Raw genomic sequence first — 57,671 nt, 5'->3', positions numbered from 1 at the left:
AGGCCACCTCTACGGACGTAGAGCCGTTATCTGTATAAAACACTTTCTCCTGATTTTGAGGCAGGAGGCTTAAAAGCTTTTCAGCGAGTTCAACCGCAGGCTCATGAGTGAAACCTGCAAAAATCACCTGATCAAGTTTTTTGATTTGTGCGGATACCCGTTCTGCGATATAAGGGTGGGAGTGACCATGGAGAATTACCCACCACGAAGAGATCGCGTCTATGTAGCATTTGCCTTCCTCGTCAAACAAATAACAGCCTTCAGCACGCACAATCGCTGTGGGGATAATTGCATTTAACATTTGGGTATAGGGATGCCAGATAACCTTTAGATCTCTTTCAGTTAAACTTAAGGTTTCTTCTTCTATTATACTCATATTGTATTAGTTGTGTTTAATTTTTTTTCTTTTTGCATAGGCTTCAAGCCTAACAAATCAAACATTTTACGGTCGTCATCTAATCTTGGATTTGGTGTAACCAGCAACTCTTCACTTTCGCTGGTAAAGATCGAATTGGCACCAGCCATGAAGCACCAGGATTGCTCTTCTGTCGTCATTTCTGCACGTCCGGCACTTAACCTGACCATAGATTTTGGCATCAGGATTCTTGCAGTAGCAATCATTCTGACCATTTCCCAGGAGTCAACTTTTGGTAAATCAGCTAACGGCGTACCCTTCACCCTTGCTAATGCATTTACCGGAACTGACTCAGGATGTTGTGCCAGTGTTGATAAAGTATGGAGCATATTAATCCGGTCTGCATGCGTTTCTCCCAATCCGATGATTCCACCTGAACACACAGAAATCCCTGCTTTTCTGACATTGTTCAAGGTGGATAACCGGTCGTCATAGGTACGCGTATTGATAATTTCCTGATAGTAATCTTTAGAAGTGTCCAGGTTATGGTTATAGGCATATAACCCGGCTTCTTGTAGCCTTGCAGCTTGTGTTTCGGTAATCATACCGAGTGTACAACAAACCTCTAAGCCAATCTCATTTACCCCCTGTACCATTTCGAGGATATTTTCAAAGTCCCGGTTATCACGTACTTCGCGCCAGGCTGCGGCCATACAAAAGCGAGAAGAACCAGAATCCTTAGCTCTTTGTGCAATCGCCACTACGTCATCTTTTGACATTAATGCTTTTACGGTAATTCCTGTATGATAACGGGCTGCTTGCCCGCAATAAGAACAATCTTCAGGACAGCCTCCTGTTTTTACAGAAAGCAAGGTGCAAACTTGTACTTCGCTGGCCTTATGCCATTGGCGATGCACCGTTGCGGCTTGGTAAACAAGTTCCAGCAGCGGCTGGTGATAAATGTTTTCGATTTCCTGGATAGACCAGTCATTGCGTATAGTAGTATTACTGTTCATGCTAAATAAATTTAATTGATAATTGGAATTGGATTAAACTGAAAAGGTGCATTTGCAATTGCTTCTCTGTTGATCGTTGTGAATTCAGGTAATTTGCTCCATGTACTATTTTTTGGCAGGTGATGAAGCAGGACATTCAGGGTGTCAAAATCGAAATCCCCATTGAGCACCAGATGTTTCAAAGGGATGTTTTTACTTGTTAATGCATGGATACTCAAAAGGGTGTGATTAATACAGCCCAGGTAATTTCTCGCCACCAATACAGCCTCAGCACCTAAAAGCCTGATCAGGTCAATCATCAGAAAATGATTAGAGAGTGGGACGAATAAGCCCCCTGCGCCTTCAATCAATAACTGATTGTTCGTTTCGGGAAGATGGAAATCCTGAAGGCGTATTTCAATTCCTTCACTTTTTGCGGCACGATGAGGCGATGCAGCCATCTCGAATTGAAAAGTCTCGGAATGAAAAACAGTTCTTGTATTGCTAATCAGCTGTTTTACCTTGTCGGTATCCGTGTTGTGCAGGTCTCCGGCTTGTACAGGTTTCCAGTAATCAGCTTTCAATTGTTCAGTAATCACGGCAGAAACAATGGTTTTTCCGACTTCGGTACCAATTCCAGTGATGAATAAAGGCTTATTGTGCATATAATTTATTGACTCAGTTATTTGTATTTATTGACTCAGTTGTTTGATATGATAGCATAATTCTAGTATCTCGCTGTCAGTATTGTGGGTGTGTATGCAAATCCGCAGCCGCTCGCTTCCTTTGGGAACAGTAGGGCTTAGAATTGGGCGTACGTCAAATCCTTTGCTTTGTAAGGCGCGGCTGAATTCAATAGCTTCCGCATTACCAGAAATGACTATGCAATTTATCGCGCCTATATTGTTGTGGCATCCTGCTTGACACTGAGGAGGTAAATTAGCTCTCAGGAGCGACGATTTATACTGCAAGGTACTCTGAAGTCCAGAATGAGCTAAAAGATATCTGTAGGCAGTTTTTAACGCTAAAAGCTGATAGAAGGGGAGGGCAGTAGTATATATAAAGGGGCGCGCGAAGTTAATCAGGTAATCTCTCAGTAAATCAGTGCCTAATACAATAGAGCCATGTAAGCCTAGTGCTTTTCCAAACGTCACTATGCGCGCAAATACCTTTTGTTGTATTCCTAGTGAGTCGACTAATCCTGTTCCGGTCACGCCAAAAGCATGTGCCTCATCAACGATTAAATGCGCTTGATACTTTGCGCATAAATCAGCAATTCCAATTAGATCGGCACTATCTCCATCCATTGAATAGATACTTTCAACTGCAACATAACAGACCCCAGTACTTCTTTTTAGTTTCTTTTCCAGGTCTTCCAGGTCATTGTGGCTGAACTTGTATCGTGTAGCAAAACTCAATCTTGCCCCGTCAATCACCGAAGCATGGATGAACTCATCATAAAGAATGGTATCGTTTTTCTGTGGGAGGCAAGAAAAAAATGCTGAATTTGCAGCATAACCAGAATTAAATATCAATCCATTTGTGGTCTGGTGATAACCCGCAATCTCTTTTTCCAGTTCTTCTGCAAAGACAGAATTTCCACTAAGTAACCTTGAACCTGTTGCGCCATTTGATGCCCGTGGATGCTTTTTAAAAGCCTCATCGATTGCCTGACGCAGCTCTGCTGAGCGTGAAAAACCTAAATAATCATTTGAACTGAAGTCATATAAGTTATTCTCTTTCTTTAAACTACGAAAAGTAGCGTCAGCCTTTCTTAACTTTAATTTATCCAGCATCATCTCATTGGCGCCAAGTTTCATGTTATACAGCTTTGGCTAAATCATTGATCCAATCCTGATAGAGTACCGCTTCTATAGTAGTAATCTTTTCTGCATGCTTCTCCCATGTTGTGGAAAAGTTTTTGAGCTGAACCGTCATTTCTTCCAGGTGGCCCTGCTCTTCCAGAATTATAGAACGTACGCTAACCTTGCTCTTATATTGGGTTAGTACCGCCTGATAAATTGGATAAATCAGGTCTGCACGAACCTCAATCGCATAAGTTACCAGCAAATAAGCTGCAAATTTTAATGCTGAGCCAGTTAACTGGAGATTGTCCCTTAAATAACGGCTGGTCATCAGATCCAGCTTATTCAGGTAATACTTGCTGCTATAAGGTGCTAGCAGGTAGTCCGGTTCATAAGTGGGGCAGGCTGCTGCATTTAGTCTGGCTATTTGTTTCTTCAGATAGAAGGCATGCCGGTGTTCTTCGGCTGCATGTTTTAAAACCATATAGGTTGATGTTTCCGGTCTTTCATTCGCTGATATCTTCCTGGCCCCGATATTCTCCTGTAAAGAGAGTGTATTCAGGAAGCGTGCATGTAGGTGGTCATTACTGACTATATGTTGAAGAAGCTCCTCTAATTCCATTGATTTCATTTGTTTGTGCCAAAAGTATTACCTTGCCGGATAGTTAATAGGTACCAGTTTTAAGTTTATGAGTAGTCCGGTTCAAATTTCTTTTCCAAGTGTTATCCGTATCGATAGGTTATTAGACCGTCCGGTGTACCTTCAGATTGCCCATCAAATGATTAATGCGATACAAAGGGGCGTGCTTTTAGCTGGAGTTCAGCTGCCTGGAACGCGCAGCCTGGCAGAAGACCTGAAAGTTCACCGAAAAACAATTATTGCTGCATATGATGAGTTGGATGCTCAGGGATGGACTGAAATAAAACCTAATAAAGGCACTTTTGTAAGGAATAAAGGACCGCAGGAAAATATTGCTCTGCAAACCTATGATGAAAAGTTCCTGACTAGTTATCCTGCGGAAACCGGTTATCGCTTCAAACAAAGCATTTTGCTGGACGTTTTAACGGTTAGCTCCACAGCGGGGCTGGAATTTAATGACGGTCTGCCGGATATCAGGTTGCTTCCATTAGATAGGTTATCCAAAGTTTATGGTGGAATTCTAAAAAGTAAAACTAACTATAAGCACTTTGGTTATTCACACGTGGAAGGGAACGAATACTTCAGAGAAACACTGGCATCTTATCTGAACAATACCAGGGGGCTTCATATTAATAAGAATAATATACTGACTACCAGGGGAATTCATATGAGCATTTATATGGCGTCCAGTATGCTGATAGAACCCGGAGACCTGGTTATCGTTGGCGATTTGAGTTATTATCTCGCCAATATGTGTTTTCAGCAGTGCGGAGGCAAAATTATTTCCGTTCCAGTAGATGCAGATGGGATATCTGTAGATGCCATCCGGGAATTGTGCAAGACGAAAAAAATAAGGATGTTATATCTTACTCCACATCATCATTACCCAACCACAGTTACCCTAAGTGCTGAACGCAGGGTAGAATTGTTGCAGCTTGCGCTCACTTATGGCTTTATCATTCTTGAAGATGATTATGACTACGACTTCCATTATAATGGAAATTCAGTACTTCCATTGGCCAGTGCAGACACCAATGGCATGGTTGTTTATATTGGCTCATTTTGCAAATCACTGGCACCCGGTTTCCGTTCCGGATATTTGATTGCTCCTGAAAATCTGATCCGGGAAATGGCGAAATTCCGAAGGCTTGTAGATCGGCAAGGGGATATGTTAATGGAGCAGGCACTAGCCGAATTATTGGAAGAAAAGGAGATTCAGCGCCATCTTAAAAAGGCGGTGAAAATCTATCAGGAACGCCGGGATACTTTTGTGGATTTATTACAAAAACGGCTTGGCGAAGAGCTGAGTTTTTCTTCGCCACCCGGCGGATTATCAGTCTGGACAAAATGGAATCCCCAGCTAAATCTGATGCGGATCAGTAAAAATTGTTTAAAGAGAAACCTGCATCTCCCACAAGAACTATTATACCAGACAGATAGCTTTACAGCGATGAGATTGGGCTTTGGGAACTTGACAGCCAGCGAACTTGAAGAGGCTGTTGAGATCTTAACTCAAGCTGTAAGAGAAAGTTAAAATAATAAACATTGAAGTTATCATTTGATAATATTATTTTTATAAACATCTGTTATTCAGATTTATTTTTTAATTTATATTGTTTTTATGTTTATGTAATATGATAGGTGTTTTTGTTGATGCTTTTCCTTCTGGTTTGTATGTAAAAAATGTGCATACTTGTAGTATCTATTTAAAACATATATCTGATTACCATGAAAAACAAAACACTCAGTATGCTTTCGCGTATGGCGATCGCAGTGCTATGCACTTCCCTGTTCTTTACATCTTGTAAGAAAGACAAGGTCAATCCTGCTACTGAAACTCCGGCTGGTGAAATTAGTAAAGTAGCTAAAATGCAGCTCGATTCTGCTTTTGCAAACTGGAATAAAACATTCAGTCAGGCAGACGTCAAACCGGTATCCTATGCCTACAAAGGACAGCTCATCAACGATGCCGGCCGTCAGGAAATTATCAAACAAATTATTGCTGGTACCAGTTACGTATCTCAGTATAACGGGATAGAAAAACAGTCTTTGCAAGTGAAATAATTGAGTGCGGTTAAGGACGAGAAAGTAACCACTGGAATGGGAGATGATGCCACTACACAAACAGTAGCTTTAAGTTTAAACTCTGCATTAGATACCCTGGTGAAAGTTGGGCAGGCTTATGCAGAGATACACTGGAAAGGTAACGGTAAAGAGTTTACTAGTATCTGTGTATTTAATGCACAGGGAATTATTTATGACAACATGCTTTCCAATATTATTCTTATCGAAGATAATTCCAAAGGTGCTGATTTAAGTGATCAGCCTGAAGCTAAAGAAACTATGGCTGCAGCAAGTGCTTCTGCGACCAGAACCTATACCGTGGTTGATTTAACTATTAAAGGTTTGTGGCCTTTAACACATCGCGGGTGGATCAAGGTCACACATGCTATCCATTATAAAGATGGTAAGATATTCGCAAACAGCTGTACAGCAAATGGCTCTATGACTTTAGGTTCGGCAGATGCTAAGGCACAGAATTTTAAAAGGACTAACGGTTATTCGCAAATTACCTGGGCCTATGGATGGGCAACCCCAACTGCCAGCTTTAAGATTGGTTTTAACAAAGGTTCAGGGAAATTTGAAGCTTCGGTAAGCGGAATAGGGTCTAAAGGCTCTGGGGCTGGAGTTGATACCCGGTATTTATAATTTTTTAATTATTCGTTTAAGCACAGAAAGCCCTGCAGCAATGCGGGGCTTCTATGTTTAAACGAAATAAGTCATCCGGATTTTGGGACATATGACCCATTTGAGGATTGAAAAAGTGTGTAAATTGTTCAAAATAGAGTAGCACATGATAGCTTCATCACCATTAAAAAACAATAATAACCCGATGAAACCATCATGTGCAGCAGTACATCAACCGAAATGAACAAAATAGAGTAGCACATGATAGCTTCATCACCATTAAAAAACAATAATAACCCGATGAAACCATCATGTGCAGCAGTACATCAACCGAAATGAACAAAATAGAGTAGCAAATGATAGCTTCATCACCATTAAAAAATAATTATAACCCGATGAAAAAGATAAGAATTATTGAAGCCGGCAATGAATTAGGCTTAGGAGGTACTGAGTACACCATTCAGTTAATCAGTAAATATCTGAATAAAGATAATTTCGAAGTTACAGTTGTTGGAGTAAAAGAAGGAGGGGCCAGGGTAAAACTGATTCAGGAATTAGGTATTAATGTTGTTGTTTTAAATGGGGATCTGAATAAACTAGCCAAACTGCTTCAAGAAGCTGATGTGTTTCATTGGCATGGAGACGGTTCTTTGAATCCAGAACTCTTTGCGGTGGTAAAAGCAAACAAACCAAAGCTAGTGCTGATGACCAATATCTTTGGATTATATAATCATTCCAGGTTCTATGAACTTATAGATTATGATTTATTTGTATCAAAAATGATTCTGGTCCGCCGGATGCTTACCGATCGTGATCTGGAAGATGATTTCGCCTCCAAAAGAAAAGTATTATCAAATCCGGTTGATGTTAACCATATTAACAGCCTTCTGCCAACAAATAGCGAGTTGAAAGCATTTAAACAGCAAAACAACTTGCAGAACTCCTTCATTGTTGGAAGGGTGGGGCGCTCAGATAACGCCAAGTTTGACCTGATTACGTTGGACGGATTCGCAGAATTTGTAAAAAGAGCAGCGCATGCAAAGTTTCTGTTAGTTGGAGCTACACCAGAAATCCTTGGACATGCAAAAGGCCTGAATATATTGGACAAAATAATTGTTTTTGATACGACATTGGATTTAAAGCAGCTATTGATGTATTACAGCGCTATGGATATATTTCTTGCTGCAAGCAAAATTGGAGAAAGCTTTGGGATGGTCATCGCAGAAGCAATGGCTGTTGGTATTCCAGTTGTGACTATCAGTACTTTAGATAGGGATAATGCACAAATTGAGTTGGTCGATAATGGGCAGACGGGGTTTGTGGTATCGCGCGACAAAGAAAAAATTGCAGATGTTCTTTTCTTCTTATATGAAGATGAAAAAATAAGGGAAATACTATCTGAGTCTGCAAAACGTAAGGTGTCAAAAGAATATAAAGCCGACAAAATTGTCAAGAGCCTTGAAAATCTGATATATAGTCATCTTTATAGTTCTATCGATATTAATAATAAATCACTGGTGAAGAATTATACACAAGAAACTGTAAATGACTATATAAACAGATGTTCTGATCTATGGGAGCCAGAGATCAAACGCAATCTCTGACAGGTTGTTAATCTTTAGATTTATCCGGCTTGATGTTCAATAGCTGACTTCCTCCATTCCAGATCAACTTTAAAACAAAAGGCACATTGGAATGAATCTTGATTTTTGGTTTATCGGTAGAATGCTTTCTTGCAGCACACCAAAAATCAAGCAGGCCATTCTTTTTAAACGGGTATTTTTTTATACCAAATTCATCCGTCAACCTTACATCCCAGACAATCGTGTTTTCTGGTACGTCAGGCCTGAGGCCAAATACGTATTCAAAAAGCACTGAAATAGGGACTAAACCTGTCCACCCAACCAGGTTTTCATGGTCATTACCTTTAACTTTATCAGGTGCATAGTTTTCCCAAAGGATTCCAGTCTGGTTGAATACCTTTACTACATTGTCTAAATGGTTCATTGCTATCACATAGGCAAGCGAATCCTGTTTGTATCTCGTGAGCCCACGCAACACCATGTATGACGTAGGTGCCCAGACTCCACCGCGCCAATATCCCCCATCAGGATTAAAGGCAGGATTATCTGCCGAAAGCGTAGGTACACGATGTAAACGTGCAAATTCTTCAGGATTTTCAAGGTGATTTATAAATGCCCCTATTTTGGCCTTTGGCACTACTTCTGCCAGTAAAGCCCAATAAGCAGCTATACTTTTTACATTAGAAAGCTTACCGTCCCGGTAGCGGTCATAAAAAAAATTGGTCTGATCAGACCACATCTGATGCTGGACATAGGCTGTTAATTGTTCAACTTCGGTTACAATATCTTTCACTTCCTCCTGGCGATTTAATTTTTCGGCCATTGCAATCAGTGTTTTACCAGCGAATATCTCTTGAAGGGTTGTATCTATCCATGACATGAAAGCAGGGCTGAACTGGTTGGAAAATCCATTTGGTATTCTTGGTTGGTTATCCATCCCGCAACCCCAACCAGTAGAAAAATAAGAGCCATCAGGCCATGACCTATTAATTCTAAACCACTGATAATAGGCAAGAAGCGGACTGAAGACGTTTTTTAGCCGTTCTTCGTCATTAAAATTTAGAAAATATTCCCACTCTGCCCAAGGCAGAATATTGGGGCCAGTACTGGAAGCATCAAATTTTTCAAAAAGTTTATCTCCATTTAATTCAGATATCTGACGACAGATATAACCATCCTTTTCCTGTCTGTTATAAAAATTATCTGTACTGGATTGAAAATTAAAGGCATTATGTCCATAGCGACCAAACAAGACCATAAAACTAGTATCCCACATGAAAATGTGATGGTTAAACGCAGGATCAATGTAAGGGGATATAAAATGATTCTCTGACGTGACTCCATGCAGATTTGAAAATGCTATTTTCCAGGTTTTCCAGTAGCAACGGATTACATCCTGTCTTTTAGGCCACAATGGTTCTGGTAACTTTGTTTTGCTGCTTTCAAATTGTGGCGGTAACCTTTGATCAGCTTTTTTTTTCAGGAAGACGTTTTGCGTTACTAATGGATTTGAGACAGCAGTATTTACGTAATTCTGAGCATTAGTTATTTCAGAGAGTAATAATAAGCTTAAAGTAAACAACAATGTATTTACAGATTTCATAAGAATAAGAGTTAGCTGAGTTTTTTCAAAGTAACTAAACTGAACCTTATGAACTGTCCTTAGCAGTCTTACAAACGCCTACTTATAAAATCTCAATTCCTTTTTCTTCTAATTCATCAAAAATTATCGAATTGATGGTGCTCTTCGTGTTTTCAGCCATGGAGATATCTTTACACCAGAAATAAACCTTAATCGTACTGCTAACCTTATTTTTAGGGACAATGATCACCTTAGGTTCTTTACCCGTAAAAATATTATCACTCGAAGCGACTACATCTTTAATCAGGTCAATTACTTCCTCTCTTTGGAAAGGATTACTCACTGAGAACTCGATCACCACACGCATCTGATTATTAGTCAGCGTCCAGTTGATAATATTATTAGATAAAATAGCCCCGTTCGGAATGATAATTTCCGCACCATCGTCAGTCAATAAAGTACTTGCACGTATCCCTATCTCTTTAACTCTGCCTTTTTTATCGCTGATTTCTACCACATCACCAATACGAACCGTTTTATCAAAAATCAGGATAATACCAGAAACGAAATTACTGACAATATTCTGAAGTCCTAAACCAATACCTACGCCCAAAGCACCCAGTACAACGGTAATCTTATCAATCGGCAACCCGGAGGCCGCTACAGCGATTAAAAAGCCGCCTATAAGCAAGACTAGTTTGGTTACTATCAATTTAGAACGCTCTCCTTTGTTATCATCCAGGGAATCATCACCAGTATCTCCAAAAAAGTAAGCAATGTATTTCTGCAGGAAGTTGGCGACCCAAATGATCATCATGAACAAGACGATACCCCAAAAGGTGAATACAAGGGTTCCAATTTTGCGTTTTTCGGTTAATACAGCCACTAAAGTGGTATATAAACCATCAAATACATTCAGGTTGACCAATAATAAAATCAACCAGATCAAAAATACGCCGATACCTAATAAACCACGCAAACTTTTTACTACAGGCTCCCAATCAAAATGCTCCGGATAATTCTTCTTGATTCTGCTCGTTTTGATCTGTAATAGAAAAGCCTCAGTAATCACTCCTGCAAGGATAATCAAGGAGATTGCGTGTAGTAATGAACTTACAGCACTACTGTAAAAAATCTGGGTTAAAGTAAAGCGGCCAAACAAATTACAGATAATGGCCAGGAAATTAAAGATGATGTAAATGATACCAACACTCTTCAATAGCCTGTATTTTATAGCTTTCTCTTTTAAAATTTTATAGCTATACAACCCAAAAACAAGGGAGGCAATACCGAATATCAATAATAGCCAGCGTTGATAACGCGCAGGCATTCCCAAAGAACGCAGGATAATCGGGAAAATAAGTAACAGTACAAAAATACACCACTTGTAGAAAATTTCTCTAGGTAGTCTTTTAAAAAGCAGCGCAGTAATGCTCAATGCTAATAAAACATGAATTGACTCTATATAAAGCGCAGGAGCCAGTAAGTCAAAAACAGGCGCCAGCGTTAAGATGAAGATCAGCGTGATCAGGTAAGGTTTTTGCCTGATGAAAGTGAAGTTCAAATCTTTAACCGACTCTAATCTACCTCTCTGCTTCAGGCTCTTAAAATTGAAATATACCCAGAAGAAAAAAGCAACTCCAAGTACCAGTAACAAAAATCTGCTGCCCCGCGTATACTCGAAATAATAACCTGAAATTTGCTGTTCGCTTTTTATAAATCTCTGGAAGTCGGTTCTTTTGTTCGCTTTTTGATCTACCGATTCCCATAAATACCTTCTTTCCTTACTAAAAGCTTTAATACTTACAGAATTTAGTTGGTTATCAGCTGTGTACTTTAATTCTCTGACCGTAATGATATTAGCAGAGGTACGTGCCTGAAGGTTGTTGATCAAACTGGTATTGGATTTAATCAGGCTATCCATCACAATACGTTTCTTGCCCAACTCTACAAATTCAGCCTTAAACATCCGCTTTAAGGAATCTGTTTTGAAGATTTTCATCAGTACAGAATCCTTGCGCAAGGTTAGAATCTGGGTTTTAAGCCCATTTAATTCTTTCTCATAACGCTGAAGGTCATCCATGCAGCCTAAATTGTTGGTCTCCAACTCATCCAGCAAGGTCTGATACATTTGCAGATTCTGCACATTCAGTGTCCGGTCACTTTGTGACAAACGTTTTTTCAATAGGCCGATTGCTGCCTCGTCCTTCGTTAAATGCATCGCAATAGGCTTCAGCAAATAAAAAGAAGAAGTAGTGACCTGTACCTGGTTGATCGTTTCAAACACTTTACCTAACCTGAGCAGATAATCACTCTTGTTGAGTACCGTCGAATCATTCAGATAAGAAAGATCATTACTTGCTTTAACAGCTTTCTTTTGCTGCGCCAAAAGCCCCGTACTATTTAAAAGTAATACGATAAACAGGATCAGCAATGCCGGGCGCTGAGCAATTGAAAAATGACTGTTGAACTTCATGTACCTCTCGGGCCTTAAATTGTTTTTTCGTAAATTCTGTATTTTTTATAAGGATCTCCCTTAATTGCTTTGATCGCATTGTTCACTAAATCATTGTGTTCTAGTGTCCATGATGCCTCTGCGTACTTTAATCCTTTAGCTTTATAAGCTTTAATGATATTTCCATATAAACAAGCTTCGATTCCCATTTTACGGTAACCCTCTACCACGCCCAGCAATAAAATCCTGATTCCAGAAACCTTTTTCTTATTCAGCAGCAGTTTAAAAATACCTGTAGGGAATAATCTTCCTCTTTTAATTTTGATCAGGATTTCATTGATATCTGGTATAGCTACACCAAAACCAACAATCTTTCCTTCCTGTTCAGCAACAAGACAAAAATCAGGATCTAAAATCATCTTAAGATCTTTGGCCTGGTAATCATATTCTTCATCATTCAACGGCACAAAACCCATGTTTTTGTCCCATGCTTTGTTGTATACTTCGCGAAGGTTTTCTGCTTCCTCCTTGAATTTTTTCATGTTGATTTTACGGATAGTAATATTGCTTCGTAATAATCTTGACTGCAATTTATCCATTAATTGTACAGAACGATCATCATAAGCATCACCGTCCCACTTCCAGGCAATCAGATCTACCTGTTTTGCAAGGCCATTTTGTTCCAGTAACGCAGGATAGTAAGACGCATTATAAGGCATCATCACTACTGGGCGGGAATCAAAACCTTGTATCAGTAAACCGCAAGGTTCATTGGTAGAGAAATTAACAGGGCCGATCATTTTAGTCAAACCTTTCGCTTTTAACCATTTTTCAGCTTCCTGAAACAATAAAGACGCACTCTCCGCATCATTGATACAATCGAAAAAACCAAAGAAACCATCATTGGAATTGTTTGCAATATTGTGGTTGTTATTTTGAATTGCGGCAATACGACCAATTACCTGATCTCCATCATACAGCAAAAAAGTCTGCAGCGAAGAATGCTTATGAAAAGGGTGGGTCGTTAATAAGTCTTTTTGAGCAATAAATAATTCCGGAACATAGTACGGATCATTTTTGTAGAGCTCATGAGGAAAATCAATAAATGTTTTAAGTTCTTTTTTTGATTTTACCGCAATTATTTTTTTCATATGAATAATTTGATTGGAGAGGTTGATACCTGTTTGTAAGCCGATTTTATATTTCGGTCTTCAAATATATTCAAATGCATAATAGATTGTATGATTCGTTGGCATTTTGCCGCCATCATTCTCCCCAGGCTGTTAACAGGATTGCTCTGGATCCCCCATAATTCCGGTGTTCACAAAGATAAATTCCTTGCCATGTACCCAGTGCTAAACGCCCATTACGAATCGGAATCATCAAAGATGTATCCAGTAAAGCAGTTTTTAGGTGGGCAGGCATATCATCAGAGCCTTCCTCATCATGCAGATAATCCGGATCATTTTCTGGAACAGCTTTATTGAAAAATATTTCGAAATCATGGCGTACTGTCGGGTCAGCATTCTCATTAATCGTTAGCGACGCAGACGTATGTTGAATAAAAACCTGGCAAATACCGGTTTTTAGCGTACTGATTTCTGGAAACGCCTGAAGAATATCAGAAGTAATCAAGTGAAAACCTCTTTTTCTTTCTCTGAGAAGGATCGAATGCTGATAGAATTTCATTTTTTTTATTTAGAGTTCTTTCATCATCAACGATATTTCTGCTGTAATCATATAATCAGGTTAACAAAAAAAGGGGCAACCATTTGGATGCCCCTTTTTTTAATTGAATATTAGCTATTAGTAGTTAATCGTATAACTTACATTGTAAGTACGACCTCTGCCTAAGTAATAATAAGTTTGAGGAACCCCCAATGTGCTGTAAAGAACCTGGGCACGTTTGCTCCAGATAGTTTGATACGCTTTGTTTAATAAGTTTTGTACACCAAATGATAGCGTTCCAAGAGGTAACTTAACGTGACCTAACAGATCTATTGTTGTATATCCTTTCAATTCGTTGTTCACATTGTCTTTCAAATCGAAAGAACGGAAACCTTGCGCTTTAAATCCTATTGACTTATTGCTCCATCCAATAAATGCAGTTGCTTTTGATGGACTTGCATTGCTGATATCCTGTAATTTCCACGAGTCATCTGCTTTGAACTGAGATTTGATATATAAACCATTTCCACCAATTTCAAAACCACTTGGTAAGGTCGCTGAAATAGACGCTTCAGCACCGAAATTACGTTGCTTACGATCAATTACTTCAACAGCGAAGTTGGCTGTATTTGTTTTCATGTCTTTATCAGACCACGAATAAAAAGCAGCAACCTGTGCATTCAGTACTTTACCACGGTGACGCCATCCTGTTTCTAACTGGTTAGTTTTTAATCCCGTAAGCGGAGAAGTAGTTACACTGCTTCCTTTCACTAAATCCCAGTTTGCACCATTCAGCGCATAAGTACCCTGGCCATAATATTTAGCTGGGTCAGCCAGGTTAAAACCTTGTGCAAAGTTAACCCAAACCTGCTCAGGTGCAGAGATTTTGTAAACCAAACCACCATTTAACAAGTTCACGTCATAGTTACTTTTACCGCCAGGAATAGTAGCCGCAGTTTTACCCAGGCCAAAAATAATAGGCACTTGTGCATTAATTCCAACGAAATCAGCAACTTTCACGTACATTCTTTGCTGTCTCACACCACCTGATAAACTCAGTTTGCTTGTCAGATTCCATTGTGCCTGCATAAAACCAGAAAGACTATTGATGTCAACACCAGGATAACGACGTACTGTTGCAATTCCATTGTTGATCATTCCGCCGCTTGAAGCAGCAAGTGCTCTGTCAAATACAGTTTGATTACCAATGAAGTTTTCATTATCACCATCCACACCATAAGTTAAATTAAAAGCTGACCATTGTTTAGCCAGTACTAATTTCACCGCACTGTACCTGGTCGTTTGAACTGTAGACCCTGAATAAATAAGACGGCCCCCTGGTATTGCCGGGTTAATCACCTGACCAGGGAAAGGGTGGAAGCTGAATTTTTCATTTCTGCTTGATCCCTGGATATATAAATCCTGACCACCTAAAATATCAGCTGCATGGTAATCAGCATTAATCGATGCGCGGGATGTTTGTGGCTTTACAGAAGATGAAAAACCATTTCTCATTTCTAAAAGTTCTGGTTTAGCTAATAAACCTGCATAATTGGCACCTAGAAAAAGATCTTTATTACCTACATAACCAGAATTGTAATATTGTGCATTTACTTTCAAAGTTTGTTTAGCAGTCAACTTAAATTCTGTATTTGCGAAAATATCAAAAGATTGGTTGTACTGTAGATCTGTTTGTGTGATATCTGTAAAGATCTGTTTGTTATTTGCATCAAAAGCAGCATTGTTTTTCTGATAAGCAATACCAATTCTGCCTTTAAAGTTCTCACTGCCACCAGAAATAGACTGTGCAAAACGCACATCATGATCAGCATTTTGTTTTAAACCGCTGCGGATACCAGCTTCAGTCGTGAAAGCAGGAGGTCCGGCCTGTCCTTTTTTAGTGATAATATTGATAATTCCACCCGTCGCACCGCCACCATAAATTGAGCTTGCACCAGAAAGTACTTCAATGCGTTCAATGTTGAAAGGATCAACCGAATCAAACTGTCTGCTCACCGATCTGGTACTGTTTAAAGAAACCCCGTCAATCATCACCAGGACATTTCTGCCTCTTAAGTTCTGACCGAAGTTTGTACGGCCTTCAGGACCAGCATCCAAACCAGGTATCAATCTGGCTAAGGCTTCTTTTAAGCTAACACCACCTTTAATTTGCTCCTGTAACCGCTGATTGTCAATGATCCAGACTGTTCCAGGGATCTCACTAACCTTACTCGGTTTACGGGAAGAAACTACCACAACTTCATCCATAGTATTGCTTGGATCAAGTGCCAGTTCCAGGTTCAACTGCTGATCTTTAACTAAAGTTACTTTTCTAACTGTTTGGTTGTAACCAATATAACTCACAATCAGATTATAAGTACCTGGCTCAAGTTTTAATTCAAAATGTCCTTCCTTGTCAGTACTGGTTTCCAGCTTTTTGCCCTCAATTTTGACATTTGCACCGCTAAGCGGTTCGGTATTGTTACTGATAATTCCGCTTACCGTTTGCGCATTTGCGCCCGCAGTAAAAGCAATCATCAATATTAAAATTAAGTATAGATTTTTTCTCATGTGTTTGGTTTTTTGATTTTTACACCGCAAAGCAATGATTTATTTGGATTAATTCCAAATAATGCGTTATTTTTATATTTTTGATCAAATATTAAGAATGAACTTGAAGAAGATTGCGCGTCTCGCACACAGATGGCTGGGTTTAACCTCTGGATTAGTAGTGTTTATTGTGAGTGTAACAGGTTGTCTGTACGCTTTTCAAGATGAAATAAGAGATGCTACAGAACCCTGGCGTAAAGTCGAAGTGCAAAATAGGGCAGTGCTCTTACCATCCAAACTAAGTGCAATCGCAAAAAAAGTTCATCCTGAGCTTCAGGTCGGCAGAATTGTGTACGTCAGTAAAGACAGGGCGGCAGTAATTTTCTTAACAGGTAAAGGGCAATTCTACACCGTTCACATTAACCCGTATTCTGGTATGGTTCTCCATGATCAGAATCTGCGCAAAGACTTCTTTACAATTGTCCAGTTTATCCATATCTACCTCTTGTTGCCCGGACCAATCGGGAAAATGGTTGTTGGCGTATCCGTGTTTATATTTTTAGGGATGCTCATTACCGGAGTTTTCATCTGGTGGCCTAAACGAAAAACACAAGTTAAGCGGTCTTTAACCATTAAATTTAATGGAAAATGGCGCCGTGTAAATTACGATCTGCATAGCGTTTTAGGAATTTATACTTGCTTAATAGCTTTTGTTCTGGCTTTTACAGGGCTTTCAATCAGTTACGACTGGCTGAAAAAAGGGGTGAAGAACACAATTAACCTGGGCAATGCCTATGCGCTGGAAGAAAAAATTCCGGTGGTGAAAGTAACCAAACTACTGGATTCAAATAAATTACTTGATGTTACCTTTCTGGAAAGCGTAAAACGATCTCCCCAGTCAGACATGTTCCTGATTGCCCCTCTTGCAAAAGGTTCGGCAACGCTTGACATCACTGTTTATGAAAAAGCACTATTCTATTACAAAAGTGACCGCTATTACTTCAATGCCAATACTGGTGCTTTAGTTAAAGAACTGGCCCACCGGGATAAAAGTAATGGGCTAAAGTTAAATGAAATGTCTTACGACCTGCACACCGGACAAATACTAGGCACAACAGGTAAAATCATTGCCTTTATGTCCAGCTTTATCTGCGCCAGCTTACCCTTAACCGGTTTTCTCTTCTGGAGAGGGAAGCGCAAAGACAAACGAAAAGCACGCACTAACCAAGCTTAAAAAATCTAATTTTCATTTTATCGTTTTAGTGGAGAAATTACCGCATGGAACTCCTGTGTTAAAAAATTATTAACTCAACTATTAAAATTTAATATTAAAATTCAGCTGATATACAGCTTTTTAAGCCATTATTGGTAATTAGTCTAAATATAATTTGTAATTGTTCTAAATAAAATCTTACTTAGCGAAGAAATTTAAACCGTAATGAAGAAGAGGATTTTACACCTTGTTTTCGCTCTTGTTGGTTCCACTTCCGCTAATTTAAATACGCACCGGACTTCACGTTTGTGCACCATAACAAACACGCTTATTATTAACCCCTATTATATATAAAACCGTGAATAACTAAGACCGATATGCTATCAATCAACCTACAAGAAGAACAGTTAACTACACTATTTGAAAATAATCCTCAAAGGGACATTTTCCATCACGACAATCAAGAAGAATATCTGGATGCCATAGGTAAAGTAACCCTTGCCGTAAAGCGTTTCCTGGATAACAATAAAAAGCCATTCAGCGGAGTGACTCCAGCAGAATTACGTCCATTATTTGCAAAAGTGAATTTTGACACTCCCTTAGCAGATTACGATACACTTTTGGATGAAGTTGAGAGTTTGTATACCAACCACGCTGTCGCCTTTCACCATCCCGAATATATTGCACATTTAAACTGTCCGCTGGTAATCCCTGCGATTGCAGCAGAAGTTATGATCTCTTCTATCAATTCATCTTTAGACACCTGGGATCAAAGCGCTGGCGGAACATTAATGGAACAAAAGCTAATTGAATGGACTTGTAAAGAAATCGGTTTCGGTGACCTGTCAGATGGAATCTTTACCAGTGGTGGTACCCAAAGTAACCTGATGGGTTTACTGCTTGCCAGAGATCATTATGCCTTTAAACTCTTGAATCACAATATTAAACAAGATGGTTTGCCAGCTGAAGCCTCACGCTTCAGGATCTTTGTTTCAGAGATGGCCCACTTCAGCATTCAGAAAAATGCTTCTTTATTGGGACTGGGTGAAAAAGCCGTGGTGAAAATTAAAACCGACCGTAGCTTCAGAATGAACTCTGTACTGCTTGAAGACGCAATTAAACAAGAGATTGCCCTTGGAAATATCCCAATTGCGATTGTAGGAACAGCAGGCACAACCGATTTCGGAAATATCGACCCTTTGCAAGAAATAGGCCGTTTAAGTACTAAATATGACTTATGGTTTCATGTAGACGCAGCTTATGGCTGTGGTTTGCTGTTGACCAATAAATCGCGCAGGCTGATTAATGGAATCGAACTAGCACATTCAGTAACGGTAGATTATCATAAATCATTCTTTCAGCCAGTAAGCAGCGGAGCTTTCCTGATTAAAGACAAAAAGTTTTTCGGTCTGATCACGCACCATGCTGATTATCTGAACCCTAAAGATCACGACCATGACGGTTTACCTAATCAAGTTAATAAATCTATTCAAACTACCCGTCGTTTCGACGCCTTAAAACTCTGGTTTACCCTGAGAATGATGGGGAAAGAGAAATTGGGCGGATACTTTGAGACGATTATTCATACCGCTGCCCAAATTGCTGCTATGCTGCAAGCAGATCCAGCATTTGAATTGATGAATGAATCTGATATCAGTGCGCTTGTTTTCCGCTACAACCCGAGAGATGGAAAAGCAGACCTGTGTGCAATGAACCAATTCATCAAAAAAAGTATGTTCAATGGGGGAGAAGCACTCGTTGCAGGCACTAAAATCAACAAACAATTCTACCTCAAATTTACATTGCTTAACCCGCTAACTACAATTGACCACGTTAAAAACATCTTCAACATCATCAAACAACATGGAAACGAATACCTACAGTTTAATAAAACTACAACAGAATTCTGGAGAAATTAACTTCAATTCTCTCTTAAACAGCTATTGCAGGGAGTTTAGTAATTGGAGCCGCTACCAGGGAATTCCCAAATATGACCAGCCACTGGCTGACTATTTGAAACTGAAAGAACATCAATTACACTTACGTTTCGATTTTTCTGAGTTTGGATTTGAAGTATTCGCGCCCTTAAAATACTATGCAGAAAGTGGAAGACATGTATTTCACTTCCCTGTAATTTCACGCGAACTGGTTACTGATGAAATCAAACCAATAGATGCCTTGCGCTTTATGGAGCTGATTATCCTATTTGCAAGTGCAGAATTCCCGGAAATTAATGCAGAACTGGTGAAATCGCGTTTATTGAACAGTATTGATAACCTAACAAAGTACCAGGAATATTTCAACCGTACCGGGAAACTAGTTAACCGGGTGAAAATGAACTTCATTGAAACAGAACAATCTTTAGCATTAGGACATAATTCGCATCCGCTGACTAAAGGGAGAATGGGTTTCAAAAGCGAGGAAGAACTATTGCAATATTCTCCAGAAACTGCCGGCCAGTTCCAATTAGCTTATTTCTTGATCGCACCTGATCAGGTAATAGAGAAAAACGCAGAAGGATTTGATATTACTGATACTTTCAAAGCAGAATTGCTGCAAGCAATTCCGGCAGATCATCAGATAAAATCATTAATAGCTCAACATGCAACCTGGAAAGTACTGCCAATGCATCCTTGGGAGGCAGAATATCTGCTGGACCAACCTGAGGTAAAAGCGATGGAAAAAGAAGGTTTGTTATATAGCCTGGGTAACTGGGGTGCTGTATATACCCCAACTTCTTCTGTACGCACTGTATATAACCGCGAAAGTGACTGGATGTATAAATTCTCACTGCATGTAAAAATTACCAACTCCGAACGCGTAAACTTAACCAGAGAATTGCACAGAGGATATGATGTAAGCCGTTTATTAAAAACAGAGCTGGGTAAAGCATTGAAAAAAGAATTTCCAGAGCTTGAATTTATCACTGACCCTGCTTTTTTCTCTGTAACGTATCAGGGGAAATTTATCGATGGCTTTAACACCAGTATCCGCCATAATGTGTTTAAAGATGAAGCTGCAGATAAAAATGTGACCTTATTGGCCGCGCTATGTCAGGATAGCTTATTGGGTGAAAAACCAAGAATGGTCAATGTCATCCAGCACGCTGCAAAACTTAAGAATAAACCCGTCGATCAGGTGGCCATCAATTGGTTCAAACAATACCTGCATATCTGTGTCGGGCCTATTGTTGGGATACTGAACAAATATGGAATGGCTTTTGAATTTCATCAGCAAAATGTACTGGTGGAGCTGGATAGTCAGAATTTTCCGGCCAAACTTTATTTCAGAGATAACCAGGGCTTCTTTTTCAGAGCAGGGAAAACAGAAGAATTATTAAGCTACCTGCCAGATTTAGCCCAGGAAAGCGGATCTATAGTTCCAGAAGCTTTAATCTTTCCAAAATTAACCTATTACCTGCTAATCAATAACCTGCTGGGTATTGTAAATGCTTTAGGCTGCAATGGCCTGGCAGACGAAAGAACGCTGATCGATCTGATTTATCTTGAATTTAAGCAATTTGAAGAATCAGATACTACTGGTTTTGTTGATTATGTAATTAACAGCAGAAGCTGGGAAGTGAAGGGAAACTTGCTGACCAACCTATATAATATAGATGAAGCGAGTGCGCCCATTGATAATCCGGCAATCTACAGGGCCTACCCAAATCCACTAAATAAGTATTTCTTTTGCGATAACCTGATCAAACCAAAAATTGATGAGGTTATTTATAGCAGATATTTTCCTAAAGAAGACATCACAATTTCGCTCCGTTCATTTGACGTAGACCGAGATCTGGAAATGGCACACGATTGGTTTAACCAGGAACATGCCAAGCCAATCTGGAAAATGGATGGGCCAATCAAAGACCTGGAAACTTTTTACCGCACACTCATACCAAGTGATCATTCCCATAGTATTATTGGTGAAATTAATGGTGAACCTACTTTTACCATCGAGCCCTACTGGCCAATGCGTGATACCGTAGGTGCTTATTATGAAGCTTTAGCCACAGATTACGGAGCACATTTGTTAATTGCGCCGACTGATAAGAATAAAAAATACAGTTTCTGTATCGGACAGATGATTATGGACCTGGTATTTATGAATCCGGTTGTGGGGAAATGTATTGGTGAAGCGGCTGTAGAGTCCAGAGCGATGCACATTTTCGTAACCAGGTTAGGTTTCAAATTCCAGCGTGTTATAAAAATGCCAACTAAAGATGCAAACTTAACTTTTTGCTATCGTGAGTGGTATTGGGAAAAATTCCCCGAAAGTAAAGATGTAGCATTAATGGGCCAGGTGGCCGGAGTATAAATTCTGAGAATAAATGAAAACACAAAAGATTTACGACATCATAGGTATTGGTATCGGTCCCTTTAATTTGGGAATGGCCGCGCTGGCAGCACCTTTAGAAGATTTGTCGGTTATATTTTTCGACCAGGCTGCAGTTTTTAACTGGCATCCTGGAATGATGTTGAACGATGCTACCCTTCAGGTCCCATTTATGGCCGATCTGGTAACTTTAGCAGATCCAACAAGTCCCTATAGCTTCCTTAATTTTATCAAACAAACCGATCGGTTGTATAAATTTTATATCCGGGAAGATTTTTATATCCTGCGTAAGGAATACAATGCCTATTGCAAATGGGTAATCGCACAATTGCCTTCCTGTCAGTTTAATCAGAAAGTATTAAGCACTGACTATGACGAAACACAGCAGCTTTATAAACTGATCGTTGAAGATCAGCATAGTTTAGAAAAACAGGTTTATTATACGCGTAAATTAGTTTTAGGTACCGGAACCATTCCGAAAATGCCTGACTTTGTAAAACCAGGCAAACTTGCTCATGTAATCCACACTTCTGCTTATCTGAATACCAAAAGTGAACTGCTGAAGCAGCAAAACGTAACTATTATTGGTTCAGGACAGAGTGCTGCAGAGATTTTCTATGATCTTTTGCCGGAAACAGAAAATGGATTAAAACTGAAATGGTTTACCCGTCCAGATCGTTTTTTTCCAATGGAATATTCAAAACTTACCTTGGAGCTGACTTCACCAGAATATGTAGACCACTTCTATAATCTACCTGATGGAAAACGTAAGCAGGTATTGAGTAAGCAAAACTCATTGTTTAAAGGCATAAATTATAGTTTAATTAATCAGATTTTTGATAAACTATATGAATTAAGCGTGGACGGTGAAGAGCCCAATGTGAAATTAAGCCCTAACTGCCAGCTGAATAATATTACTGCCGCCGAAGATGGCAGTGCCAATCTACATTTTTACCATACAGAGGTAGAAAAAGAATTTGTAGAGCAAACTGATTTTGTCGTACTGGCTACCGGTTATAAATATAAAGAGCCTGCATTCTTGCAAGGCATTCACCACCGGATTTCAAGGAATGAAGATAATTTGTATGGAGTCGGACGCAATTATGCTATAGATACCAATGGCGATGAAATTTTTGTACAGAATGCAGAATTGCATACGCATGGTTTTGTAACCCCGGATTTAGGGATGGGTGCTTACCGGAATTCCTCAATCATTAATACCGTGTTAGGCAGAGAAGCTTACAAAGTTGAAAAGAAAATTGCCTTCCAGACTTTTGGTGTGGCAAAGGCCGATGAATCAGAAAACCCACTTAAAGATATTCTTGCAACAGAAAACCTGGCAGTTTAAGTCACTGTCCACAGTTAAATAAAGACCATGAATTACAATCATTTTGACAATATTAAGCCGCTTAAGAAAGCAGTTTGGGATAAGGTGAATTTAAATTATATCGCCAAGGCCATTGTAGAACTCATGCACGAAAAACTTGCAGCGCCTGAAATTACAGGAACAGATGTTGCTGGTTTGACGCATTTCCGTTTAAATACGGATCACGAAAATATCTATTATACTTTTGTGGCAAGTCTTCGTGCTTTAGATTACTGGCATATCCAGAAAGAATCGCTTCATAAATTTGTGGATGAAACAGCTGTACCTTTGGATAATGCGCCTGCATTTTTCACAGAAACACAGCACACTTTTGGCGTAAAATCCTTTACGCTTGCACATTTTGTAGAAGAAACACTGAATACCCTGTATGCTGATGCATTTATCCATGAAAAAGGACGCCTAACCGCAAATCAGCTTGCTGATGCAGATTATCAGACAATTGAAAGCCAGATGGACGGACATCCCTGGGCAACAATTAATAAAGGCAGGATTGGATTTAACCATAGCGACCAAGGCAAATATGCACCAGAAGCAGGACAGTCAACACAATTAGCCTGGTTAGCAGTTCATAAAAAGCGAGCTGATTTTAAATCTCTGGCATCCATTGATATGGCTGTCTTTTATGAAGATGAGTTAGGTTTTGAACAGATTAACCAGTTTAATGAAATACTCAGCGATAAGAACTTAAATCCCGCCGACTACTTATTTATTCCTGTTCATGAATGGCAATGGAATAACAAGATCGTTTTACAGCTTGCCCATGATATTGCCAGTCAATATGTTGTACCCCTGGCTTTAGGGAATGACCTTTATAAATGTCAGCAAAGTATCCGTACTTTCTTCAATATTAGTAACCCACGTAAGCATTACGTTAAAACAGCGATTTCGATCCTGAATACTTCTATATTCAGAGGTTTGTCACCTAAAAAACTAGCTATTGCGCCAAGAGTTACCCAATGGGCAAAAGATATGCTGGATGGTGATGCTTATCTGAAAGAAACTAAGGTTGTTTTATTAGGAGAAGTGGCGACCGCAGCTTATACCCATCCTCAATATAGCGCAATTCCTCAATCTCCTTATCAATATCAGGAGTTTCTAGGGGTGATCTGGAGAGAAAGTGCAGAAAATTATTTAGAAGAAGGAGAGAAGATTATGACGATGGCAAGTTTGCTGTATGTCGATGATCAGGGGAAAAGTTTGGTTGGGGCAATGATTGAAAAATCTGAAATTAGTCCACAAGAATGGCTTCAGGCTTACTTAAAGGCCTACCTTAAACCTATCTTAAGAATTTTTTATAAACATGCTTTCTTCTTTAGTCCGCATGGGGAAAATACAATTATGGTCATGAAGGATTATATCCCTCAGCGAATCATCATTAAGGATTTTGTAGAAGAAATCGTATTGACAGAAGAATCAAAAGCGAAGTTACCTGAAGATTTGGTTAATGTTTTGAGAGAAATTGATGATGAATTAGCACCATTATTCATTTTATCAGGAATTTTTGATGCTGTATTCAGATATTTAAGTAATATTTTCCACTCTTATGTCGGTTTGAATGAAGCTGAATTCTGGAAAAATGTAGCAGATACTATTTTAGAATTTCAGGAAGAAAACCCTGAACTAGCTGCTAAGTTCTCGAAATTTGACTTGTTTGTCCCTGAATTTGCAAGAGTTTGTATCAATAGAGTTCGCTTATTGACACATGGTTATAGTGAAAGTACAGATGTACCAACTCCAGAAGTGATTGGAACTTTGGCTAATCCTGTAGCTTTTGCTATGCAAGCTAAAGAGCAGGCTGTTTAAGTTGCTAACTCTTAAAAAGGGGTATAGCGGTTGTTTCATCGCTATACCCCTTTTATATTTAGAGTTTCAGCGAGCTAACAGGCATCCGGCAGACAGATTTTTATCATATTTACCAGCTTAAACTGAATAAGATGCAGAATACAATAAAATGGGGGATGATAGGATGCGGGGATGTCACAGAAGTAAAAAGCGGACCTGCTTTCAATAAAGTTGCTGATTCCAGCCTGGTAGCTGTCATGAGCAGAAATGCAGAGAAAGCTGAAGATTATGCAAAAAGGCATCAAATTCCAAAATGGTATAGCAATACACAAGAATTAATTGACGATCCGGAAATTAATGCCATATACATTGCAACGCCACCATTGTCGCACGAAGAACTGACTATCGCAGCTTTAAAAGCAGGGAAATCAGTTTATGTAGAAAAACCAATGGCCGTAAATGCTGTTGCAGGTGAAAAAATGGTGGAAGCCGCTTCCTTATATGGAGCAAAGCTAACTGTTGCACATTACCGTAGAGAACAGCCAGTATTTAAAAAAATTAAAGCACTGCTGGAAGAACAAACAATTGGAACTGTCAAATTCATTAAACTGGATTACCTGCAACCATCCCTGACTGCAAAGGAATTGGCTGATCCGAAAATTCAGTGGCGTTTAGATCCTGCAATTGCTGGAGGAGGGCTGTTTCATGACATTGCACCCCATCAATTAGATTTAATGTTATATTTTTTCGGGCCAATTGAAAAAGCATTTGGAGTTTCAGGTAATCAAGGTGCCTTATATCAGGCAGATGACCTGGTAACTGGAGTCTTGAAGTTCAAAAATAATGTATTTTTTAATGGAACCTGGTGTTTTGATATGCCATTGACTACTCAAAAAGACCTTTGTACCATCACAGGTTCAAAAGGTACCATTTCTTTTGCTGTTTTTGGACTAGGTAACATAGAATTAACAGTAGACGGAAAAACAGAGATCTTTAATTTCCAGGCACTGCAGCATGTGCAGCAACCGATGATTGAGGCGACAGTACGCTATTTCTTAAATAAATCGGCCAATCCTTGTTTCGCTGAAGAAGGACTGACAGTGATGGAAATTATTGACCGGTTTTCAAACCATAGCACTTAGTGCAAAACCAGTATAAGATTGTCTGATTCTGCTTTTTTTTATTAAAATTGCAAAAAGCATTACACTGATCCGAATAATTACAAAAAATATGAATTTTCAAAATACATTATCATTTGCCAGGACAATGGATGAACAGGATCCGTTGCGTAAATTCCGTGATGAATTTTTATTTCCACAGCAAAATGGTAAACCTTTTATATATCTGTGTGGTAATTCACTGGGGCTTCAACCCAAATCGGCACGTGAAGTGCTTGGAAAAGAATTGGACAACTGGCAGAATCTTGCAGTAGAGGGCTGGTTTGAGGGAGATAGTCCATGGATGTTCTATCATAAGGAGCTTAAAAAACTAATGGCGCCGATTGTTGGTGCAACGCCTGCCGAAGTTTGTCCGATGAACACGCTGACAGTTAATCTTCATTTGCTGCTGGTTAGTTTTTATCGCCCGGAGCAGAAAAGATTTAAGATCATTATGGAGGCCGGTGCTTTTCCTTCTGATCAGTACGCACTGGAAAGTCAGGTGCGTTTTCATGGTTATGACCCCGCAGAAGCTATTATAGAAGTTGCGCCAAGAGCTGGCGAGTATACTTTGCGGACAGAAGATATTATTGCCCGTATTGCTGAAAACGCAGATGAGCTGGCCCTGGTTTTATTTGGTGGGATCAACTATTTTACCGGCCAATGGTTTGATATGAAGGCTATCACTGAAGCTGGTCATGCTGCTGGTGCAATTGTAGGATTTGACCTTGCACATGCGGCCGGAAATGTTCCAGTGCAATTACATGAATGGGATATAGATTTTGCCTGCTGGTGCTCTTATAAATACCAAAACAGTGGCCCCGGTGGAATAGGAGGCATATTTGTCCATGAAAAACATTTTAAGGATGATACCTTAAACCGCTTTGCAGGGTGGTGGGGATACCAGGAATCTACCCGTTTTAAGATGGAGAAGGGGTTTGTGCCTGAACCTGGAGCAGATGGCTGGCAGATTAGCTGTTCGCAGGTGATGCCAATGGCTTTATATTATGCTTCACTACAAATTTTTGAAGCTGCAGGTTTTATGGGGCCGATCAGGGAAAAAAGTAAACTTTTAACAGCTTATCTGATTTATATGATAGAACAGGTAAATTTGGCTATTGGTCATCAGCAATATCAGGTGATTACGCCCGGAAATGAAAGTGACAGGGGTACACAGGTTTCTATCATTGCCTCTGGAAATGCGAAAGGGGTTTTTGAAAAATTAGTTGCACATCATGTATTAGGAGATTGGAGAGAGCCAAATGTGATTCGTTTAAGCCCTGTACCTTTATATAATTCTTTTGAGGATGTTTTCCTGACAGGTGAGTTATTGTTGAAAATAAGTAAAGAGATAGCTATATGATAAATTACAATCCTAAAGATTGGTTCACGTTTATTTTTCATATCCATAAGGCAGATACATTCCGGAAGTTATGGCCGCTAATGTTTAGCGTGGCTGTGTTTTCTGGTATCATCGCTTATACAGAGCTTCATTTCTTAAAGTTAGCACAAACCGCAACGGTCAAGAATATAGGTATGATGCATAGTTTGCTGGGGTTTGTGATTTCCATGTTATTGGTTTTCCGGACAAATACTTCTTATGACCGTTGGTGGGAGGGCAGAAGATTATTGGGAGAGCTGACGAATATCAGCCGGAACCTGGCAATCAAGATCAAATCACTGAAGTTGGGAGCGCAGGAATATGAGTATTTCAGTTATGCAATTCCAAAATATGCTTTTGCATTGAAAGAGCATCTTCGGGAGAAACAGTATTTTGGTAAGAACAGCTTCTTGGTAGAAGTTGATGGTGGGAAGCATATTCCTAATCAGGTTGCAGCGAGTCTTTCTGCGCGGATTTTTGATTTGGAGGCTGCGGGCAAGATTTCAGGCGAGCAACTGATCGTATTAAGTGGGGATCTGAACCGTTTTACAGATATATGCGGGGGATGCGAGCGGATTAAGAAAACGCCCATCCCTTTTTCTTATAGTGCTTTTATAAAAAAATTCTTATTTATCTATGTGATTACTTTGCCATTCGGCTGGGTATTTAGTCTGGGTTATTTCGTGATTCCGATTGTACCTTTTATCTTATATGTACTGGCAAGTTTGGAGCTCATTGCCGAAGAAATAGAAAACCCGTTTGGCGAGGATGCAAATGATTTACCTGTGGACGAAATTTGCAATAATATTGAAAAGCATGTGGGGGAAATTCTGAACTAAATGATAAAAATAGCTTATCATCCTTTGTATGCACATCCTTTACCAGAAGGACATCGTTTCCCCATGTTAAAGTATGAACTTATACCTGAGCAGCTGTTACATGAAGGTGTGATTAGTGCTGATCAGCTTTTTGCGCCTGAACTGGTGAGTGAAGAGGTTATATTGTTGTCGCATGATTTGGGATATTGGTCGCAGCTGAGAGATTTTACTTTACCACCCAGGGAGCAGCGCAGAATAGGTTTTCCTCTTAATGCACAGCTACTGGAACGGGAGTTAAGAATTACCCAGGGAACGATTGATGGAGCACTGTTCGCGAAAGAGTCTGGCCTTGCTTTTAATGTGGCAGGTGGTACACATCATGCAGGTTCTGATTGGGGGGAAGGGTTTTGTTTGCTGAACGATCAGGCTATTGCTGCAAATTATCTGTTGAACAGGGGCATTTATAAACGGATTCTGATTATAGATCTGGATGTGCATCAGGGAAATGGGACTGCCCAGATTTTAGAAAATGTACCGGGTGTATTTACCTTCTCTATGCACGGGGAGAAGAATTTCCCTTTCCGCAAAGAGGTTTCTGATTGGGATATTGGATTGGATGTTGGAACAGGTGACGACGTTTATCTCTCACTGCTTGGACATGTACTGCCTGAATTACTGGAGAAACACAAACCGGAGTTTGTATTTTATTTGTCTGGAGTAGATGTTTTGACAACTGATAAGTTGGGGAAGCTGGGGATGAGTAAACAAGGATGCAGAGAAAGAGACAGAATAGTTTTTCAATTTTGTAAAGAAAAAGGGTTGCCCGTACAGGTTAGTATGGGTGGCGGGTATTCACCTGCTATTAAAGATATTGTAGAGGCGCATTGTAATACTTTTAAAGTTGGTTTAGATTTGCTGTCTCCAATATAAAAAAGACAGCGATATCTAAGCTGCGCATTCATTCCTGGTGCCAGAAATAAAATTCTGCTTCATCTGGATTTCACCTTTTTTTCAACATCCTTCTCGTTCTGGACAGGTATCGCTTGTGATGCCAGATCTCACTGATAATGAGTGTTAAAAAGCCAGCAACCTGTTTGCTGACATCATATTCTTTAAGTGTTTTGGAGAGGTTAATGCAGTTTGGAAAGGAGTTAATGGTTTTTTAATGTGAAGTATTTTGATGAAATTTAGGGATTCTAAAAAAGGAGAATAGATGAAGATTGTAATTGCAGAGAAACCATCCGTTGCACGTGAATTAGCTAAAGTATTTGGCGCAACGGGTAGAAAAGACGGATACATTGAGGGGAAAGGTTATACTTTTACCTGGGCATTCGGACATCTGCTTCAATTGGCACCTCCGCAGGAATATGGCTTTATTGGCTGGAGAAGGCAACATCTGCCCATGCTCCCGGCTAAATTTAAACTGGCGATCCGGAAAATTAAAACTAAAGATGGTTTTGTTGAAGATCCAGGAGTAAGGAAACAGCTCGATATTATCAAGAAACTTTTTGATGAGGCTACAGAGATTATTGTCGCAACGGATGCCGGGAGGGAAGGCGAACTCATTTTCCGCTATATCTATTATTTCCTGAAATGTAAAAAACCATTTAAAAGACTTTGGATCTCTTCGCAGACTGACGAAGCTATTAAAGAAGGATTTCGGAATCTGAAACCCGGTACTGATTATGACACTTTATTTAATTCCGCACATTGCAGGTCAGAATCCGACTGGCTGGTCGGAATGAATGCTACTCAGGCCCTGAGTATATCTGCTGGTGCAAGATCAGTACTTTCGCTGGGCAGGGTACAAACACCCACTTTGGCAATGATCTGCTCCAGGTTTATTGAAACCAGGAATTTTGTACCCCAATTATATTATCAGCTGGGAATACAGCTGGATAAGGACGGACAGCTTTTTAAGGCAGTTTCTACAGTCAACTTTAATGTAAAAGAAGAAGCTCAGGTTTTATTTGATAAGATTGAAGATGTAGGCTCTGGATTCCCAACCGGAGGAAAAATCCTGGATGTGGAAGCTAAGCCGCGCAAAGAACCACCTCCGCTATTGCATGATTTAAGTAGCTTGCAACAAGAGGCCAATAAACGTAAAGGTTATACCGCAGATCAGACGCTTAATTTGCTGCAGAATTTATATGAAAGTAAATTGGTTTCTTATCCGCGTACAGGTAGCAGGTATATTGGAGATGATGTTTTTGCCGGCGTTCCTCAACTGATTACACAGCTCACAACACACCCTGATTTTGGAAAACAGGCAGAATTCTTAATGACCGTACCTTTAAATAAAAGGAGTGTAAATGCGAAAAAGGTTACCGATCACCACGCTATTTTACCCACAGGAGAAACTCCTGCTCATTTAAGCGCTGACAAACAGGCTGTATATGATATGGTTGTAGGTCGTATGCTGGAAGCTTTCCATCAGGAATGTATAAAAGAAGTAACTAAAATAACTATTGAATCCGGTTCGCTGTTTATTGCAAATGGAACAGTAATACGTTCTGCAGGATGGCGGTCGGTATTAAATGATAAAGAAGAAGATAAGAAAGATGAGGACAACCCCTCTCTTCCAAAAGTTAAAAAGGGGGAAATGTTGCCTATTATAGCAAAAGCTTTGTTAGAGAAACAGACTAAACCTAAGCCCTTGTATAATGAGGCATCTTTATTAAAAGCACTGGAAACTTCTGGTAAAGAGATTGAAGATGAGGAACTTCGTTATGCGATGAAAGATAGTGGGCTGGGGACTCCGGCAACCAGAGCATCAATTATCGAAACACTGATTACCAGAGAATACATTATGCGGGAGAAAAGAAATCTTGTCCCAACTTTTAAAGGTCTGGCGGTTTATGACGTGGTGAAAGATCAGAAAATTGCACAAGCAGAATTGACAGGCTCGTGGGAAAAAAGACTGGAAGAGATCCGGTCTGGTGCGTCTGTTGCAGACTTTAAAGCAGAGATCTCAGAATATACAAGGTCAATTACCAATGAATTACTCGCTGCCGGAGCAGGCCTGGCAGAAAAATTAGTTCCAAAGAAAGAAGATCCCGCAGTCGTATAGCCATAGCTTTTTTGAACTGGCCTTTCAGAAAATAGGGTAATATTTCTTCAAAAGAATATTACCCTATTTTCTTTAGCAGCAAAGCAGATAATTGCGTGGTAATCTTTCCCACTTTACCGCCACCAATTTCTTTATCATCTACTTTTAGCACCGGAAGGATATTTTTCGTTGTACTGGTAATAAAGGCTTCACTTGCATTATATAGTTCTTCGAGATTAAACTCACGTTCAGTTAGTTGAAAACCTGTGTCCTCTAGATTCAAGATGTTTTTGCGAATGACTCCGGCCAGAATATTGTTTTTAGCAGTAACAACTTCACCCTCAGTAGTCACTATGAAAAAGTTGGCCCTTGGCGTTTCTCTGACAAAGCCATTATACTGATACAATACATCATTCGCATTCTTCTCTTTAATGAATGGTTGTAACCAGATTGCCATAGAATAATCCAGCGTCTTCATTTCTGACAATTGTCTTTGATAGGGATAAGTAACCAAAGTAGTTCCTTCAGCCTGAAGCCCCTGGGGGATCGTTAAGGCCGTCTGGCTGATGACCAGGTTCTGTGCAGCCGGAAGGGTATAAGCATCATCAGAATAACCACCAGTTAAAGTCATCTTGATTCCTGAATCCGGCAAATTATTTCTTTGCATCAATTCAGCAATAATATCTTTTAATTCTGCAGGAGTCTGACTGATCTGCAGATGCATTTTTTTTGCAGAATTATAAAATCGGGCTATATGGTCATCTAAAAAAACAGGCCTGCCATTTATTGTTTTAAAGAAATCAAATATTCCATAACCTCTTTGTATGGAAAGATCTGTAACTAATAAGGAAGCTTGTGTTTCCGCTATAAAACTATGGTTTAGAAAAACAGTATTAATGCCCATCATTCGCGCTGTTTAGGGTATGGTAAGTGTTTAAAATTAAAAAGGTGCTGTTAATTAACAGGCTCGTGCAATATTAATAAATTTCCCGGGCTTGATACTTCATCCAATTGTTATATTCGTTCCAGAATTCCTATGCATAGCATTTTAAGTTGATGTTATCGTATAGTTTTATGATTAGCCATTCTAAACCTATGTATATCACTTTATTTATTCTCTGCGCATTATCCTTATTGGTTTATGCCATTTTAACCTTACCAGTTTTTGGTCGTTTACCGGAAGGTGCAAGGCTGGAACGTATCAGGCGGTTGCCTAATGCGCAAGGCGATGAACTCCAAAATCAATCTTCAACGCCTATGGTGCCCGAAGATGGTTATTTTGCAATCGTCAAAGCCATGCTGAAGGGTAATCCCAACAGCAGGCCAGCAGCTATTTTACCACATGTTTCACCAGAACTTGATTCCGTATCGGGTTCAAAAGTTACCTGGTTTGGACACTCTTCTTATTTATTGCAGCTGGATACTTTAAAAATACTAGTAGATCCAGTATTCAGTAAAACACCTTCCCCGTTTTCTTTTATTGGTAAAAAGCAATACGCGGGTACTGATTTTATCAGAGCGGAAGATTTTCCTGCAATTGATGTGCTTTTGATTACCCATGATCATTATGATCATATGGATTATCAAAGTATATTAAAGCTAAAGGGGAACGTAAAACACTTTTTAACCTCGGCAGGCGCAGGATCTCATTTAATCCGCTGGGGAATTCCGGCAGAGAAAATTACTGAACTTGCATGGGAGGAAGAAGCTGTTTTATGTGGTCTTAAATTTACAGCAAAACCAGCAAGACATTTTACTGGAAGATTATTTAAACGCAACCGCACCTTATGGTCTTCATTTATTTTGGAAACTCCCGAACATAAATTGTTTTTGGGCGGAGACTCTGGCTATGACAGCCATTTTAAGGTTATTGGTGACGAACACGGCCCGTTTGATCTGGCAATTCTAGAATGCGGGCAGTATAACGAATTATGGCCTTTGATCCATATGTTTCCTGAACAAACGGTGATGGCAGCAAAGGATCTGAAAGCAAAAGTACTTTTACCAGTGCATTGGGGAAAGTTCACGCTGGCATTACACGACTGGAATGATTCTATTTTGCGGGTTTCTAAAAGTGCTGAAGAATCAGCGCAGCCGATAACAACTCCTTTAATGGGAGAAACCTTTGTGCTCGGTGGAATTTATCCGGATACGAAATGGTGGCTAAATGTAGAGAATGGTAAACAATAGTTTTTAATGCTTGTTATACTTATGAATTCAAAATATGAAAGCTATGAAAACGGATCTTATAGAAATTTTTCAAACAATCAGGGCAACTTTACAACCTTATACTACTTTAGGCTTCAATGATGGGGTAAATAGTGATCAGAAATACGATCTTTGGGCTGCTTCGCCTGCACAGAAAGATGGGGAGGAAAAATCCGGTGTATTTTTTCTCAGTATAGAGATTAAGGATGATCATGTTGCTTTTGAGGTATTGCCAGATTCTATTCCTCAGCATGAGCGCGTTATGTTTATTAAAGAGCTGGATGACGTAACTTTGAATTTAATAGAGGATAAAGTTGCTGCAGGCTACAAGATATTCAAAGAGCATGGATGGGTGTAAGGCAACTTGAAATTCAATGGAGATAAAAAGAGCAGGTATTGCTATAACAAAAAACAAGAGTGAGTGTACAAAAAATAAGCTGGCAACAAGAGCTTAAACAAGCGTTACTGGATATTGGCATTGAGTCAGAACTTTATACTTCTGACTCTTTTCTTTTATTAAAGTTCCTGGATAATGATGAATTGTATCTTAATTTATTAAGTATAGCCATCCATCCTGATTCAGCAGAAACGTTACGATTACAACAGGAATATACGGTTTCAGGCAAACAGTTGATTCAACTTTGGGAAGATATCTGGGCTGATAAACCGAAACAGATTCTGAGCCGTATTAGTGCTTTACTAGGAAAGAACCAGCGGATTCATGGTAGGAAAACCGCTGTGATAGGTATAACCCAGCCAGAGGCAGATACTTTCCTGAAAGAGAACCACCTTCAGGGATCAGCTAAAGCGAGACATAGATATGCCTTGATTTTTGATGGTCAGTTTGTTGCAGTAGCTACTTTTAGTGGCAAAAGAAAAATGACCAGAAGACACGAAGATCACACCTCTGTTGAACTGATCAGATTCGCCACTGCCGATGGATTTACAATACAGGGTGGGCTAAGCAAGCTGATCAAACATTTAATCAAAACTATTCTCCCCAGTGATGTGATGACCTATGCCGATCTGGACTGGTCTTATGGAAAAGGTTATACCAAGTTAGGTTTTGAACTGGTTGGGCAAATCCCTCCCGCAGAAATATGGCTGGATACGGTGAATAATATCCGCTATTTTCCGCATCGCTTGCCAGAAGAAATCAGTACTGTTATTGCTGAACTGACAGCAACAGAGAAAGCAACCTATTTAAAATCTTTAAACTATAGCCGTGTTTTTAATATGGGGAACCTGAAATATATCATACCATGCAAATAAAGAAAAACCCACTTTTAATTATACTTGGTCCAACGGCCTCGGGAAAAACTAAACTTGCGGTTAGTGTTGCAGCCGCATTGGATGGGGAAGTTATCAGTGCAGACAGCAGGCAGGTATTTAAGGATATGGATATTGGGACCGGAAAGGATTTGCACGAATATAAGATTGGTGAAAAACTTATTCCCTATCATTTGATTAATATCAGAGAGGCAGGTGAGAATTATAATGTGAATTCATTTAAAGAAGATTTCTATCAAATATTTGAAAATCTTAATCAGCAGCATAAAGTACCGGTGCTGTGCGGCGGCACGGGCATGTATATTCATAGTATCCTGCAAAATCATGAGTTTACAGCAGTGCCAGTCAATGAAGAATTGCGGACAAGTCTTCCATCACATGATATTGAAGCATTACGTAAAGTGTTGGCAGAATATCCGGCTGCATTAACGGCCCATGCAGATCTTTCTTCTGCTAAGAGATTAGTCAGAGCTATTGAGATTGCGGCATATTTACAACATCATACATTAATAGAAGAAAACCGTCCCTTGCTGAATCCTTTAGTGATCGGGCTTGGTGGAGAGGTTGATTCCCGTAGAGAAAGAATTTATAAAAGGCTGAATGAGCGTTTTGACAATGGTCTTATTGAAGAGGTCGAAGGGCTTTTAAAGCGGGGAGTAGGTGCTGAAATGCTGCTCTTCTATGGTTTGGAATATAAATTTATCACTGAATATCTTCAAAATAAGCTCAGTTTACCAGACTTAAAAGAGAAATTGTACATCGCAATCCGCCAATTTGCAAAGAGGCAGATGACTTTTTTCAGAAAAATGGAAAAAGACGGTATTATGATAAACTGGCTTGATTCTGCAATGGATCCTGTCCAATTAAAGAAGGAAGTTATCAAATTATATACGGAGTCATTCGGTCAGTAAGCGGCTGTTACATAAGCTGATCAAGTATTCCTTACCAAATGTTGCAGGAGATGACGTTCCTGATTATTGCTGAAAAACTTCCTGTTTTGAAAAAAGCCATCTATACCATTTTAAGGCTTGTTTGATCAGGAAAAAGAGCAGTTGATTATCGTAGTGGCATGCATTTTGTATTTACCCCATGAAAGATTGATAATAATTGTCAATCGTCAAAACACATGAATAAATATAAACAAATGAAAAATTCTACTAAATATCTTGCTTCGGCAGCAGCTGTTGTGGCAATGTTCTTTACAACTAATGTTAGTGCTCAAAAAATAGGTGTTGGTGCAAATATAGGTATCCCTACAAATAATAATTATAGCGTTGCCGCCGGTATTGATGTACGTGCACAGTTTGATGTAACTAAACAATTATCGGTGCCAATCGCAACTGGTTATAATCACTATTTTGCAAAAGACCGTGTATATAATGTAGGTGCTGTCAATAACATTGAAGTTCCGGACTATGCTTACATTCCTGTAAAAACTGGCTTAAAGTATTTCTTTGATCCAACAGGTTCAGGTATCTATGCAATGGGTGAAGTAGGTGCTGCTTTTGGCGTATCTAAAGATTCAAAAACAACTTTCCTTTATGCGCCAACTCTTGGTTACTCATGGAGTAATGGTTTAGACTTAGGTATTAAATATGAAAATACTGGTAAAGGTGATGCATTACGTTATGCAAACAACTATGATAACAAAAGTGTAGGACAGATCGCTTTGCGTATCGCTTACGGTTTCAAATTATAGTCAGAAAAGATAAGTTAAATTTAAAAAGGGTGGGTGTCTTTAAGACATCCACCCTTTTTTGTTAAAAGAAATAGGCTTACCGGTGCTTAACTAAGTCCATTAAAACCACTTGTATCAATAGGATGAAATCTGAATTACCGGATCGCCTTATTAAACAATAGTTTAACCCTTATAATTCACCAGACCCATAAAAACCATTTGTTCTTCAACAGTATAGTTCTAAACTTATTTAAGCATTCTTAACATCTGGTCCTGCATAATAGAAACCTTCGCTTCCAGGTCATTGAATCTGTTGTAGAGTTCTCCTGGCTCAGGGAATTCAAATATAAAACCTGCTCTTAATTTCCAGACCTCTATTACATCCGAAACGTCTAAAATTATATTTGGATATTCCCTCTTATTTTGATTATCAGAGAGTAAGATGAGTTTTCCTGTTTCATGAATTCTGTTTAATACCCTTTTCATCACGATACCCTCTGATCTTGTGATCACTATGTAAACATATCTGTCCCGGATATCATCGAAGCTCTCTACCCAACGGCCTATCGCTATAGAAGAGTTATGCATTGTTGGTGACATAGAATGCCCCCTGATTTCAAACGCCCGGTGTGAACCACCTTTGATCCCTGGCATGCGGATAGTAGGTAAACGTTCAATGTATTCCGGATCTGCGTAACCGTTCAGATAACCAGCCGCCGCTTTTACATTGACAAGACTGATCAGTTCTTCATTATTCTCATTCACGGACACTACTTTTGGTACGCCGAAATTGAGATTTGGAGTGTCAGCTGGAGCGTCATGTTTTCGCAGCGCTGGGGTGTCATTTTTGGATACTGTTGTTTGTGGATAAACAACTGCTGATTCATTTACCAGATGTGCCTTTTGTTCTGCTGCAATATTAAGTTGCTGAAGCAAAATATCGGAAGATGTACCAAAAATATAATTTGGATTTATACCGAATTTAATAAAGAATATCTGTAGAAAATCCCCGCTTATCTTAATTCTATTATTCAGAATCTCTGAAAGATAAGATTGGCTGATACCAAGTTGCAGCGCAATATCCTTCTTGCTTTTCACGAGTTTATTCCCTGTCAGGAAGTCAACCACCTCTTTAAACCGCTGATTAATTGTTTTCTCCAATTGAGTATGTGCTTATTACAGATATTCTGTACGATTTGAAAAAATATTTTCTTTTAATACAGAATATCTGTATAATTGTAAACTTAATCGAACAATAATCGAAGGTAAGAAAAATAAAAACGAGATGTGCCAGAAAAACAAAAGACAGCAGGATGGAATATATAACTAATAACAAAATAGGTCTTACCTATAGTGAATATGTTGACCTGTTTGGACTGGACTCTTATAAGAATGATAAGCGGCGTAATAACATCACTGTCCATGGACTGGGAGGGAATGGCCGTAAAGTATATATCGAGTATGAAACCCTCAAAGAAAACCGTAAAGAAGTAATCAGGGCGAAATATGGAAACCCATATGAATACCTGGCTAAAACTCCTGTCCTGAACTTAATCAACTGGGATTATGAGGCACAAAAATTCTATGAACATTACGTATTGCCTAATGGATTAAAACTGCCAGCTTGTGATAAAGATATCAATGGTAAAAGACAGATCAATTATGTAGACCGGTATACCAGAGCTGCCAGCTGGCTTAATATGCTCGCCAGTTTTACAAATGATAAAAAGGCAATCAAACGAGAGTTAAAAATCAGCTTGACTGTATTTTGGGATATCGTTACAGAACTGATCCGTAAAGAGGAGATTGGGATACCAGGCAATGCAAAAAGATTAAGAGAAAAGCTCAGGCAATATCAGGAGTTAACAGATCCCGCACATCAATATGAACTCTTGATAGAAAAGTTCAGGTTTGGGAATGAAAATGCGAAAAAGATTAAAGGAGAAGCTGCGGAAGCTGTTTTATTGAAGCTATTGTCCGATCCCAGAAAGCATGATTATACTGTGGTCGCAGCGGCCTATAATAAATTTGCGGAATCAAACGGTCAGCATCAGGTTACACCGGGAGCAATTGGCTATTTCAAAAACAGAAATGAACATATTCTGTCCGCATCCAGAGAAGGAAAGAAAAATGCTTACAGCAAATACAGTAAACATATACAAAGGGACAGGGCTTCAGCACCACTTCTGTTTGTCAACGCAGATGATAATTGTTTAGATCTGTTTTTTGAGACAGAGACATGGACAGAAACCGGAGGTACAAAGAAAAGTAAATACTATCGCCCGATGCTTTATGTGATTACTGATACTTATAACGATTATATACTAGGTTATGCTTTTGGAGATCGGGTAACGCATGAATTAATTTATGAGGCTTTTCGTAATGCAATGAACCATATCCAGGTATTGACGGGTAACTATTATTTGCCACATCAACTGCAAACCGATCGCTGGGGACTTGACGTTAAGCTCAAAAACAAACTGGCTGAATTTTATAGCAAGGTAGCCATATTCACTCCACAGGCCCATGGTGTACCGCAGGGAAAATATATTGAAAGGAGTTTTGGTGTAGAGTGGCATCAGGTGCTCAAAGCAATGCCTTCTAATAATTATGCAGGTAAAAATATCACTGCTAAGGAGCGCCTGAGTGCTGAATATGTAGTACAGGCTTCAAAAGATTACCCTAAAATAGAGGAGATGCCGGCTATCGTGGAAACATTTATCAATGTGATGCGCATGAAGCCCAATCCTAAATCTGGCGTAAGCAGACAAAAAGAATGGCTGGAGGCATTTAATGCTTCTGAAAAAAGTAAAGTCAAGCTTATTGATACCGCTTTGAAACTTCAGTTAATGGGTAAAAAAAGGGCGGGTGAACCACTCACGCTCACCGCAAGCGGATTAAGGCCAGTATTAGAAGGGAAAAAGATCAGTTTGGATATTCCTGACCAGATAATTTATGAACATCATGGTAAAAAAGTAGAGGTAATTTATGATCCTCAAAATCTCAGTGAAGTCTTAATTACGGATGGCAAGGGACTGAGGTTTGTTGCCAGTCCTTATCAAAAAGTCCCTGCTGCTATCGCCGATTACCAAACAGGCGACCGGGAAAGAATCGGAAGTTTATTTGAAGCTAAAAAGCAAATAGGTGCACTTTTAACGCAAACACTGGAACAACGCGTAAAGATTTTAGATGAAATCCTTATAGATCCCCAAAGTCTTTTACAAGCAGGTGTGCTGATTAAGGATTTAAAACAGGGAGCAGAAACACTTTATCTGGAAAGTCAATATCAGGCCGTACTGCTCAGACCAAAGCATAAGATCTCAGCTAAACAAGTAACAGCAGGAAAGGTGGTAACACAAGAACAAGTGGTAGCACAAGAACTAGTAACAGCACAACGAGTAACAACACAAGAGCCGGAAGCCGAAGAGGAATTAAATCCTTACGACTTCTATTAACAAAAAAAGCCGCCTTTGCAGAGGCGGCCATTATAAACATTTTAAAACGACAAAATGAATATGCAAACAAAGCAACGAATTAAAAATGACTTATCCCAGAGCTGGATCGTGTCCAGGGATACGCGCAGAATGAAATTAATAGAAAAAATTTATAAGGACGCTAAGAATTACAGTGAAGTTTTTTGTATTGTAGCAGCCGAAGGAAGTGGCAAATCAGAACCAGCCAGACTTTTTGCCGATCAGCAGAATGTATTTCTGATCAAATGTAAAGAGCATCTGAACCGTAAAACATTTTTGGCTGATTTATTAACGGCAATGGGTAAAAATAGTGGTGGTTATAGTGTTTATGAAATGATGTCTGCCATTCTTGAAACCATTTTAAGTGTAGAAAATCCGATAATCATCATCGATGAAGCGGATAAGATCAGTGATCCGCTGCTTTATTTCTTTATCACGATCTACAATGAAACCGAAGATAAGTGCGGGATTGTTTTACAGGCTACAGATCATTTGAAGAAGAGAATTCTTAAAGGCGTGTCCATGAATAAAAAAGGGTATAAGGAGATGTACAGCCGTATCGGCAGAAAGTTCGTTGAGCTTCCTGCCAATAACCAGGGTGAGTTAAAAAAGATTGCGCAGCTTAACGGGGTTTCTGATGATTTTGAATTAAACCGCATTGTCAATGAGAGTGAAGGAGATATCAGGAGGGTAAAACGATTGGTTCATGCTTATAACAGGAAAGGAGGGCAGGCGATATGAAACCAGTACAGATAATGGAAATGGTCGCAGAAGTTTGCGGAGTCACTATTGCTGATATGCAAGGCGCAAGCCGGTTACCTGATATTTTGTTTGCAAAATATATTACCGTGATGATCTTAACAGAAGATCAGACAGCCGATAGTGAGATTATTGCTTTGTTCCCTAAGCACAACCGGATCGGTATTTTATACCACTGCAGAGACGCTTTTAATGACCTGATTTTATACAACAGGCTTTTTAAAAACTGGTATCTGGAAAGTATCAAAAGATTAGGTGATGATTAACGGTAATGAAGAAAAGCTCCGGAGGGAGTTTTTCTTCATTTAATAACTTTTCTTTAATTTATACTATCCAGTAAAGACATTTGTACTACAATGATCAGAGGCAGCCAGACACTTACTTCAATTTTTCCACCAGCCTTCGAGGCTGATGCCACCCGGAAAGGGAAACGCAATATCTATGCAACAGAACGCAATGATTGTATGGCCCACCGTTTTTACTATTATTACCATATCCTGAAAAAAAGGTTTGATGTGGCGGTTGCAGATATGGAAAAGGAATTCTTTATCAGTGGCAGTACCATTATCAGCTGTTTGACCGAAGGGGATGCAAATTTAAAAGAAATTGTGGCCCTGTCACCCGACAAGACCACATTGAGAAAAAAATATCCGCACCTGAACTGGCAGTAATTACTGTGGGCTTTTCTGATAACCTGTCTTGAACAGGAACCTGAATACGACAAGCCCGTCCAGCCTTGGTTCTTTCACCAGGGACTTACATTCCCAGCGGTTCATTTCCTGATCACCCCATCCCTGAAATTTCGCTTCCAGGGCTTCCTGGATATCATAAGGCGAAATACTAATATCCTTCCCATAATCCAGTGCCAGGCGCAAACTAATCTCACAGTCGCAAACCTGCTTTGTGGCCGTTAGATTTTTGCGGACGGGCTCTGAAATAGAGAAGGCCACAAAGGGGAATTTAAGTAACGCAGTTTTGTCGCTTTGTTCCAGCTGTCCATAGTCTTCTTCGAGCTGTTTGATTGAAGGCAATTCTTTGAAGCGCTCCAACATTTTTAAATAAACTTTCTTCATTTTTCTGATTTTAAGTAAGCTCTCCGGGGTTGGTCCAGCCAACCCGTTTAAGCGTAATAACAGTTCAAAAATCGCTACTATAAACAGGGCAAAAAAACCGGGTAATTCTATCATGGTAATTACTGCTATATAAACTAAAATCTGTGCTATGATGGTTTTGCGGCGTTTTTTTAGGGTTTTTTTCTGCTGTACGTTTGTATCATAATCGAACAGCAAATGAGAAAACAACGACTAAATACCCTCCTTATAACAAGACTTCAAATTGTACAGGCTAATGCAGTTTTTAACCAGAATGCTTAGCTCTTTTGATTACCACAGCTGGTTAGAATTAGGTCAGAGTTTATGGCCGACGACTAAATACCGCTTAACCATTGCCAGTATGATGTTTAGTGTCATGTTTCCTTTGATAGACCGTGTTTTTGGCCTGGATACTTATGCTTTTGCCCTGTTGATGCTGGTGTTCATGGCCGAGGTTACCAGCGGGGTAGTCGCAGCACATATCCGCAAAGAGGGGATCAGCAGCATGAAGCTTAGCCGCTTTAGTTTCAAGGTCTTTTATTACCTGGTTTTGATTGCGCTTCCCTATGTGATGTCTCAAAGTTTTAAGGCGCACCAAAGGGCAGCGGCAGGGCTGATGTTCGATTGGCTGCACCTGTTTCTGCTCTCGCAGATTCTGCTTGAAAATGTGGTGAGCGTACTTGAAAACCTTGCCGTGATCAGTGGGAAAGAGAAGACCCATTGGATTAGTAAAATACAGGATAAACTTAACAATCTGATATCATGAGCGGTGTAAATAGAATAATTGAAATAGCAGGAAGCTATTTAGGGAAATTGGAACTAAAAGGTAACTCAGGCTTTGGAGACGCTGTTTTTGAACAGCAAATGAAGAACGTGGGCTGGTATAAAGGTGCACCCTGGTGTGCGTTCTTTACGAAGCTAGTCTACAAGGAAGCTTATAGTGGACATCAAAGCTTTAAGTCAATCGTGAACAGCTGCTGTAGTGGCGGAGCGCTGCAGACCTTACGGAATCATGAAAATAACGGGACTTTTCCTGTCGGGGAAACACCCAAACCCGGGGCCATTGTAATCTGGCGGATGGGAAGGAGTAAAAGTGGTCATGCAGGAATTGTCATCAGCGTTGATCACGCCAGAAATACAATGACAACTATTGAAGGAAATACCAACGCCAGTGGAAGCAGGGAAGGGGACCGCGTGGCGCAGAAGCTACGGACTATCACCAGGAATTTTAATGAAAGCGGGCTGAACGTAGAGGGCTATATCTATGCGGCAGAGGTGTGGTGAGGCAGAATGATAAAAGAAAGAGCAAATAAATAAACGTGTATTTAAAAACCAAAAATGAGAAAAGCAATGTATTGAATGTAACCTGAAACTTGACTGAAGTTGTCGGCAGATCACTTTAGCAACAAACAAAAATGTCCATTAAAAAAGAGCTGAACAGATGTGTCAGCAATTAAAAACACACAGGGGTAAGACGAAAGTCTGATCCTTTATTAAAAATTAAACCCTTAAAAACCAATATTATGTCACAATTTAGTTTAGATATTAAATCATTAAAAGTAGGAAATTTAGAATTAGATGGTGATGCAGCCAAAATTTTAACTTCTCCAGGAGAAATCAAAGAAAACACGGTAAAAGTTACCCAGGCTGATGCAACGCAGACAAAAATTAAAGCTGCGGGTAAATCTCAGCCTGTTATCGTGATCAACGAAGATGGAGACATCACCGTTGAGTACGACATCATGACTTTTGATGTAGAAGTAATGCAGAATTATATGGGCGGTTACCTTACAGGGACTGCGCCTAATAAGATCTGGAATAAACCTTCTAAGTCTCCAATTATTGAAAAAACTCATGAAATTGTAGATTCTCAGGGTGCGACCTGGTTATTCCCACGTGTTCACATTTCAGCAACGCTTGTTGGTGTTTTCAGTCCTACAGATGTTAACGTTATCCGTGTAAAAGGTACGGTGTTGGAGCCTGCTAAAGTTGGAGTGACTTCTGTAAGTTATGGTAATCCAGCATAAAAATGAATACGGTAGAGTTTAGAGCTGCCGAAACATTGCTGGACAGAGGTGTGGCGGTTCATTTCCCCGCACCTCTGTTGCTTCGGCTCTTTGGTAAAAAGAGAATAACAGTAAAAATACAAAGCCCTATGGGTGGGACGCTTGTACAGATTAGCAGTTATTATTTACAGCTGGGTCTTGATGTGGCCAAAGTAAACGAAATTCCATTTAATGAACTCGTAAGCAAGCAGCTCAGACACACCAAAACAATTGCTAAGCTGGTTGCCTGCGTTTTATTAAACGATCGTCTGCTTAGCCTGCTATTTACACCTGTACTCGCTTTTTATCTGATGAATAAGCTCACGCTGCGTGCCATGTGTACGGTCATGGAGATTGTTGTACTGCAAGGTGGAATTGAGGATTTTACACACATTATCAGCTTGGGGCAGACATTGAATATGATGAAGCCGAAGGTGAGCCAACAGATCAGTCATACGAGTTAAAAGCCTGTGGCTTAGATAGCGTATGGGGTGTAATATTTTCCATAGCAGAACGTACCGGCTGGACCTTTAAGGATATTTTATGGGGAACCAGCTGGATCAATATCAGGCTGATGTTAGCCGATGCCCCGACAATGAAACGTATTAAAAAGAAACCTAAAAAAGTTAGCGGTGATACACTGGCTGAACGATTGGGATTAAAATAACAAAGCAAATGAACGACTCAAATTTAGACATAACTTTCACTCTCAATTCTGCTCAGGTTGAACAGGAATTGAGAGCAACCCGTGAACGGATCAAAGGTGTTGGCGATGAGGCAAAAACTCAGGAAGGCATTTTACAACGCCTTGAACGTGCTGCTGCTATCTTCCAAAAAGGAATGATAGAAGCCACGGTTCCTGAAAATATTGATCGCTATAACCGTCGTTTGCAAGAAACACAAGCCGAAATACAGCGGCTAACCACACTTACTGAGGAGAGTGGCAGGGCAGGGCAATTAAGCTTTAGCGGTGTTCAAAATTCACTAACTGGGATGCTGGGTGAATTGCCTGCTTTTGCTAACTCGGCAGAAAAAGGATTTATAGCGGTTTCCAACCATATTCCGTCGCTGATTGGTGAGATCGGGAAATTAAAAAGCGCGAATGCAGAACTCTCTGCTGGCGGCCAGGATACTGTTCCTGTCTGGAAGCAGATGGCCGGCAGTTTATTTTCCTGGGGTGGGCTCTTATCTGTAGGGCAAACACTCTTAACCGCTTTTGGTACACAGCTTATTTCCTTTGGAATGCGGGTTTATGAGGGAAGTCAGGCATTAGATACTATTGCTGAATCCCAGAAAGTAAATAATGATATACAGGAGAAGGCAGTAAATGGCTATGCAAAAGAGTTTGCACATCTTGACATTTTAAAGAATGTGATCACTGATAAAACCTTGTCAATGAAACGCAGAAATACAGCACTGAAAGAATATAACAGTCTTGCAGATGCTGGAAATCAAATAGATATCATAAATATTAATAATTCCACATTAATTGAAGATTCTATCAACAGGCAAATCGAACTCATTCAAAAAAGGGCATTGGCCAAAGCGGCAGAAGGTGTGATTGAAGAAAAAGCACAGGCCTATTATAAAAAGAAAAGGGAATTCGAGGAAGACTATCCTGAATATTCTGATTCAGCTATTAAGGCTATACAGGGAAAGGCTTTTACCGCAATCAAAGCTCAGGGTAAGAAATTAGGTCTTAAAGATAAAGATTTTGATCCTCAGCAACTGTATTGGCAATCATCTTTACCCGAAGAGAATCTCAAGGAAATGGCTACCCAAAGGAAGAAATTTGCGATTCTTTTGGATCGTGGTACTATGCAAATTGTCAAAGAGGCGCATAATAAAGAGAATGCTATCCTTGCATCCAGAAATAATGAGAATGGAGGACATTTCTTTGCCAAATTAAACTTTAATGAACTTGGAAAGAGTAAGCAGGAAATGGATGTCGCTATTAAGGAGGGAGTTGGCTATATTAAAGATGCAAATCCTAAAGGCCCAGCAGTAAAAATTGCGCCTCCAAAAACAGCTATTTCTAAGTCTGATGAAAGTGAGTTTGCAGCTATTTTAAGCAGCCGTGAAGAGTTAATGGGTAAACTAGCCGATCTGGACAAAGAGTATGCGGTTAAAAGTCTCAAAACCGATGAAGCTGAGCTTACTGCATTAAAAGAGAAATTCACCAAATTCCGGGAGATTATCGTCCTTGAGAATAAGAAAATAGCTTCGTCAAAGAAAAAAGGTAATAGTAAGGCTGAACTTATTGATATTAAGCTGGTTGAACCCGTTGAAAAGCGAGCAGAAGAAGAATTGGCTCTTAAACAGGGAACTGATAAAATAAAAGCTGATCTGGCGGAGAAAAAACAACTATATGCCGATTATGAAAATTATAAAAAAGTTCTTGGGCAAGAGAAAGCTAATGAACGTTTTCCTAAAGTGAAAGAAGCTGGTAAAACTTATATGCAGGCCCTGGAAGAAGAAAAAGCAAAATTACCTGCTAAAGACCGGACTCCACTGGAGGGGGCGAAAAGCCAGCTGCTGGACAATGATATTAACCAGGAAAAAGTAGCACAGCAGAAGAATCTGGACGAATTATTAAAAGAGTTTCAAACTTATGCAGATAAACGTGCGGATATCGTAGCAAAATCTAAAGCTACTGTAAGCGCATTAGAAACTTCGGGAAATAAAGAAGAAGCTAAGCTGGCGCAGGAAAAAGGCGATCAGGAAGTGACTGCCGCTGATGAATCAAATGTCAAAAAATGGACTTCCTATAAAAACCTTTTTGATAACCTTGAGCAGATGAGTGTTCAAAGTACATTAACGGCTATTTCCTTGCTTGAAAAAGAATTGGGTGCTGCGACAATAACTACTGAGGCGAGAAAAAAGCTGGAAAAGGATATTTTCAAGGTTAAGAAAACAGTACAAACCGGAGGGGCAGATGAATTGATCAAACTTGCTGATAAACTTCGTGCGGTAGGTCAAAGCTTTAGTGGAATTAACGACAATATTGCAGCTATGATTGGTACAGTAGCAACTGGTGTTGCTGGTGTTGGTGATATCAAAAAGCAAGTTGCAGTTGTTAAAAATCCTGATTCTGGCACTTTAGATAAGCTAGGTGCAGGATTGGGGATTGCCTCCACAGCATTTGGTGTAGCCAATAGTGTAATGGGTTATTTTAAAGGCTTGAAAGCCGCCAAAGAAGCAGCAGCTAAATATATGAAAGATTATCAGGATGCTGCAGTGAAAGGGGAGCTGGAATACCAGGCATTAATCAGAAAAAGAGAACAGGATGATGTAAAGCGTGGTAAAACAAATTATCAAGGTATGATTGCTCAGCTTGATCTTTTGAAAAAGCAAAGTCCTGAACTACAAAAGGCTTACGATAAGGTTTTTACCTCAATTCAGGGACAGGAATTTGTTGAAGGAGTAGGTTCAAAACACGGTACATGGATCAGAAAGGCTAAAACCTGGGATATTATGGCCAGCCTCGGTGGAAGTGATTATGCGAAGTTGGAAGAACTTTATATGCAGGGTAAATTAAAGAACCAGGCTAAATCTGATTTTGAGGCTTTAAAGTCATTGCGTGAAGAATTGAAACAATCTGGTATTGACGTTGAAAATTTGCAAGAGCAGATTAGTGGGCTTTTAACCGGAACTTCCGTAGAAGGTTTATCAGATGTATTTGCTGATCTGGTAGAAGGAGGTAAACTATCTGCTAAAGACCTGGGTGATAGTTTTGAGAGCATCCTTAAGAAATCGATTGTCAATAGTTTCAAATATAACGTAGTACAAAAGGCGATGCAGCCTCTTTACGAAGAACTTACTGCTTTAACAGCCAATGGTAAGATTCCTTCAGAAGAAGAAATTCAAGGCTGGAAAGACAGAGCTAAGGCATTGGAGCTTAGTTTATCTGCGCAGTGGGATTCGATATCAAAAACTACCGGGGTAAGTTTTGAAGACAAGAGTTCTGGCGATAGTGGAATGGCCAATGCAATCAAAGGGATCACTGCTGAGGAAGCCAATTTACTTGCCGGTCAGTTTGGCGGTTTACGCCTTGCACAGATCGAAGGAAATGAACTGGCAAAACAAAATACATCCAGTATGTCTGAGTCTTTGCTGGAGATCAGATCTCAGACCCTTACTCTTAAAGAAATTGAGCTGAATACTGGCAGATCTGCTGATGTTGAAGAGAGGTTTTTACCTTATCTGATGAGCATCGACAGTAAATTAACGAATACTAACAACGCTACAAGAGCCGCAGGAATATAATATGGATTTTGCAATAAACAATCTTGATGTAAGACCAAACTACGGTTTGGAAATCGAAGACGCTTCTGCTTTATTAGGGCATGGTGACAGAAAGAACTCTGACTCATTTGATTATAAAGATGAGAACGGAGAGTATATAGATTTAAGTGACCCCAAGTTCGACGATCTGGAAGTGACTTTGAAATGCTGCATTGTGGCCGATAACCGTTCAGACTTCTGGCTCAAAAGGAATTCGCTTTTTAAGGAATTGCGTAAGCCTGGATATTCAAGTCTGACCGTAGAAGATCATGCGATGACTTACCAAGTTTACTTTAAAAAAAGCGGTAACTGGAAAAAACTGAATGAACTTGACAATGGTGGTAAAACTGCAATCATGTTTGATTTGACAATCAAAGTAAAATTTTTATAAAATGAGATACGAGATTAAAAGGACCAGTGGTTCTACAGAATGGCTCATTGCCAGTGTAAGCCCGACAGGTAAACAGAGCAAAAAAGCTATGGGAGAGAATGTGGTAGACTTTTCTTTCACGCTTCCCAAATATATTGATTTTAAGCTGATGGATTTTGTGCTGGTTTATGGAGAGCGTTATCAGCTCAATGTACTTCCTTCGGTAAAAAAAGTTGCAAAAAACAGCTTTGAATATAACATGCAGTTAGAAGCTGTATTCTATGATCTGGCAAAAGTTCAACTGCAGTTCCTGAATGTGCAGAATCAGCTTTTAGAACCATCTTTTACGCTCATGGGTAATGCAGGTACTATTGTTGGTTTAATTGTAGAAAATGCAAATCGCCATAGTGCTGGCTGGTCTGTAGGTACCGTGGATGATACTGGCTATAAAAATTTCACGTTCAATGCTGAAAATTGTCTGCAGGGATTGAACAGGCTGGCCCAGGAGTTTGAAACAGAATTCTGGATTGACAATAAAACTATCCACCTTCAAAAGCGGGAGCAAAGCAGCGGGATGTCTTTTGGATATGGTCAGGGAAAGGGATTATACAGTATCTTGAGAGGTAATAACAAGAACATCAATATCGTTACGCGTCTGTATGTTAGAGGATCTGCTCAGAATTTACCTGCAGGCTATAGAAATTCTTCAGGTAATTTATTGTTGCCTGGAGGTAAAACCTATTTTGAAGATCCTGCAAAAGTTGCTTTATATGGACTGATTGAAGCCTCACAGGTTTTTGATATCAAACCGGAACGCGAAGGAGTGGTTACTGCTGTTGTGCCAGGTAATGGTAATTGGAAGTTGTTTACTGACATTACTTTAGATTTTGATATCAATGCTGTTAAGCTTGATATTCCTTCGAAAGTAAGGTTCAATACGGGGCAGTTAGCGGGTTATTCTTTTGAAATTACAGCTTATAATCATCAAACCAAGCAGGTGACTATTAAAAAGAACGAAGAAGAAAAATCTATAGAGATGCCTTCTGATCTTTTAAGGCCTGCAGTAGGGGATAAGTATATTTTAATAGATATAGCTATGCCAGAAAACTATGTTTTAGCTGCTGAAAATAGGTTAAATCAAGCGTCTTCGACCTACTATGAAAAAAATAGTGACCCAACTTTAAACTTCGCTTACACGATTGACTGTGACCCGATCTGGTTTAAACAACTGGGCGTTCAAGTTACGCTGGGTAATACAGTGCTGATTACTGATACAGATATGGGCATCAATGGAGAAATCCGGATAGCTGCCTATAAACGTGATCTTCAAAGTGCTTTTAAATATGAGTTTGAAGTTACTGATAGTATTGGTGCTAATGAGATTATCCGCCAGTATGCGCAGCAGCAAAGAACATTACAACTGATCGAAAGCAGTGGCTTACTGGATATTAACCAGATCAGGAAAAACATATTTCTTAACCGTTTGTCTGAGCAGGATGGGTATCTGATGCTATCGGGAACTAAAACCAAAGCTGGAGTAGCAGATTATACCCCCGAAGCCGGGCATGCTTTAAAAGCAGATTATGCACCTGAATCCGGACATGCTTTAAAAGCAGATTATGCCAAAGATAGTGATCAGTGGGATGGCAGGCATTTTGATGATTTCATGAATCAGCCGGTGCGAAAAACGGATGCGGTTACATTTTTATCTGTTGTTGCTGATACAGTAAATAGCAAAGGTTATGTGAGTGGTTTTACAGGAACAGGCTATAAAATAAATCCTGACGGGAGTGCAGAATTTGACAATCTTACCGTGCGTAAGGAATTGAATGTAAATGTCCTTAATATACGCGAGATCACGGGTAGTGGGGGTAGCATCGCAATTACTAACGTGGCAAAAATCAAAGAGGTAACCGAGCATGCTGATTACTGGTCTTGTCAGATTAATACCGACGAAGGAACGATCGCTGTACAATTCAGAGTAAATGATATTGTACGCTGCCAGGTGTGGGATGGAAAACGTATAAAATATTATACTGCACGTGTCAGGGCGGTTAGTTCAGGTATTTTTGACCTTGATAAAGGTGGTAAAACTGGTGGAGGTATGCCGGCTGCGGGAGATAGTGTTTTTCAGTTTGGTAATACATCTGACAGCAATCGTCAGGGCTTGATATATTTAACGAATAGTGATACTGGTGCGCCTTATATTGATGTTTTAGATGGCATTAATTCAGATAATCTATCGGGTAAAACAAAAGTACGTCTGGGTAAACTTTCAGGGATTAGCGATGCTGATCTTGGAGAGCTGGATGGTTATGGTTTATATGCTGATCGCGCATTTATAAAAGGAAAAATAGTTGTTACTGGTGGAAATGCGGCTACCAACCAAAGTGTGGCAGATAAAATTGGAGCTATACAAATTGGGGGCGCGAATTTATATAGTGGCGGTAATTTCGATAAACAGCCTTTGTTGGAAGGGAAGTATAATTGCGATCCGGGATTATCGAGTGAATATGGAGGGATCTTACCAAGATTAGGTAACTACTTTTTATTAGCCGATAACAAAGGTCTGAATCCTATATTTTACTATCAAATGCCAAGAATTAACGTTGTTGGCAATACTCAGTATACCATATCTTTCTACTCTATTTCGCCTTCGGCAGCTAAGGGATTGAATATAGTTCTGGCATATAATGGAACTGATGTTCAACCGACTATTCCGATGACCTATACGAATACTGACTTTTCATGGGGAAAGAGAAATTCACTAACAATTTCAACCCCTGCAGAAGCTAAAACGATGGCGATCAGATTTGATATTAATTCGGCAAGTTGGTTTGTTTTAGATGGGCTGCAAGTAGAGATAGGAAATAAAGCAACTGACTGGAAACCGTCAGTTGAAGATCTTTCTAAAAATGTTACCGACAAAATTGATGCTATAAAGTTAGGAACCAGGAACCTGGTATTAGATGGAGCATTTAAGGATGGTTTAACTGGTTGGTATTCTAATGGGGGAAGCACCGAAGCGGTTATTATTGATGGTTTGCCAGCTTTAAAAATAATATCAGCTGGTATGTCAAACGGCGTATATAGTGTTGGAAAACTAACTGTACCAATAAAAGCTCATACAGATTATATTGTGTCATTTGATGTTAAAGGTTTAGATTATACAGGAGGAAATTACCTTTCAATTGGCTTAAATAGTGTTTCTAATGGTATATATGTTCCTGACAATCCAGTCTGGACCAGGGTTAGTTACGTCTCAAATTCAGGAGGAATAAGCGGGAATGATCCGTTGGTTATTTATGGGACAGGAGCAAGACAGGCGTTCTTCATCCGAAATTTGAAAATAGCGGAAGGTAATAACGGGGCTGATTGGTCACCTTCACCAGAGGATGTATCAAGAGAAGCCAACGCCTATACGGAACTAATTTCTACAAGTAAAGCTAATGCCGCACAAGCAAATGCATTATACGGGGCCAGCCTGGATGCGCAGGCAAAGGCAAATACTGCTAAAGACGCTGCAGAATTAACAGCGAAAGCGTTAATTGATTCTGTGAGTTTTGGCGGGGTAAATATGTTGAAGAATAGCGGAAATTTCACTACAACTGCTTATTGGAGTGGTTCAATTGTAGCTGGGGGATTTACAGACGGCTCGGCTTGTCTGCATTCCTACGATATTTCATTGGGTGATGTTTTTTACTTAGAGCCGGTAAGGCTAAAAAAAGGCACTGTGTACACGTGGTCGGGCTGGATTTATTCCGTAGGCTGGTCTGGTACAATAAATGACGTAGCACCATTCCATTTGTGGATAGGCGATAGTCCAAATACAACAAACTGGGGTTACACCATCCTCAGTGCGAATCAATCGGTAGCCCATCAAGAATGGAGATTCTGTTATCTCACATTTAAAACATCAGGTGTAAATGATAATGGTCTGTTATATATGCGACCTTATATCTATGGGTCTGGTGTTATTCATGAAGCCTACTGGGCAAAGGTAAAATTAGAAGAATCCAGTAAACCCACTTCCTGGTCACCAGCGCCTGAAGATGTGCAGGCGGCAATATCAAATGCAAATGATAAAGCAGTATCCGCACAGCAGGCAAATAATGATTTGACAGCCCGGTTGAAGACAATGGCTTATCGTGACATTGCTACTGCCGCAGCGCAAGGGGTGACTACAATAGATAATGGAAGCATACTAACTTTTTCCATAGATGCAGCATATATAAGATCGAATGTCATTAACGTTGGCTATATCAGCGGGCTTGATTTAAATTTTACTAAAGGTACGATAGGTGGGATTGTGATACAAAGTAATGCCATAACATCGGCTAACGGATTATTTTCAGTAACAAATGCCGGGCTATTAATAGCTACAAATGCTAATATTTCAGGAAATATAGCTGCATATGGTGGCTCAATAGGTGGGATTTTGATTCAAAATAATGCTATAACATCAGCGAACGGATTATTTTCGGTGACGAGTGCGGGAGCTTTAACGGCTACAAATGCTAATATTTCAGGAACAGTAAGTGCTACTGCTGGTTCGATAGGGGGGATCTTGATTCAAGATAATGCCATAACATCAGCCAACGGACTATTTTCCGTAACCAGTGCCGGGGTTTTAACGGCTGCAAATGCTAATATTTCAGGAACTATAAATGTAAATGCAGGTATTATCGGTGGTTTCAATATCAGGGATAGTTATATGGAAAGTGCGACCAATTCTGATGGTAATCGATTTGCATTGAATCCTAGTGGAGGGTATATGGCTTTCATAAATAATACAAATGGTTCCTTTGCTGGTATTGGTAACAATGTATTCTCGGCAACAGTTGGGGCTACCGCAGTAGCAAGATTTGAAAATAATAAGAGTAGTCCGGGAGGCCTTAATATCGGACTGAGGGTTTCTGCGACAGGAGCATCAAGCAACATTGCAATAGATATTGGAGATGGAGATATAAGAGTTGCCGGAGAAATTGGTCTGACCGGTTATTGCAGACTCTCAGATTATGCCAATCCTAATACTGGCAACTATTGGGGATTTAAAGTTACTAAAGGGATAATTGTAAGGGCAGGCCAGTTTAATCGGTTTACAAATGCCCCAATGAATTAACTATATAAAATATGAAAACAACTAAAATAGACTTCAAAGAAGTAGTATACGAAGATTTAGAAGGTAATAAGCTTATTATGCCTGATCAATGGGTTAAAGGATTTGGCAATACAATTTATATAGGTGGTGACATCCCTATGTCCGAATTGGGAAGTAAGATTTATCATTCGGATTCAGCTGCAAAAGTAGTAGAACTGAACATAGATGAGCTTAACCTGTTAATCCAATCAATTGAAATCACAAAAATGCTGGGTACTCCAGCGCACAAAGCACTGAAAATTTACCTGACTAACAAATTAGAAACTTTAAAATAAACAATAACATGGCAACAACTACAAAAAGGGTTAATATATCTACCCGTACACAAAAAAACGATTCAATGGAAATCAATGGATGGAAATTAAATTTTCAATATTCATTTGAAACCGGGAAACAAGTAAAGGATGTACAAGTGAATGGTGTTTTTACAGCACTGGATCAGAGTGCTGTACAGCCCTTTTTATCCTATGCTAAAAGTGGTACAAACACCAACATCTCATTCAGCAATGCGGAATGTGATAATGAGTTGGTAGCAGCAATTACTGCAGAGGTTGAGCTGATCACAGCGCCGATGGCATAATGCTTTAAAATAAAGGCAGTTTTCTGAGTGCTGCCAGTGCTAATTTTCCAGCAATAACAAAAGGGCTTTTAATTAAATTAAAAGCCCTTTCTTTTTTTGATCCAAAACCGTACATCTGGTTTTGAGTTATTGCAGTTTTTTAGGTACAGATCGATTTGGCGGTGTTATAGGAAAGCTCATCCGGTATTGAATAAAAACTACTCTTCCTCTTTTTCTTCTAATTTAGCTTCTTTGTTTCTTTTTAAAGTAATGAATGGCTTATCCTGTGTACCGGTAATGGTTAAAGGAATTCCAATTAAACCAAAAGGTGGCAAACCTAATCTTCCGCTCATATTCAGGCGGCCATCAAAACTCACCTGTCCTTCGAAACGCGGCCTGAAACCAGCAATCCGCATTTTAAATCTTTCTATAGTAATGATATTCTTATTGATCGTAGATTTAATCTCTACATCGCGCAAGTCCGGATTGTTTAAACTATCCCTTCGGGTTGCCTTACTCACCGCATTCATCATTTTAAATCCGCTTAGGCTCACTTTCTTCAAAGACAAGACACCAGCCCCTTTTAAAGATGGATATACCGGAAGCATATCCCGGTTCAGCTTTCCGGATAATTGATAATCCAGTCCGACCACTCCTTTAACTTTGGAAGCAGAGGTAGCCAGTGTTCTGAAGATCTGGATTTCTTTATAAGCTTTGGCAATATCAAACTCTTTAGCTGAAATATGATAATCGAACAAAGCAGATTCAGGAGTTAAACTTTTATAACTTTCCCATTGATATTCTGATTAATGTTGTTTTCTATTTCTTTAGAAATGGTGTTCGGGATTAAATAGGGGATGAGCAATACCAACAGGATTAAAGACGCAATGCTTATTCCTGTGATCTTAAGTACTTTTTTCAAGAGTGAATAATTAGAAATGTGTGGCGCAAAGGTATATTTTATTTATTATTTCATTAATGAATGAATATTCACTTATATTTGATTAATCATTTAATACTTATGCGTACAAGAGATATAGAGAAAGAGAAGCTGGTCAAAAAAATTGCCGTAGAAACTATTGCGAATGGTGGTTTTGAAAGTTTTAGTATGAATAAGCTCGCCAAAGCTTGTGGCATTTCAGTGGCCACACTTTATATTTATTACAAGGACAAGGATGACCTTCTTTCCCAACTTGCTGTAGAGCACGGCAGAATGTTGGCAAAGTCAATGCTGCATAATTTCGATGCTGAAGCTTCTTTTGAAGCCGGATTACGCCAGCAATGGGAAAACCGGTATCGGGAGCTGATCAATAACCCAATATTAAGCAAGTTTAATGATCAGTTGAGAGCCTCTGTTTACCAGGATCAATTTCTCTCTACTTTAATGGAAGATGCTTTAGTGAAATTCAAAAGATTTAATGATAACATTATCTCCCGTGGAGAAGTCAGGGAAATGCCTTTTGAAGTTTACTGGTCAGTTGCATTCGCACCCCTTTACGCTTTAATTAAGTTTAATAATGAAGGGCAAAGTCTTGGTGGAAAGCCATTCAAGATGACCGATGAGATGTTATGGGAGGCTTTTGATCTGGTTGTGAAAGGATTGAAGAAGTAAATTAAATGATAACATATATACTTAAACAGAATTAAGAATGACAAAAAAATGGAAAATTTCAATCATATCCTGCTTTTTAGAACAGATATAAAATCTGAAGAGGATAAACAGGCTTTACAGCCTTTATTGGACGAAAACAAGAATATTGAACAATGGAATGTGGATCTCGATGATGAAGACTATGTTTTAAGAATCGTTTCTTATAACCTAAAGCATGAGCAAATCATCGACATGGTCCGGAATCACGGCTATATGTGTTGTGAATTAACTTAGAATTATGAAAACTGAAGGAACTATACCTTTTTCGGGCTATCAAAAGATAGTAATCTTTATTTTAGCAATGACTCAATTTACTGTTATACTTGACTTTATGGTGATGTCTCCTTTGGGAGATATGCTAATTAAGTCTTTAAGTATGAAGCCTTCCTCTTTTGGGATTGCAGTTTCTGCTTATGCTTTCAGCGCAGGTATCTCAGGTTTATTAACTGCAGGTTTTGCAGATCGTTTTGATCGTAAGAAACTGCTTTTATTCTTTTACAGTGGTTTCATTGTTGGAACCTTTTTATGCAGTTTAGCCAATTCCTTTGAGCTGTTGGTTGCTGCACGTATTATTACCGGCTTATTTGGCGGAGTAATCAGCTCTATTTCTATGGCCATTATTACCGACCTTTTCAGTTTACAGCAAAGGGGAAGAGTTATGGGGTTTATACAAATGGGTTTTGGGGCAAGTCAGGTATTGGGTATCCCAATCGGCTTGTATATTGCGAACAAATGGGGATGGGAGTCACCCTTTGTAATGGTGGCTGCTGTGGCTATAATCATTGCCATTTTAATAGTGGTGGTTTTAAAACCAATCAACAAACATCTTGGTTTGCAGCATGACCGGTCTGCATTTAAGCATCTTTGGCATACAGTATCTAAAAAGAATTACCGGATTGGTTTTGCAGCAACGGCTGCACTGTCCATTGGTGGTTTTATGATGATGCCATTTGGAAGCGTTTTTGCGGTTAATAACCTGCATGTTACAGCCGAAGAGTTACCTATATTATTTATGGTTTCCGGGGTAAGTTCATTGATCATTATGCCTTTAATCGGAAAGCTGAGTGATACGGTAAGTAAATTCAGAATTTTCAGTATTGCTTCTATCTGGACCATGCTGATCTGTGGAGCTTATACCAATTTATCTGCAACGCCATTCTGGATCGTGATTGGCCTTAACGTGCTGATGATGATCGGAATTATGAGCCGTATGGTTCCTTCTTCCGCTTTAACAAGCGCAATCCCTGATATGGAAGACAGAGGTGCATTTATGAGTATTAACTCTTCCATGCAGCAAATTGCAGGTGGAGTAGCAGCTGCAGTTTCAGGTATGATCGTCGTTCAGCAAACTAAATTCAGTCCTATAGAACATTATGATATTGTTGGTTATGTGGTCGTAGTGGTTACGTTGATCAGTATATTTTTAATGTACAGAGTGAACCAGCTGGCTAAAAAGAAACCAGCTACGGTATCGCCTGAGGCAGAAGAACCTGAACTGGTTATGTCGGAGTTTTAACAGTATTTACGGCTTTTTCGGCCAGTCTGTCAAAGTAAATTGACAGGTTGTCCGTTCCTGAAAAGAGTTTACATAAGAAAGTTTTTCAAAACAGAAAAATGAGTATAAAAGACGAAAAGCCGAATAAAGGCAAAGGGGGTAGA

At 39.5% G+C, this 57,671-nt stretch carries 49 protein-coding genes (1 of these 49 running past the window's edge); 35 read left to right on the top strand and 14 right to left on the bottom strand.

Annotation, left to right across the window (positions count from 1 at the left end; translation table 11 throughout):
- The 5 genes in view from bioA to ABIB30_RS25660 are tightly spaced (at most 27 nt apart) and all read right to left on the bottom strand, a layout consistent with a single transcriptional unit that may run on beyond the window.
- Positions 1–376 carry the 5' end (the start) of an adenosylmethionine--8-amino-7-oxononanoate transaminase gene (gene bioA / locus ABIB30_RS25680; protein WP_354305885.1) on the bottom strand. 914 nt of this gene lie to the left of the window's left edge, so only the first 376 of its 1,290 coding nucleotides appear in the window; it begins with the start codon at positions 374–376; the stop codon falls past the left edge of the window.
- Positions 373–1,371: a biotin synthase BioB gene (gene bioB / locus ABIB30_RS25675; RefSeq protein WP_354305884.1), complete on the bottom strand. Its 999-nt coding sequence runs from the start codon at positions 1,369–1,371 to the stop codon at positions 373–375. Before bioB ends, bioA begins: the two co-directional genes overlap by 4 nt.
- A gap of 11 nt (positions 1,372–1,382) precedes the next feature.
- A complete protein-coding gene (gene bioD, locus ABIB30_RS25670; RefSeq protein ID WP_354305883.1) occupies positions 1,383–2,015 on the bottom strand; it encodes a dethiobiotin synthase in 633 nt (210 codons plus the stop codon).
- Between the two features lie 27 nt (positions 2,016–2,042).
- Positions 2,043–3,170 (bottom strand): aminotransferase class I/II-fold pyridoxal phosphate-dependent enzyme, encoded by a 1,128-nt coding sequence (locus ABIB30_RS25665; protein ID WP_354305882.1) that lies wholly within the window; start codon positions 3,168–3,170, stop codon positions 2,043–2,045.
- Position 3,171: 1 nt separating this feature from the next.
- Positions 3,172–3,777 (bottom strand): hypothetical protein, encoded by a 606-nt coding sequence (locus ABIB30_RS25660; RefSeq protein WP_354305881.1) that lies wholly within the window; start codon positions 3,775–3,777, stop codon positions 3,172–3,174.
- Between the two features lie 67 nt (positions 3,778–3,844).
- On the opposite strand from ABIB30_RS25660, the gene ABIB30_RS25655 reads away from it, so the two are divergent.
- From ABIB30_RS25655 to ABIB30_RS25640, 4 genes are all read left to right on the top strand, one after another.
- Positions 3,845–5,329: an aminotransferase-like domain-containing protein gene (locus ABIB30_RS25655; protein WP_354305879.1), complete on the top strand. Its 1,485-nt coding sequence runs from the start codon at positions 3,845–3,847 to the stop codon at positions 5,327–5,329.
- Positions 5,330–5,523: 194 nt separating this feature from the next.
- Positions 5,524–5,859 carry a hypothetical protein gene (locus ABIB30_RS25650; RefSeq protein ID WP_354305878.1) on the top strand — a complete coding sequence of 112 codons (336 nt, stop codon included), beginning with the start codon at positions 5,524–5,526 and terminating at the stop codon, positions 5,857–5,859.
- Positions 5,860–6,504, top strand: coding sequence for a hypothetical protein (locus ABIB30_RS25645; protein ID WP_354305877.1), 645 nt, complete (start codon positions 5,860–5,862; stop codon positions 6,502–6,504). It begins immediately after the preceding gene.
- A 374-nt stretch (positions 6,505–6,878) separates the two neighbouring features.
- A complete protein-coding gene (locus tag ABIB30_RS25640; RefSeq protein ID WP_354305876.1) occupies positions 6,879–8,087 on the top strand; it encodes a glycosyltransferase family 4 protein in 1,209 nt (402 codons plus the stop codon).
- A 7-nt stretch (positions 8,088–8,094) separates the two neighbouring features.
- On the opposite strand, the gene ABIB30_RS25635 is transcribed toward ABIB30_RS25640, so the two are convergent.
- The 5 genes from ABIB30_RS25635 to ABIB30_RS25615 form a co-directional block, all read right to left on the bottom strand.
- A complete protein-coding gene (locus ABIB30_RS25635; protein ID WP_354305875.1) occupies positions 8,095–9,669 on the bottom strand; it encodes an MGH1-like glycoside hydrolase domain-containing protein in 1,575 nt (524 codons plus the stop codon).
- Between the two features lie 82 nt (positions 9,670–9,751).
- Positions 9,752–12,124 (bottom strand): mechanosensitive ion channel family protein, encoded by a 2,373-nt coding sequence (locus tag ABIB30_RS25630; protein ID WP_354305874.1) that lies wholly within the window; start codon positions 12,122–12,124, stop codon positions 9,752–9,754.
- A 14-nt stretch (positions 12,125–12,138) separates the two neighbouring features.
- Complete coding sequence (locus ABIB30_RS25625) at positions 12,139–13,254, bottom strand: GNAT family N-acetyltransferase (RefSeq protein ID WP_354305873.1); 1,116 nt, start codon at positions 13,252–13,254, stop codon at positions 12,139–12,141.
- A gap of 115 nt (positions 13,255–13,369) precedes the next feature.
- A complete protein-coding gene (locus ABIB30_RS25620) occupies positions 13,370–13,792 on the bottom strand; it encodes a secondary thiamine-phosphate synthase enzyme YjbQ (protein ID WP_068397018.1) in 423 nt (140 codons plus the stop codon).
- 117 nt (positions 13,793–13,909) lie between these two features.
- Positions 13,910–16,342: a TonB-dependent receptor gene (locus ABIB30_RS25615; protein WP_354305872.1), complete on the bottom strand. Its 2,433-nt coding sequence runs from the start codon at positions 16,340–16,342 to the stop codon at positions 13,910–13,912.
- Between the two features lie 97 nt (positions 16,343–16,439).
- Between ABIB30_RS25615 and ABIB30_RS25610 the strand changes: the two genes are divergently transcribed.
- The 10 genes from ABIB30_RS25610 to ABIB30_RS25565 all read left to right on the top strand — a co-directional run bounded on the left by ABIB30_RS25610 (position 16,440) and on the right by ABIB30_RS25565 (position 31,464).
- Complete coding sequence (locus ABIB30_RS25610; protein ID WP_354305871.1) at positions 16,440–17,555, top strand: PepSY-associated TM helix domain-containing protein; 1,116 nt, start codon at positions 16,440–16,442, stop codon at positions 17,553–17,555.
- A gap of 356 nt (positions 17,556–17,911) precedes the next feature.
- Entirely contained in the window at positions 17,912–19,453 is a 1,542-nt protein-coding gene (locus tag ABIB30_RS25605; RefSeq protein ID WP_354305870.1) for a pyridoxal phosphate-dependent decarboxylase family protein, read from the top strand.
- Entirely contained in the window at positions 19,398–21,851 is a 2,454-nt protein-coding gene (locus tag ABIB30_RS25600; protein WP_354305869.1) for a GNAT family N-acetyltransferase, read from the top strand. The genes ABIB30_RS25605 and ABIB30_RS25600 overlap by 56 nt, the downstream gene beginning before the upstream one ends.
- Positions 21,852–21,864: 13 nt before the next feature.
- Positions 21,865–23,217 (top strand): lysine N(6)-hydroxylase/L-ornithine N(5)-oxygenase family protein, encoded by a 1,353-nt coding sequence (locus ABIB30_RS25595; RefSeq protein ID WP_354305868.1) that lies wholly within the window; start codon positions 21,865–21,867, stop codon positions 23,215–23,217.
- Between the two features lie 27 nt (positions 23,218–23,244).
- Positions 23,245–25,059, top strand: coding sequence for an IucA/IucC family protein (locus ABIB30_RS25590; RefSeq protein ID WP_354305866.1), 1,815 nt, complete (start codon positions 23,245–23,247; stop codon positions 25,057–25,059).
- A 131-nt stretch (positions 25,060–25,190) separates the two neighbouring features.
- Entirely contained in the window at positions 25,191–26,180 is a 990-nt protein-coding gene (locus tag ABIB30_RS25585; RefSeq protein ID WP_354305865.1) for a Gfo/Idh/MocA family protein, read from the top strand.
- A gap of 88 nt (positions 26,181–26,268) precedes the next feature.
- Complete coding sequence (gene kynU, locus ABIB30_RS25580) at positions 26,269–27,558, top strand: kynureninase (RefSeq protein WP_354305864.1); 1,290 nt, start codon at positions 26,269–26,271, stop codon at positions 27,556–27,558.
- Complete coding sequence (locus ABIB30_RS25575) at positions 27,555–28,415, top strand: bestrophin family protein (protein WP_354305863.1); 861 nt, start codon at positions 27,555–27,557, stop codon at positions 28,413–28,415. Before kynU ends, ABIB30_RS25575 begins: the two co-directional genes overlap by 4 nt.
- The gene (locus tag ABIB30_RS25570) at positions 28,416–29,324 is read left to right on the top strand and encodes a histone deacetylase family protein (RefSeq protein WP_354305862.1); all 909 of its coding nucleotides are present in this window, start codon (positions 28,416–28,418) and stop codon (positions 29,322–29,324) included.
- Positions 29,325–29,607: 283 nt separating this feature from the next.
- Positions 29,608–31,464: a DNA topoisomerase gene (locus ABIB30_RS25565; protein WP_354305860.1), complete on the top strand. Its 1,857-nt coding sequence runs from the start codon at positions 29,608–29,610 to the stop codon at positions 31,462–31,464.
- 58 nt (positions 31,465–31,522) lie between these two features.
- Here the strand turns inward: ABIB30_RS25565 and ABIB30_RS25560 are convergent, their stop codons facing one another.
- Positions 31,523–32,350: an aminotransferase class IV gene (locus tag ABIB30_RS25560; protein WP_354305859.1), complete on the bottom strand. Its 828-nt coding sequence runs from the start codon at positions 32,348–32,350 to the stop codon at positions 31,523–31,525.
- A gap of 188 nt (positions 32,351–32,538) precedes the next feature.
- Between ABIB30_RS25560 and ABIB30_RS25555 the strand changes: the two genes are divergently transcribed.
- From ABIB30_RS25555 to ABIB30_RS25535, 5 genes are all read left to right on the top strand, one after another.
- Positions 32,539–33,633 (top strand): MBL fold metallo-hydrolase, encoded by a 1,095-nt coding sequence (locus ABIB30_RS25555; protein WP_354305858.1) that lies wholly within the window; start codon positions 32,539–32,541, stop codon positions 33,631–33,633.
- A 43-nt stretch (positions 33,634–33,676) separates the two neighbouring features.
- Entirely contained in the window at positions 33,677–34,009 is a 333-nt protein-coding gene (locus ABIB30_RS25550) for a hypothetical protein (protein ID WP_354305857.1), read from the top strand.
- 59 nt (positions 34,010–34,068) lie between these two features.
- Complete coding sequence (locus ABIB30_RS25545; protein WP_354305856.1) at positions 34,069–34,923, top strand: hypothetical protein; 855 nt, start codon at positions 34,069–34,071, stop codon at positions 34,921–34,923.
- Positions 34,914–35,852: a tRNA (adenosine(37)-N6)-dimethylallyltransferase MiaA gene (gene miaA, locus ABIB30_RS25540; protein ID WP_354305855.1), complete on the top strand. Its 939-nt coding sequence runs from the start codon at positions 34,914–34,916 to the stop codon at positions 35,850–35,852. The genes ABIB30_RS25545 and miaA overlap by 10 nt, the downstream gene beginning before the upstream one ends.
- A gap of 233 nt (positions 35,853–36,085) precedes the next feature.
- A complete protein-coding gene (locus tag ABIB30_RS25535; RefSeq protein WP_354305854.1) occupies positions 36,086–36,640 on the top strand; it encodes a hypothetical protein in 555 nt (184 codons plus the stop codon).
- Between the two features lie 225 nt (positions 36,641–36,865).
- Here the strand turns inward: ABIB30_RS25535 and ABIB30_RS25530 are convergent, their stop codons facing one another.
- Positions 36,866–37,780 carry a LexA family transcriptional regulator gene (locus ABIB30_RS25530; protein WP_354305853.1) on the bottom strand — a complete coding sequence of 305 codons (915 nt, stop codon included), beginning with the start codon at positions 37,778–37,780 and terminating at the stop codon, positions 36,866–36,868.
- A 152-nt stretch (positions 37,781–37,932) separates the two neighbouring features.
- On the opposite strand from ABIB30_RS25530, the gene ABIB30_RS25525 reads away from it, so the two are divergent.
- The 4 genes from ABIB30_RS25525 to ABIB30_RS25510 all read left to right on the top strand — a co-directional run bounded on the left by ABIB30_RS25525 (position 37,933) and on the right by ABIB30_RS25510 (position 41,522).
- Positions 37,933–40,074, top strand: coding sequence for a Mu transposase C-terminal domain-containing protein (locus tag ABIB30_RS25525; RefSeq protein ID WP_354305852.1), 2,142 nt, complete (start codon positions 37,933–37,935; stop codon positions 40,072–40,074).
- A 54-nt stretch (positions 40,075–40,128) separates the two neighbouring features.
- Entirely contained in the window at positions 40,129–40,833 is a 705-nt protein-coding gene (locus ABIB30_RS25520; protein ID WP_354305851.1) for an AAA family ATPase, read from the top strand.
- A complete protein-coding gene (locus tag ABIB30_RS25515) occupies positions 40,830–41,117 on the top strand; it encodes a hypothetical protein (protein WP_354305849.1) in 288 nt (95 codons plus the stop codon). Before ABIB30_RS25520 ends, ABIB30_RS25515 begins: the two co-directional genes overlap by 4 nt.
- 90 nt (positions 41,118–41,207) lie before the next feature.
- The gene (locus tag ABIB30_RS25510) at positions 41,208–41,522 is read left to right on the top strand and encodes a hypothetical protein (protein ID WP_111632283.1); all 315 of its coding nucleotides are present in this window, start codon (positions 41,208–41,210) and stop codon (positions 41,520–41,522) included.
- On the opposite strand, the gene ABIB30_RS25505 is transcribed toward ABIB30_RS25510, so the two are convergent.
- The gene (locus tag ABIB30_RS25505) at positions 41,523–41,924 is read right to left on the bottom strand and encodes a hypothetical protein (RefSeq protein WP_354305847.1); all 402 of its coding nucleotides are present in this window, start codon (positions 41,922–41,924) and stop codon (positions 41,523–41,525) included.
- A gap of 274 nt (positions 41,925–42,198) precedes the next feature.
- On the opposite strand from ABIB30_RS25505, the gene ABIB30_RS25500 reads away from it, so the two are divergent.
- From ABIB30_RS25500 to ABIB30_RS25460, 9 genes are all read left to right on the top strand, one after another.
- Positions 42,199–42,708 (top strand): phage holin family protein, encoded by a 510-nt coding sequence (locus tag ABIB30_RS25500; protein WP_354305846.1) that lies wholly within the window; start codon positions 42,199–42,201, stop codon positions 42,706–42,708.
- Positions 42,705–43,226, top strand: coding sequence for a CHAP domain-containing protein (locus ABIB30_RS25495; RefSeq protein ID WP_354305845.1), 522 nt, complete (start codon positions 42,705–42,707; stop codon positions 43,224–43,226). Before ABIB30_RS25500 ends, ABIB30_RS25495 begins: the two co-directional genes overlap by 4 nt.
- Before the next feature lie 239 nt (positions 43,227–43,465).
- Entirely contained in the window at positions 43,466–43,969 is a 504-nt protein-coding gene (locus ABIB30_RS25490) for a hypothetical protein (RefSeq protein ID WP_354305844.1), read from the top strand.
- Positions 43,970–43,971: 2 nt separating this feature from the next.
- The gene (locus tag ABIB30_RS25485; protein ID WP_354305843.1) at positions 43,972–44,451 is read left to right on the top strand and encodes a hypothetical protein; all 480 of its coding nucleotides are present in this window, start codon (positions 43,972–43,974) and stop codon (positions 44,449–44,451) included.
- Positions 44,452–44,662: 211 nt separating this feature from the next.
- A complete protein-coding gene (locus ABIB30_RS25480; RefSeq protein WP_354305842.1) occupies positions 44,663–48,253 on the top strand; it encodes a hypothetical protein in 3,591 nt (1,196 codons plus the stop codon).
- A 1-nt stretch (position 48,254) separates the two neighbouring features.
- Positions 48,255–48,662: a hypothetical protein gene (locus ABIB30_RS25475; protein ID WP_354305841.1), complete on the top strand. Its 408-nt coding sequence runs from the start codon at positions 48,255–48,257 to the stop codon at positions 48,660–48,662.
- A 1-nt stretch (position 48,663) separates the two neighbouring features.
- Positions 48,664–53,763 (top strand): phage tail protein, encoded by a 5,100-nt coding sequence (locus ABIB30_RS25470; RefSeq protein ID WP_354305840.1) that lies wholly within the window; start codon positions 48,664–48,666, stop codon positions 53,761–53,763.
- Positions 53,764–53,774: 11 nt separating this feature from the next.
- Entirely contained in the window at positions 53,775–54,077 is a 303-nt protein-coding gene (locus ABIB30_RS25465) for a hypothetical protein (RefSeq protein ID WP_354305838.1), read from the top strand.
- Positions 54,078–54,085: 8 nt separating this feature from the next.
- A complete protein-coding gene (locus tag ABIB30_RS25460; RefSeq protein ID WP_354305837.1) occupies positions 54,086–54,382 on the top strand; it encodes a hypothetical protein in 297 nt (98 codons plus the stop codon).
- Between the two features lie 197 nt (positions 54,383–54,579).
- Here the strand turns inward: ABIB30_RS25460 and ABIB30_RS25455 are convergent, their stop codons facing one another.
- Positions 54,580–55,119 carry an AsmA-like C-terminal region-containing protein gene (locus ABIB30_RS25455; RefSeq protein ID WP_354305836.1) on the bottom strand — a complete coding sequence of 180 codons (540 nt, stop codon included), beginning with the start codon at positions 55,117–55,119 and terminating at the stop codon, positions 54,580–54,582.
- 263 nt (positions 55,120–55,382) lie between these two features.
- Between ABIB30_RS25455 and ABIB30_RS25450 the strand changes: the two genes are divergently transcribed.
- Genes ABIB30_RS25450 through ABIB30_RS25440 form a run of 3 tightly spaced genes read left to right on the top strand, consistent with a single transcriptional unit; the run spans position 55,383 to position 57,528 of the window.
- A complete protein-coding gene (locus ABIB30_RS25450) occupies positions 55,383–55,973 on the top strand; it encodes a TetR/AcrR family transcriptional regulator (protein ID WP_354305835.1) in 591 nt (196 codons plus the stop codon).
- A gap of 48 nt (positions 55,974–56,021) precedes the next feature.
- Entirely contained in the window at positions 56,022–56,246 is a 225-nt protein-coding gene (locus ABIB30_RS25445) for a hypothetical protein (protein WP_354305834.1), read from the top strand.
- A gap of 4 nt (positions 56,247–56,250) precedes the next feature.
- Complete coding sequence (locus tag ABIB30_RS25440) at positions 56,251–57,528, top strand: MFS transporter (protein WP_354305833.1); 1,278 nt, start codon at positions 56,251–56,253, stop codon at positions 57,526–57,528.
- The last annotated feature ends 143 nt before the right edge of the window (positions 57,529–57,671 follow it).

It is taken from the genome of Pedobacter sp. UYP1, from assembly GCF_040547305.1.
Classification (GTDB): domain Bacteria; phylum Bacteroidota; class Bacteroidia; order Sphingobacteriales; family Sphingobacteriaceae; genus Pedobacter.
This window is presented reverse-complemented; position numbering and strand designations above follow the sequence as displayed.

What these genes read in the sequence shown, in the direction of transcription:
- ABIB30_RS25595 (WP_354305868.1), top strand. Translation starts at nt 21,865, where the DNA reads ATGAAAACACAAAAGATTTACGACATCATAGGTATTGGTATCGGTCCC.
- ABIB30_RS25505 (WP_354305847.1), bottom strand. Translation starts at nt 41,924, where the DNA reads ATGAAGAAAGTTTATTTAAAAATGTTGGAGCGCTTCAAAGAATTGCCT.
- ABIB30_RS25620 (WP_068397018.1), bottom strand. Translation starts at nt 13,792, where the DNA reads ATGAAATTCTATCAGCATTCGATCCTTCTCAGAGAAAGAAAAAGAGGT.
- ABIB30_RS25660 (WP_354305881.1), bottom strand. Translation starts at nt 3,777, where the DNA reads ATGGAATTAGAGGAGCTTCTTCAACATATAGTCAGTAATGACCACCTA.
- ABIB30_RS25650 (WP_354305878.1), top strand. Translation starts at nt 5,524, where the DNA reads ATGAAAAACAAAACACTCAGTATGCTTTCGCGTATGGCGATCGCAGTG.
- ABIB30_RS25655 (WP_354305879.1), top strand. Translation starts at nt 3,845, where the DNA reads ATGAGTAGTCCGGTTCAAATTTCTTTTCCAAGTGTTATCCGTATCGAT.
- ABIB30_RS25490 (WP_354305844.1), top strand. Translation starts at nt 43,466, where the DNA reads ATGTCACAATTTAGTTTAGATATTAAATCATTAAAAGTAGGAAATTTA.
- ABIB30_RS25610 (WP_354305871.1), top strand. Translation starts at nt 16,440, where the DNA reads ATGAACTTGAAGAAGATTGCGCGTCTCGCACACAGATGGCTGGGTTTA.
- ABIB30_RS25460 (WP_354305837.1), top strand. Translation starts at nt 54,086, where the DNA reads ATGGCAACAACTACAAAAAGGGTTAATATATCTACCCGTACACAAAAA.
- ABIB30_RS25515 (WP_354305849.1), top strand. Translation starts at nt 40,830, where the DNA reads ATGAAACCAGTACAGATAATGGAAATGGTCGCAGAAGTTTGCGGAGTC.
- ABIB30_RS25570 (WP_354305862.1), top strand. Translation starts at nt 28,416, where the DNA reads ATGATAAAAATAGCTTATCATCCTTTGTATGCACATCCTTTACCAGAA.
- ABIB30_RS25440 (WP_354305833.1), top strand. Translation starts at nt 56,251, where the DNA reads ATGAAAACTGAAGGAACTATACCTTTTTCGGGCTATCAAAAGATAGTA.
- ABIB30_RS25575 (WP_354305863.1), top strand. Translation starts at nt 27,555, where the DNA reads ATGATAAATTACAATCCTAAAGATTGGTTCACGTTTATTTTTCATATC.
- ABIB30_RS25445 (WP_354305834.1), top strand. Translation starts at nt 56,022, where the DNA reads ATGGAAAATTTCAATCATATCCTGCTTTTTAGAACAGATATAAAATCT.
- ABIB30_RS25520 (WP_354305851.1), top strand. Translation starts at nt 40,129, where the DNA reads ATGAATATGCAAACAAAGCAACGAATTAAAAATGACTTATCCCAGAGC.
- ABIB30_RS25665 (WP_354305882.1), bottom strand. Translation starts at nt 3,170, where the DNA reads ATGAAACTTGGCGCCAATGAGATGATGCTGGATAAATTAAAGTTAAGA.
- ABIB30_RS25635 (WP_354305875.1), bottom strand. Translation starts at nt 9,669, where the DNA reads ATGAAATCTGTAAATACATTGTTGTTTACTTTAAGCTTATTATTACTC.
- kynU (WP_354305864.1), top strand. Translation starts at nt 26,269, where the DNA reads ATGAATTTTCAAAATACATTATCATTTGCCAGGACAATGGATGAACAG.
- ABIB30_RS25605 (WP_354305870.1), top strand. Translation starts at nt 17,912, where the DNA reads ATGCTATCAATCAACCTACAAGAAGAACAGTTAACTACACTATTTGAA.
- ABIB30_RS25550 (WP_354305857.1), top strand. Translation starts at nt 33,677, where the DNA reads ATGAAAACGGATCTTATAGAAATTTTTCAAACAATCAGGGCAACTTTA.
- ABIB30_RS25640 (WP_354305876.1), top strand. Translation starts at nt 6,879, where the DNA reads ATGAAAAAGATAAGAATTATTGAAGCCGGCAATGAATTAGGCTTAGGA.
- ABIB30_RS25630 (WP_354305874.1), bottom strand. Translation starts at nt 12,124, where the DNA reads ATGAAGTTCAACAGTCATTTTTCAATTGCTCAGCGCCCGGCATTGCTG.
- ABIB30_RS25585 (WP_354305865.1), top strand. Translation starts at nt 25,191, where the DNA reads ATGCAGAATACAATAAAATGGGGGATGATAGGATGCGGGGATGTCACA.
- ABIB30_RS25450 (WP_354305835.1), top strand. Translation starts at nt 55,383, where the DNA reads ATGCGTACAAGAGATATAGAGAAAGAGAAGCTGGTCAAAAAAATTGCC.
- ABIB30_RS25475 (WP_354305841.1), top strand. Translation starts at nt 48,255, where the DNA reads ATGGATTTTGCAATAAACAATCTTGATGTAAGACCAAACTACGGTTTG.
- ABIB30_RS25500 (WP_354305846.1), top strand. Translation starts at nt 42,199, where the DNA reads ATGCAGTTTTTAACCAGAATGCTTAGCTCTTTTGATTACCACAGCTGG.
- miaA (WP_354305855.1), top strand. Translation starts at nt 34,914, where the DNA reads ATGCAAATAAAGAAAAACCCACTTTTAATTATACTTGGTCCAACGGCC.
- ABIB30_RS25510 (WP_111632283.1), top strand. Translation starts at nt 41,208, where the DNA reads ATGATCAGAGGCAGCCAGACACTTACTTCAATTTTTCCACCAGCCTTC.
- ABIB30_RS25495 (WP_354305845.1), top strand. Translation starts at nt 42,705, where the DNA reads ATGAGCGGTGTAAATAGAATAATTGAAATAGCAGGAAGCTATTTAGGG.
- ABIB30_RS25535 (WP_354305854.1), top strand. Translation starts at nt 36,086, where the DNA reads ATGAAAAATTCTACTAAATATCTTGCTTCGGCAGCAGCTGTTGTGGCA.
- ABIB30_RS25565 (WP_354305860.1), top strand. Translation starts at nt 29,608, where the DNA reads ATGAAGATTGTAATTGCAGAGAAACCATCCGTTGCACGTGAATTAGCT.
- ABIB30_RS25470 (WP_354305840.1), top strand. Translation starts at nt 48,664, where the DNA reads ATGAGATACGAGATTAAAAGGACCAGTGGTTCTACAGAATGGCTCATT.
- ABIB30_RS25525 (WP_354305852.1), top strand. Translation starts at nt 37,933, where the DNA reads ATGGAATATATAACTAATAACAAAATAGGTCTTACCTATAGTGAATAT.
- bioD (WP_354305883.1), bottom strand. Translation starts at nt 2,015, where the DNA reads ATGCACAATAAGCCTTTATTCATCACTGGAATTGGTACCGAAGTCGGA.
- ABIB30_RS25590 (WP_354305866.1), top strand. Translation starts at nt 23,245, where the DNA reads ATGAATTACAATCATTTTGACAATATTAAGCCGCTTAAGAAAGCAGTT.
- ABIB30_RS25555 (WP_354305858.1), top strand. Translation starts at nt 32,539, where the DNA reads ATGTATATCACTTTATTTATTCTCTGCGCATTATCCTTATTGGTTTAT.
- ABIB30_RS25600 (WP_354305869.1), top strand. Translation starts at nt 19,398, where the DNA reads ATGGAAACGAATACCTACAGTTTAATAAAACTACAACAGAATTCTGGA.
- ABIB30_RS25480 (WP_354305842.1), top strand. Translation starts at nt 44,663, where the DNA reads ATGAACGACTCAAATTTAGACATAACTTTCACTCTCAATTCTGCTCAG.
- ABIB30_RS25485 (WP_354305843.1), top strand. Translation starts at nt 43,972, where the DNA reads ATGAATACGGTAGAGTTTAGAGCTGCCGAAACATTGCTGGACAGAGGT.
- ABIB30_RS25625 (WP_354305873.1), bottom strand. Translation starts at nt 13,254, where the DNA reads ATGAAAAAAATAATTGCGGTAAAATCAAAAAAAGAACTTAAAACATTT.
- ABIB30_RS25465 (WP_354305838.1), top strand. Translation starts at nt 53,775, where the DNA reads ATGAAAACAACTAAAATAGACTTCAAAGAAGTAGTATACGAAGATTTA.
- ABIB30_RS25615 (WP_354305872.1), bottom strand. Translation starts at nt 16,342, where the DNA reads ATGAGAAAAAATCTATACTTAATTTTAATATTGATGATTGCTTTTACT.
- ABIB30_RS25560 (WP_354305859.1), bottom strand. Translation starts at nt 32,350, where the DNA reads ATGATGGGCATTAATACTGTTTTTCTAAACCATAGTTTTATAGCGGAA.
- bioB (WP_354305884.1), bottom strand. Translation starts at nt 1,371, where the DNA reads ATGAACAGTAATACTACTATACGCAATGACTGGTCTATCCAGGAAATC.